We start from the raw sequence: 52885 nt of genomic DNA, 5'->3' as shown, positions 1-52885 counted from the left end.
CCAAGCAGCAGAGTGCCGAGCAGCAGGTCTCAATGCATCAACAACTGGCCCTTTTCATCCGTACGCGGGTGGGGACGTTCATGTGTACGCCGACACGGGGCAGCAAAGGCGCAATGACCTCACGGTTCGCGGTGCTGGCAGTGCGGCCCGCGGGCAAGCAGTCCTTGGCCGCGGCTCAGGAGGCGGGCGGCGGCCGCAACCGATGGGACGGCGTCCTGCCCATCCAGACACTCCTCGTCGAATGGCCGCACGGCCATGACACTCCGACGGACTTCTGGATATCGAACCTGCCCGCCAGCACACCGATCGCTGACCTGGTGCGGTGGGCCAAGATGCGCTGGCGGATCGAGCACGACTACCGCGAGCTCAAGCATGGCCTCGGACTGGACCACTTCGAAGGCCGCACCTGGCGTGGCTGGCACCACCACGTCACCCTCGTCACTGCCGCCCAGGCATTCCTCACCCTCAGGCGGCTCGACCCAAAAGTCCGCACACCGGCCTGACCCTCTACCAGGTCCTCGACGTCCTTCAAGACCTGCTGAGGTGCTGGACCGGTACCTGCACCACCTGCGGCCACCCCCTGCCCGGCCCTCGGAGCAGCCGCAGACAGCCCAGAACCTAACGAAGCACTACTAGGACCTGTCCGGTCGATCACGTTCCCGCGCCGGTGACTGCGGCGGAGGGGCCTGATGAGGGCAACAGAGGTGCCTGCACTCGCCAGAGCGCGAGACGGGCAGGCGCCCGGCCCGTATCAGGCCAGACACCGCCAATCAACCGCGTCGGTCGCGTCAGGGCACGTCCATGATGAGAGCCGTGAGTGGTCGTTTCACCGAGTGCCTGTTTCTAAGCCTGAGCCGGCTTTGGGTCCTCAGCTGAGCCGAGAGGCCGTGGACCGTCTCAGAGGCGGACCTTTGCCATGTCTGCCAGTGTCCGGCCGTTGTCAGTGTTTGCAGGCAGGATCACGGGCATGACGCCGTTGCTTCTTTCCGACATCGAACGAGCCGTTCGCAGCAGCTGGAGTGCCGAGACGTGCACTCCTGAGTTCCGGTCGCGCTGGACCGAGGACAACCCGGCTCGGGACCAGTGCGGGGTGACCGCCATGGTGCTCAATGACCTGCTGGGAGGGGAGCTGATCCGCGGGGAGGTCCACGTCAACGGAGAGCGGGTGGACTACCACTGGTGGAACCGCCTGGGCATGGGCATTGAGGTCGATCTCACGCGCGAGCAGTTCGGGCCGGAGGAGACTGTCACTGGCGGCATTGTCGTCCCCCGCCCGCCCATGACCGAGTGGCGCAGGCTCCGTGAGGAGTATGAGCTTCTCCGCGACCGGGTCTTGAAGAAGCTCAATCAGCAGCAGGTATCCGCCTCTGTGGCCGTGCCTCGGCAGCCATGTGCGGAGCTCGTGGATGAGATGGTCGAGCGCGTTGACGAGCAGGACCAGGTCTTGGCGGTGGTCTGCCGGGGCGAGGCCGTTCGCCGTGGCTGGTTGCATCGGATCGCCGTGACGGTATGCCGGGATCGGGAAGGCCGGATTCTCGTGCAACGTCGTTCCGAGCACGTCGCTCGGTTCCCGGGGCACTACGAGGTGGCGTCGGGCGGTGCTGTTGCCGCGGGCGAGTCCTATCAGGAAGCCGCATCACGCGAACTGGCCGAGGAACTGGGTGTTCGAGCGCCGGTCCGCTTCATCGTGAAGTTCCTGAACCGCAGCGGGCTCAGCCCCCATTGGCTCGCCGTGCACGAGGCTGTCCTGCTCGACAATCCGAATCCTGACCCGGACGAAGTGATGTGGCACGGCTGGCTGTCGGAGTCCGAGCTCCTCAGCTCGATGCGAGAGAACCTGTTCACTCCGGATACCCATGACACTTTGAGCCACTACTTTGCCGCCGTGGAGCGGGGAATCGTCTGACAAGACGAGTTCACGCAGCGTGCGTGATCTCGGATGAAGTGACGGGCGGGCGGCGGTCCAAGCTCTTCCCGCAGGTGAGCCGACGGGTCATGAGGGTGATGGCGACCCAGGTGATCAGGGTTTCGGAGAGTTGGACGAGCCGTTCGTAGTCGCGCGCATGCCGGCGGGCATGCATCATCCAGGCCCAGGTCCGTTCGACGCCCCAGCGACGGGGCAGCACGATGAAACCGGAGGAGTCCTTCGGCCGGCTGACCGTCTTGATCGTGAGGTTGAGATGCTTCTTCGCCCAGGTCACGAGCTTTCCGGCGTAGGCGGAGTCGGCCCAGACGATGGTGATCTCGGGGTGCATGAGGCGGAGGCGGAAGAGAACTTCCTTGGCCGCGTGGCTGTCGTGGAGGGTCGGCGGGGGTGACCATCACGAACAGAGGATGGCCTCGGGTGTCGACGGCGAGGTGGCGCTTGCGGCTGTTGATCTTTTTGCCCGCGTCGTAGCCGCGGGAGTCCTTGCCGACGGTCTCTGCCGCGGCCTTGACGGACTGGGAGTCGATCACGGTGGCCACCGCCCGGGGGCCTTTGCCCATGTCCCGGCGGATTCGGCTGGCGAGCTGGTCGCGGATCTGTCCGATCACGCCAGCAGCGGCCCAGCGGCCCAGCGGGCCATGAAGCCCCAGACCGTTCTCGATGGGGGGAAATCCGCGGGTAGGGCCCGCCATTTGCAGCCGGTGTCCACGACGTAGCGGATGGCATCGACGATCTCGCGACGGGGATGTTTCTCGGGCCGGCCGCCGCGGCTGGTCTCGCAGGCCGGCTCCGGCAACAGCGGTTCGAGCAGAGCCCATTCCGCGTTCGTGGTGTCGGAGGGATAGCGACGCTGACGCATGGCGGCGGTATCCCTTCGGATCGGATGGGGAAGGACCGTTCGGCCGGAGGCCGGGCGCCCCTCGGTGGTGGTCAGGAAGAGACGACGAGGTCGAGCGTGGATTCGATGGAGTTGAGCTAGGCGACGATGTGCCGTACCCATTGTCGCCCGGGTGGGCGGCGGCGTGCGGGGCGACCGTGCCGGTGATGAACCGGCGGAACTCGGTCAGTTTCTCGGTGAGTACGGCCCGTTCGTATGCCTCCAGCGCGGCCCGTTCGGCGCCGAGCTGGTAGCCGTCGGCCCTGGTCCAGATCAGTGGTGGCCAGCCGTTTTCGGCGATGATGTCACGCAGGGCGGCCAGTCCCGACCTGACTTGGCTGGGGGACGGTTCGCTCGCGCGGGTCAGCTGGGGGAAGAGCAGCCCTGCGGGTCTGGCTTCGAACGGCACGAACCGCAGGGTGTCCGCGTGCCGCTGGGCGGCCTCGCCCCGACGCCGTGAGGGGCGGGGCACGACTACTCGCCCCGCAGCATGCGGGCCAGCTCGCCGTCCATGTCGACCTTGCCGGTGTCGACCGCGGTCTCGATCCGGTCGAGCGTCGCCCTTACCTTCGCGACGTTCTCGTGCACGATCGTGCGCTCGTCCTCGCCGAGAGTGCGGTCGCGCAGGCCGGCAACGGCCCGGCCGACCGCGGCGACGAACGAGTGGCAGGCGGTGACCAGGTCCAGGAACTCCACTGTCCTGCCGATGTGACGGACCGCCGGGGCGACCGGGCTGGTGTCCTCGAACTGCTCGCGAGCTTGCCGGCCCCGCTCGACCTGGAAGCGGGCTGTGTCGTCGCTCATCGCCTTGAACGCGACCTCCGGCCTGCGCAGCAAGTTCGTGGCCGCCGTGGTGGCCACGTGCTCGTCGCGGGTGAACTCCTCCACCACCCGGGCCTTGTCCATCGTGGTCACCTTGGCCGTCACCTCCGGCCGCTTCAGGAAGTCGCTGGTCACCGCTGCGGCGACCTGGTCGTCCTGAACGAGCGTATGGATCGCGGTGATCTTCTCCTTCGGCGTCACCGGTGTCTCGACCCGATTGCCGACCCGTCGGCCGGCGTCGTCCGGCGTCCACCGGGCCTTGCCCTCGGGCGGCGTGAGGATCGTGTCGAACCGTTCCTGATCGTCCTCGATGTAGGCCAGGATCCGGTGAACGGTGTAGGAGACGTCCTTCTGCCGTCGGCCGGCCAGCGCGAAGACGTCCACCTCGCCGACTTCACGGTGCTGAACTTCAGGCCGATGTCCTCGGCCAGCCGTGTGAGCGTCGTGGTCACCGACCACTCCGGGTCCACCGCGTGGTGGCCGCCCGGCTCTCTCATCGGCTCGATCTCCAGGGCGCGGTCCCCGATCGTGAACTGCCCGCGCGTCTGCTGTTCCACCACGTCCCGCAGCTCGGACACGATCTGCTCGTAACGGGAATGGCTGACGTTTCCGACCTTGTCGATCTCCTCCGCCATGGGTTTCACCACCCATGCGGGCCGCAGCACGGAGCTGACGTCCGTGATGTGGACACGGCCCGCTCATCACCGAGAGTCAGACCGAAAACCCACTGATCACAATGAACGACCGCAACTGACCGGATCCTGACCGAAGTCGGACTCAGAATGCGTTCCCGATGCGGTCACTGTGCCCGTTCGCCGAACGTTTCCTTCCGGCGCCTCCAGGCCCTCACGACACACCGCCGCGAGCAGTAGACGGCGTTCGACCTCCGGTCGACGCCGGCCACCCACCGGGCCCCGCACTCGGGACACTCGACCTCGCCCGCACCGCTCAGCGCGGCAGTCGTGAGCTTGCGCAACCGCAGTTCCATACGCCACTGCCTGGCACGACACGCCGCGGAACAGAACAACGCGTCAGGCCGCGAACCCGGCCTCAGCCGGTCGCCACAAGCCCGACAGTTCCTCTCCCCGGCCCACCCGCTGCCCTGGGACACCACGCCAGCGTAGAACCCAAGGCTACTCAAAACAGGGGATCAGAAATACGTACTGACGGACCTGACCTCTGCTTGTGGATGAGATCCGGCCGGCCCGATCGTTACGGCGTGGAGAACAGACCGGGCCCCGGAGGTGAGGTGCCGTCGGCGCGGATACCGTTCGTGACCCGAAGGAACTCCAGCCTCTCCGCGTCGACGGAACCTGCGGCCACTGTGTACACGACGAGGCGGACGTCGCAGCCCGGGACGGTGAGCACGTCGCAGTCGCACGTCACCTCGCCGACCTGGGGGTGCACGATGGTCTTGCGGGCCGAGACGTGCGGACCGACCGCCCCCTCGTCCCACAGCCGGCCGAACTCCTCACTGGTGGACCGAAGTTCCTCGACGAGGCCGATCAGTCCGCGGTCGCGGGGGTAGTTGACGAGAGCCGAGCGCAGATCGGCGACGAGGGCGGGGCCCAGGGCGTCGCCCTCCTGGAGCACGGGCCAGGCCGCGAGCCCTGAGGGCCCTGCGGCGAAGACCGCCCGCGCCAGGTTCCGCTCGACGGGCGTCCGCGCGCTGGGGTCGCCCAGCAGCACTGCCCATGCGGGAGTCCAGGACAGCAAGGTCCAGTCGGCACTGAACACACCGACGGGGAAATCTCCGAGGCGAGCCAGCATCCGTTGGACCCCTGCCGGCACATGTGTGGAGATCATTCCCTCCTGGGGAGGGAGGAGGCCGGCCAGCCGGTAGGCGTGATCGCGCTCCATGGGCTGCAGTTGCAGGGCCCTGGCCAGGCTCGCGACGACCTGCGCCGAAGGGCTCGTGGCGCGCCCCTGCTCCAGCCGCACCACGTAGTCGACCGACAGCCCTGCGAGCTCGGCCAGCTCCTCGCGCCGCAACCCCACCGCCCGTCGTCCGGGCCGCGAAGTCCGCCCGACGTCGAGAGGGGAAAGCCGGTCGCGCCAGCGGCGCAATGCCGTGCCAAGGGTCTCGTTCACCCGACCATTGTGTCCGCCGGACAGCCGCTGTGCCTGGTACTGGCCGTCCTACCGTCGTCCAGGGCACTGGTTGTGCCCTCGTCACGAGCCGAGAGTGAACGCATGACAACAACGTTCATCACCGGAGCCAACAAATCCCTCGGGTACGAGACCGCCCGCCGCCTGATCGAGGCCGGCCACACCGTCGTCATCGGCGCTCGTGATCCAGAGCGCGGCCAGGCGGCCGCCGACGCACTCGGTGCCCGCTTCATACAGATCGACGTGACGGATGACGCGTCGGTGGCCGCGGCTGCCGACGATGTGCGAGCCCGCGAGGGCGGCATCGACGTCCTGATCAACAACGCTGGCGTCCTCGGGACACACAACCCCGCCGACCAGATCACGGCCGCTGACGCCAGCGAGGTGTTTGACGTCAACGTCGTGGGGATCGTCCGGGTGACGCATGCGTTCCTCCCCCTGCTGCGCACGTCTGCGAACCCGGTCATCGTCAACGTCTCCAGCGGCATGGGGTCGTTCGCGGCCACCCACGACCCCGGGCGCGTCGAGGGCCGGTACACCGCGCCGCTCTACACCGCGTCGAAGGCCGCCGTGACCATGCTGACCACGCAGTACGCGAAGTCCTGGCCGGACGTGAAGGTGAACGCGGCCGACCCGGGCTACACCGCGACCGACTTCAACGGGCACAGCGGCTCGCAGACAGTGACCGAGGGGACCGACGCGATCGTCGAACTCGCCACCCTCGGGGCGGACGGGCCGACCGGGACCTTCCGTGACCGACACGGGGAGATGCCCTGGTGATGCACCGCTGAACTCGGGACGCGCCCGGCACGGACGAGGGTTCCAGGGCGGCGAACTGGTGCCGAGGTCCTTCATCTCGCCGGGCTCGGCACCCAGGAGTGTCCTGGCCTGCCTCCTGATATGACACTCGTTATAGCCGTGTGTACCCTGAAGCTCTCTATAACGACTGTCATAGGAGGATCTCGTGACGATCATTACCGTGAACACCCCGACGGGGCGCCTGAGCCAGGAGCGGCGCCGCACGCTGGCCGAGACGCTGACGGACGCGGTCCTCGTGCCTGAGGTGGGGCAGTTCGCTCCGCCCGCGCGGGTCGGGTTCCAGGTGCACTTCGTCGAGCGCGAGCCCGACATGATGGCCATCGGCGGCCGGCTCCTTGCGGACATTGGTCCGGACGCCGACGTCATGGTGATCGACGTGGCGGTGATGGACGCAGACTGGCGTCAGGAGGTCAGGACCGCCGTCATTGAGCGCATCCTCGCCGCGATGGCCGACGCCTGCGGCCTGCCGCAGCCGTCGCCGACCTGGTGGGTCAACTTCCGGGTCATCGACGAGGGCAGCTGGGGCTCCAGTGGCGGCGCGCTGTCCGTCCTCTCGCTCCTCGACAGTGGTGTGTTCACCGAGGAGAAGGTCAAGGCGATCCGTGCCGCGCTCGGCGCGTGACCTCGGGTCCGCGCGTCCCCTCCCATCGGGATGGGCGGACGCGCGGGCCTGACGGACGCGGGGGCCGCCCGGTCGCGCGGGCCGCCCGGTCGCGCCGACCCCGGGAGCGTCAGCCTGTACGACTGTCGGCCGACCGCCGCTTCAAGCGGTGTCCACCGCCACCGCGTCCAGGTCTCCACCGGCGTGCTCGGCCACGGCGGGCCGCAGTACCGGAGAGGACGACGGTCGCGCCACGGCCGCCGCCATCCAGAACGACTCTCGCGCGCGGCAGCGCTGCTGCCGCAGCAGGCCGCCCCGGCATGAGATGGATGGATCGACCGGTCAGCTCCTGGTGGCGCCGGTGATGAGGGCTTCGAGCTGTTCGGCGGTGCGGTCGAGAGGCTCGGTGCTGCGCTGGGCGCGGCACATGGCCACCGTGCCCTCGACGGCGGCGACGACGAGCGTCGCGAGCTGCGCGGCCTGGTCGGCTTCGGCGCCGTGCTCGCGCAGGGAGGCGGCGAGGAGGGCCTCCCACTGTTCGAAGACCTCGGCGGCGGCAGCCAGGGCGGGTGGGACCTCGTCGGCCGGGGGTTCCTCGATGGCCACAGCCAGGACGGGGCAGCCTGCGTGGAAGTCACTCTCGACGACGATCTTGCGCCACAGGGCGAGGAACGCCCGGAGGCCCTCGGCCGGGCCCGCCTCCAGCTCCCTGCTCAGACTGCGGGCCACCCACTCGCCCGTGAACCGGACGGCCTCCGTGGCCAGCTGCTGCTTGCCCTCGGGGAAGTAGTGGTACGTCGAGCCCAGCGGCGCCTTGGCGTGCTTGGCCATCTCCCGGATGCTCGTGGCGCTCAGACCGCGCCGGCTGATCATGTCCGCCGCACCGGCCACGATGCGCTCGCGCGACGGCGTGCTGCTCTTGGGCACCTGTGCACTTCCCCTCTGGCTATAACGTCCGTCATAGTCTACCGTGACCGGCGTCTATAACGAACGTCATAGGAGCTGCCATGCCCATGATCCGGTTGACCGTCCCCGCAGGTGCCCTCACCGAGGAGGCCCGCGCCACTGTTCAGCGCGACCTCGCCTCCGTACTGCTGCACTGGGAGGGCGCGCCCGACACCGCCTTCTTCCGCGCCCAGGCGTGGAGTTATCTCGTCGAGCTGCCCGAGGGCGCCCAGACCACCGCCGAGGACGTCGCGCCCCGCTTCCTCGTGGAGGTGACCGTGCCGGAAGGCGCACTCTCCGAGCGGCGCAAGGCCGGACTCGTCGAGGACGCGACGAAGACGGTCCTGTCCGCCGCCGGTCTCGATCCGGCCGAGGCCCTGCGCGTCTGGGTGCTCGTCCACGAACAGCCGGACGGCACCTGGGGCGCCGGCGGCTCCGTCATCCGCTACGCCGATCTGGTTGCGCTGGCGCAGCAGGGTAAGGAGCAGGCCGATGCGTGAGCTGACCTACGTGGGCCGCCGCGCGGTCGAGTGGCGCGAGGCCCCGGACCCCACGGTGCGGTCCGGCCAGGAGGCGATCGTCGCTCCGGTCGCCGCGACCTCTTGCGACGTGGACTCCGCGATCCTGGCAGGCCACGGCTTCATCGACCCGCCGTTCGCCCTCGGCCACGAGTGCGTCGCCCGCGTCACCGACGTCGGCGACGACGTGACCGCCGTCGCTCCCGGCGACCTCGTGGTCGTGCCCTGGTCCATCAGCTGCGGTGCCTGCGACCACTGCCGCACTGGGCTGACCGCCCACTGCACCTCGGTCCCGCACATGGCGATGTACGGGGCGCCGATCGGCGGCAGCTGGGGCGGCCTCTTCTCCGACCTGGTCCGCGTCCCGTACGCCGACGCCATGCTCGTCCCGCTGCCCGCCGGCCTCGACCCGGTCGCGATGGCCTCGGCGAGCGACAACTGGTCGCTGTCCTGGCGCCTGGTCGCCCCCCACCTGAAGGCCCGGCCCGGCGCCCGGGTACTGGTCGTCGCCCGCGGCAGCATCGGTCTGTACGTCTGCGACATCGCCCGCGCCCTCGGTGCCTCCGACGTCCTGTACGTCGACCCCGACCCCGAGCACCGCAAGGTCGCCGAAGGCTTCGGCGCGCGTACCGCCGAGGCGATCGAACCGATCCGGCACGGCTTCGACCTCGCCGTCGAGGCGACCGGCCGCGTCGACCAGCTCACCCTCGCCGTCAGATCCCTTGCGCCGGAGGGTATCTGCGAGTCGGCCGGCAACCACTTCCGCCCCGGCGAACTGCCGCTGCTCGACATGTACCTCACCGGCGTCACCCTGCGCATCGCCCGCGACAACGTCCGCGCCCACATCCCCGACGCCCTCGACCTTGCCGCCTCAGGCACCGTCGACCCCGCCCGCGTCGTCTCCCACATCCTCGACTGGGAACAACTTCCCGACGCCCTGCCCGAGAAGCACCTCAAACCCGTCTTCGTCCGCGACACCACCCCGCCCCAGGCCGCACGCTGACCACGCCGTCGTACCCGCGACCACGCACAGAGACACCCGATGAACAAGCCTCTGACCACCACCCCGCTCCATCCCGCGGCCGAGGGCGGCCTGGCACACCGGCGGGCGATCTCCGCCCTCGGACACGAGCTGCGCCTGCTCGTCGACGCCACCGTCCGCACCGCGGCCTCCCCGGAAGCCCTGAATCACCTGGCAGACGGAGTCCGCGCCCTCACCGGAGAGCTCACCGGTCGCCGTCGCGGGCCGAAGGAGACCCCCGAAGTGGACGAGTTCCCGGGCGGCGTACGGATGTACAGCCCCGTCACCGGCCTCGGCAGCCCGCTCGCGCCACCGATGCACGTCACGCCCGTCGACGGCGGCGTCACAGGGCGGTGCCTGCTCGGCATCGCCCAAGGCTTACAGCAACCGGCCCTGTCGCGAGTACTTGCGACGCCGGGGCATCCGGCACACGATCCTGGAGAAGGACGACAGCCGGGCCGCCCGTCTGCGCAGAGGTTCACGCGGCGGGCGGCCACCGGCTTTCGACGAGGACCGCTACAAGAAGCGCAACACCGTCGAACGGGCCATCAACAAGCTTGAGAACCACCGGGCGGTGGCCACCCGCTACGACGAGCGCGGCTACGTCTTCCTCGGCACCGTCACCGCAGCCGCCGTCGTCATCTGGCTCCGCACGTGATCGGCCGGACAGCTCCAAATACGCGGGTCTCGATGTCAAGCCGTCTGCGGTGGTGACGGTCCGTCAGGATCCATGTCTGTGCCTCGCTCGCCTGACAAATGCAGACGGTTGCTGTGACTCTGATGCCCATGGACTGGAGCTCAGCGCTGTCGACCGCCATCGGCGCGGCGATCGGCATCGTGGCCACCCTCATCGCGGACCGCAACCGCTGGCGCCGTGACTTGTCCAGCCGGGCACTCGAAGTGCGTCGGGAGACATATACCGAGTTCATGACAGCCATGAACGAGGCCGGCGAAGCCATCCGTGCTGTCAGCCTCGGTGATCATTCGGGTGACACGTCGCTGGATTCCGTGGTCCGAGAGGCGTTCCGATCCTCAGGAGTTCACGCCGCGCTTGAGCGCCTGCGGCTGGTAGCTCCGCCGGCAGTAGAGGCCGCCGCGTATGCGGCGTTCCGCTCAATGCGCCACCTGCGCGATCACTACGCCGCCGGCAGCGAGCCCACCGAAGCTAGGGCGCACTCCACACGCATGGAGCTTGAGCGCAACTTTCAGACTCTGCGCGAGCTGATGCGCAAGGACCTCGCCGCGGCAACTGACTAGGCCGCGACGAAAGAGGCTCAGGTGCTGCTCAGGAGGCTTCTCCGTCGGGCGGCTGAGGAGTCCGTCGAAGATCTGCTCGCGGGCCACCTGGCCTTTGGCCGCCGCGTCGTCCCGCTGGCGTTCGAGCGTGGGCCGGAACTCGATCGTGGTGACGAACAAGGTGCAGGACTCGCAGATCGACTCGAAGTGACAGTCCAGCTCAACCGGGCAGCCGTCCTTGCCGATGCACACCGCCAGGCGCCGGTCGTAGCGCGGCGGCCAGAAGTGGGGATGGGCACGCTGCTGGGTGTAGGTACGGCCGACACGCAGACGGTGGACCTCGACGTGGTCGCCGGCCTCCAGGCGGCGTACCGCCCGCCGTACGGCCGCACGCTGGGCGTCGCTCGGCTCTTCGGCGCCGTAGACGACGCGGGCGAGGCCGGTGACCGACGTGGCCAGCCGGGTGCCGTCGATGCCGCTGAGGCCGCTGAGGCCGCTGAGGCCGCCGGGCTCGCTGCGCACGTACGCCAGCACGGCCCGCTGCACCCGCCCGAGTCCTCGTGGCGCAGTGGCGGCCAGCCTGGAACGGCAGTTTCGTCTGCTTCTCGAGGAGGCGGGTGGGCTGGTGGCGGCGCTGCGCGAGACTGAGGCACGCCGTCAAGAAGCGCGCACCGGCTTTCTGGAGGACTGAGGGGGACAAACGCAGTAGGAGGGCGCCCCACCTCGTCGGGCGAGCGAAACTGAGCATGAACTCACTGATGGTCAACCTTTGATGGCAATGCTCAAACTTCGATGTCACAGGACAGCGGACGGCGTAGCGGTGGTGTCGCTCGGCCAAGAAATCGAACGTGTGCCTCATCGGAGGTATGGGCTGTGTCGGCTTCCTTCGCGATCTGGTGTGTCTGCAGGCGGACTGGTATCGCACCTGCGACGTGCTCGGGGCGTCGCGGCCGGCCGAGGTGACCGTGTTGCGCCGGCGGCTGTATGCGCTCTCCGTCCGGCTGGGCCGGCATCCCTGCTGGTCGGGTGAGGCGGTGGCGATGTCGGTGGCGCGTTCGGAGCTGCGCCGCCGGGGCCGTGTTCTGGAACGTGCCTGGTGAACCGGCGCGCGCAGCACCTCACTCTCCGGGAGGAGGAGATCCTGCCCCGGATCCGGGGCTCGGTTGAGGGCCGGGGTGAGACGCTGTCCGTGCGGGAGCCGGCGGCGGGGATGAGTGGCACCGCGTCGGTCGACTATCACCTGAAGGACCTGGAGCGGCGCGGCGCCCTGGTCCGCGACGGCCGCGGCTGGCGGTCCTGCCGGCTGCCGCGCTGACCCCGCGCCCGTGGCTGGGGGAGCATCATCTCCTGCGTCAACTCTTGCGGGATCTCTTGCACCAGCTGTTGCGCGAGTCTCCCGGCGCGCCCGGCGTCTGAGCAGTTCACCACCCCTGTAGAGGTGTGGTCGGGGGTCTGATGTCCCCCTCAGAGCACCCCATGACCGCCCGGCCGGAAGCAGAAGGACGGGAGGGAGAGGGCGGGGTGTGGGGTGCTGTGGGGGATCGGGCGCCCGTTGGGTGTCTCGCGCGGCGGCGGGGCCGCGCGCGGGGCCGGGCAGCCGGTGCTGCCCGGCCGGTGAAGCGGACGTGCTGCCGTACGGCGTGTGGGTGTGCGGCTGGAACGCCACGTCGATGATCAGCGCGCGGACGCGGGTCTCGATCGCGTCGGGGATGGGGCGCACCGCCTCGGCGCCCTGCCCGGTCGGCTCGTCGAGCTGCCCGTCGAGGTACTGCTTGCCGGGGAGGACGGGGTAGGTGTCGCCGCACCTCATGGTGATGACGACGTTCGGACGCTCGGACGGCATCGGTCGTGAGGATCTTCGGGCTTTCGGCGGAGATCCCGATGCCGGCCTCGTTCATCGCCTCGACGATGGCCGGGTTGACGGTGTCGACGGGTGCGGAGCCGGCGGATCGGGCCTCGACTCGGTCGCCAGCGAGGTGGGTGAGGAGAGCGGCGGCCATCTGGGAGCGGTCGGCGTTGTGGACGCAGACGAACAGCACGGACGGCGGGCGCAGCGGCGCCTTGCCGGCTCATGGACCCCGAGCCGGCGCGGGCTGCTGGGCAAGAAGGCATCGCCGCGGAACCGTTCTCGCCCGGGCGACAGCAACCTGCCCTGGCATGTGGCAGCACCTCAAGACTTCAGATGTCACCCCCAACACACCCTCGACACTGGCGAGTTGGAGGAACACCATGGAGCCCCGGGCGGCACCCGGGGTGGGGCGCGTGACGCGGAGCAGGGGGTGGGTTGTGGGGTACGACGCGTTACCGCGCGAGTACCGGATGAAGCGGGCCAGGATGCGGGCCTTGCTGTGGGCGATCGCGCTGAGTACGGCGGGCATGCTGGTGGTCGTGCTGCCCCCCGATGAGCTGCCTGCCTCTTTCAAGTTCTCCGTCCTGATCGCGGGGATGGGCCTCATGGGGTGGCTGTTCTACGCCACGCTGCGCTGTTCCACCGCGGCGGACATCAAGGCGATCCATGTGCGTGGCATCGCCAGGTGGCGACGGCTGGCCTGGGAGGACATCCAGGACATCAGGGCCGAGGCCAATCCGGGCGCGGGGATGCAGAGCGGTGCGCCCGGTGTGCTCGTGTACGCCTACGACCGCGACGGCAGGAAGGTCCTGCTGCCCTTCCTCGACGACCAGCATGTCAACGTGGAGCGCGAACTCGGGGTGCTGCTGGGGGCATGGGAAGAACTCCGCGGCGAGGACTGGGCACCGAGCCCTGAGGCCGCGGTCGTCATCGACCGGCGCAATGCCCGGCAGAGGGCGGTCTGGGCAGGGCTCTCCGCTGTGATGATCGCGTTCATCCCGCTGGTGGTGCTGATGCTTCTGCCCCTCTTCATGGACATGCCCGGGTGGCTGGAGTCGGTACTGGTCCCGTTCAACGTCATGCTGCTGGGACCGCTGCTGGTCTTCACCCTGGCCGCGGTCAACTCGTACCGCAGGAGCCTGAACAGCGGCTGACGGACACGGGATGGGCGGTGCGGCGCATGGGGGGCTCCTCATCAGCCGGGCTGTCTGACATGGCCAAGAAGACCGCGGCGAAGAAGACGGCGGCCCGCAGCGCCTGACTCACCCCTCCAGGAAGTCGAGCGCGCTGGCCGGCTGGCAGTGCGGACAGGCCGGGACGCCCTCGGTGAGCGCGCGCAGGGCCGCCGCCCGGTCGACACTCTTCGAACGCTTCCCCGCGTTCCAGTACTCGCCAGCGCGCACATACACCGCGTCCTGGCCGGGCAGGCACTGCTCGATCGGCCAGTCCGGTGCCGGCGGCCGGGCCGCCAGACCGTGCTGCCGCATCCGCCTCCCGCCGTTCTTCCGTGGAGATCCACCGGTCGATCTGCTGCTCGGCGCCGCGGCCCGGACTGAGGCCACGGCGCCGGCAGCAGTCATACCTCCCCCGACACCGATGGCCGAAGTGATCCCGCTGGGCATCTTCGGCGCACCCTGTGAACCCCATGCTGGCGGCCCGTTAGGCAACAGCAGGTGCCGCCGTCTTCGCCCATGTTGCTGTCTGTGCGGCGCTGCTCACTACCAGCCGACAGGCCCGCGCAGTCCGCCGCGAGCCGCACTGCGGGGGCCGTCCGGAAGCGCCGGGTGGGGGCACCTCACCACGCGTGGACCGGTGCGTAGGGTACGAGCGGCCCGGGAGCGTACGGGCCCGGGCCGCTCGGTCGACGCGACCGAGGGGCCGAGGACCGGGGGGAGCGGGGATGACGGACGCAACGGACGTGGGGCGGCGTGCGGACGGGGAGGTCGGCGGGCGGATCGCGCCGTTGGATCGGCGGGTGTTCGCCGTCGCGGGGGTGGTCTTGGCCGTGCTGATGGCGCTGTCGCCGTGCTACGGCTTCCATATCGACGAGTTGTATTTCCTGGACTGCGCTCGGCACCTGCAGGCGAGCTACGTGGATCAGCCGGTGCTGGCGCCGCTGCTGGCCCGGGTCTCGCTGTCGCTGTTCGGGGTCTCGGATGCGGGCCTGCGGCTGTGGCCCGCGCTGGCCGCCGTGGGCATGGTGGTCGTGGGCGCGTTGACCGCACGGGAGTTCGGCGGCGTGCGGCGGGCCCAGTTGCTCGCGGCGGTCGCGACCGGCACCATGCCCGTGCTGCTGGGCGGCACGCACGTCGCCAACACCACGTCGTACGAAGTGCTGGCGTGGGCGGCGATCGCGTTCGTGGTCGTACGGATCGGCCGCACCGGTGACACGCGGTGGTGGCTCGCTGCGGGAGCGCTGGTCGGCATCGGTGCGGGATTCAACCATCGCGGTTGTATTCGGGGGCGTCCTGCTGGCGGTCGTGCTGCTCGGGCCGGCCCGCCGGACCGTGGCCGACCGTCGACCGCCGACTGCTCGCGGGCGCCGCGATAGCCGTGGTGCTCGTGCTGCCCGACCTGTGGCGGCAGGCGCGGCACGGCTGGGCGATGTTGGAGATGACTCGGGCGCTGAACGGGAAGAACGGAGGCCCGGGGAACATCCCCACCTGGATCGTGGGGCAGCTTGGTATGTCCTGCCTGGTGATGACGGTGCTGTGGGTAGCGGGCCTGCGGTTCCTGCGGCGGTCCGGCCGGCCCTTGTGACGGTGCCTTGTGACCGCGTACGCCGTGCTGTTCGTGCTGTTCGCCGTGACGACCGGAGCGCAGGTGTACTACCTGGGAGGCCTGTACGTGTGCCTGCTGTCGGCCGGAGCCGTGGGACTCGACGGCTGCCTCGGCCTGCTCGGCCCCGGCCGGCTCGAACGGCAAGCACAGCAGTACTTCACCGAACTCATCCTGCTCGCCGGACTCGTCACGATCTGCTTGCCGCGCATCCAGCCGGTCGGCACCACCCGCCCCCTCGCCACGGCCGTCGACCGGCGCCTCGCCATCCACGACGGAGTCGACTCTCGCGCCTACCGCTCCAACGCGGCGCCCTCGCCTGCGCCGGCATACTCCAGGTCACCGATCGCCTCCTGACCGCCTCCGCTAGGCGTAGGCCGCCCGCGCGGGCGGACCGGGGTACTTGCCGGAACCGGCGGAATGGGCTGTTCGCATATGTGCCGTGTCACCAGCAGAGCCCCACTCCCGACGGTGTTTGTAACGGCAGGACGCGATGGGGTGAACCTGTGGTCTGCATGGACGACGACGCTCGCGTGGGGGCGTGCCGGGCCCAAGGGTGGGGGTGATGGGCCCCCATCCCCACCCCACTACCCGAAGGAACGCCGTATGCCTGGTCTTCCCCCGATCGGCGCCGAGATCCCGTGCAGCGCCCTTGCCATCAACACCCCCCTGCAGATCCGGAACAAGCTGGTCTCCGTGGACTTCCGCGGAGGCTGGAAGCACCGCGTCGACGTCAACCCGGACGACCCGATCAACAGCGTGCGGCTGCGGCTGGTCGGCCTCAGGTTGACCGCGGAACTCCTCTATGACGACGAGGGAGCGCAGGGCGGCAGCATCACCATCGAGCAGAGCGACGTCGACTTCGACCCGGCCAGTGTGCTGAGGCTGACGCAGCAGTTTCCGCCCAAGTACGAGTGCACCCTGGTCATGAGCCCCTGCACCATGACCATCGACCCGCCGGACGGCGAGCCGCTGGTCCTGTCCACGAAGGACACGTTCACGCTCATCTCGCAGCTGACCCAGTACCCCCCGCGGGGCGACCTGTTCCAGTTGCAGAAGCCGGTCGACTTCGTCGACCCGGACAAGCCCGACACCGTCGTCGCGACCATCCAGAAGTTCCCGGTCAAGTCCGGCGGCCTGTAAGCCGCCGAATCGACGCACCGCCGGCGACCCTGTGGCGGTCGACCGGCGGACCGACCCCACTACGTCCCGGCGCGCACCCATCACCCCGCCACCCGTTTCATGGACCTCTGGGAGCTGCCCCGTGCCTGTCCCGCCCGCCAGCAGCCGTCTGCGGTGGGCCGACGTCCCCGCGCCGCTGCGCGCCCGCCTCGAAGACGCACTGGGCGCGCGCGTCACCGACACGGTCACACCTGGCGGCGGCTTCGGTCACCAGCTTGCCGCCGCGCTCCATCTGGCCAGTGGCCGACGGGTCTTCGTCAAGGCGGCTCCCGACGACGCCCCGCTGACCGCCGCCAACCTTCACGAGGCCGCCGTCCTGGACGCGCTGCCGCCCAGCATCCCGGCCCCGGAGCCGGGGGAGCCGGTCATCACTTCCGGTTCGCGAAGCCGCTGTCGGAGCAGGAGATCTCCGAGGCGGAGGAGCAGCGGGGTGTCTCACTGCCGGCGGAGTACCGGAGCTTCCTCCTCGAAGTCGGTGCCGGCGGTGCGGGGCCGGACTACGGGCTCAGCGTTCTGCGTCGGACGGACGCGGGATGGCCGTGCAGCAATGTGGATCGCGGCCTGCGCCACGACTACCTGGGGCTTCCGTTTCTGACGGGCGAAGGACGATGGCGGGTCCTGGCCGAGCACGATGACGGGCAGCCGCTGCAGTCCGGCTGCGCCGACGAGGCGTACTTCGCGGCCTGCGGCGCCTGGATGACGGCGGGCGACGAACTCTTCGACCGGGTTGCCTGCGGTGCGTTGAAGCTCGGTCACGAGGGCTGCGCTTCCTGCTACTGGCTTGTCCTGACGGGCCCGGAACGTGGCCGTATGTGGTGGGACGACCGCCCAGGGGACGGTGAGTTCAGCCTCCTCGGGGAGCCACGCACGCCGGTCGGATGCACACGCTGGTTCCTCGGGTGGGTGGAGGGCGCCGAGGTCGAAGCGCGTCGTCCGCTGCGGCGTCTCCGACAGGAGGCGGTACCGGGGAGAGCTGGTTGAACTCGTATGGTCTGTAGGGGAGTTCGATTTCTGCAGAGATCACCGTCCTCGCCCTGGGCACAGCCCGTTGGAGTGAGGGCTGCTGAGCTGGATGAGCAGGTCTTGATGGGCGCTGGGTGAGGCCGGAGTGGCCGGAACACCGCAGGAAACACCAAGGCGGGCTTGGCTGTGCGTGATCCGGAGCGGAGCCTCTCGCCGAGGATGCAGCGGGGGGAGCGCCTTGCCGGAGTCGGACGGCGATGGGCGGTGTCGGGTGATCAGTCGTCGGATCTCGGCGAGGCTGAGGTGGATGAACTGGGAGGATCCGTTTCTGTCTTCTCCGTGTCCAGCTGGCGGGCGCGCAGGACGGTGAGGCAGGCGTGGGAGGCCATGGCGAGGGTCATGTGGCGGTGCCAGCCGGGATAGCGCCGGACCTGGTAGTCGTCCAGGCCGCATTCCTGCTTCGCGGTCTGGAAGCATTCCTCCACCGCTCAGCGGCTTCCCGCGATGTGGATCAGCTGATCCAGGGTGGTGTCGGCGGGGCAGTAGGCGATGTAGTAGGAGATCTCCTCGGGGCGGCTGACGCTGCGGCGGGCGATGACCCAGTGCCGGCGGTCTTCGCGGTGCCAGGGCCTGACCTCGACGCGGGCCCAGTCGTAGATTCGCCGTCCGTGTGAACCGTTCCGGGTCTGGTAGAGACCCCGGACTGCCGCGATTTGAGTGGAGTCGAGTTGCTTGGTTTCAGGCTACTGGCGGGGTGCGAAGTTCGTACACGTCGGTCGGCGCAAAGCTGTGACGTCGCACTGGACGGGAATTGAATGAGACCAGGGACCTGGTTCCGGGTGGCCTTCACAGATCATTCAGTCGGCGTCAAGCCGGTTCGGCCAGTCTGAGCCCACGGGGGACGGATGACTGGGGGGTTGCGGATGGTGTCGGACGAGGAAGCCGACGTGGTGGTGATCGGGTCGGGTATGGGGGGTCTCGCGGCGGCGCGTACGATCGCGCAGTTCGGGGGGGGAAGAGGGTGCTCGTCCTCGAACAGCACTACACGCCCGGCGGGATGACGCACGAGTTCTCCCACGCCGGGCGCTACCGGTTCGGCACCGGGCTGCACTACATGAGCGCGAGCGCCGGACCGTTCCTGGGGTTCATGACGGACGGACGGGCGCAGCTCTCGCCCCTGCCGGACGAGTACGACGCACTGCACTTCCCGGGGTTCGACTTCGCCGTCCCCGCCACGGAGGAACGGTTCCGTGCGCGTCTGAAGGAACGGTTCCCCGCCGAGGCCGACGCCATCGACGCGTTCTTCCGGACCACGCGCCGGGCCATCGAGTTCACCAGCGGCCCAGGCTGCCGTCCGGTCGCGCACGGCGTCGTGGTCCCACACGCCGCGGGACAGGAAGTGCTGCAGCCGGGACGGCGACGTGTGCTCCAACGCCTCGGCGAGCGTCAAGCAGTTGCGGGTCTCAAGCCCCGTCAGTATCGCCTCGGTCATGTCCCTGGCCAGCAGCCGCGACTCCCGTCGCGGGAAACAGCCGGCCACCGCGGCCATAGCCGCCCTCAAACACTCGCTCCACACTCCACCGGCTATCGTGGCGCCTACGGCCACCGCGTCCTGATCTGTTGTCACAGACGATCATCATCGCAGTGGCCGTACTCGTTCCCACGGGCACCCCATCAGGCCGCTCACCAGCACGAATCCGTCAGGAAACGCGTTCCACGGACACCCACGTGGTCGGCGATGCCCGGCGCGCGGTCCGCGACGGGCGGTGGGTCCTGACCGTCCCCGACCTGGACGCGGCCCTGACGATCACTCCTCGTATGCTGTCCCCCCCCCTCGCACGGGTCGGCCACCCCGTTCGCACCGGCGTGTGTTCCGTGACGGGCACGCGTGCGGGACGTGATGTCGCCGGACACGGATACGCGGGCATCGCCGTCCGCAGGTGAGGCCGGCCGATGTCTGCACGCCGGCCGCTCGAACATCGCAAGACCATTGATCAGGAAGATCGCCATGGGAATTCTGACCCTCTCCACCCTCAACACGGTTGTCGAGCGGGCGCTGGCCCGCCACGGAGTCACGACGACGGTGATCACCCCGTTCCCGCTGCTGGACCGGCGGCGGGAGGCCGATCCGGACACGGAGTTCTTAGGCATCCACAAGTGGGCCGATCTACGGGAACTCCAGGACATCGCACACTCAGTGAAGAACGTGGACGCGGTGATGACCGTGGACGAGCAATGCGTCGCGGCCGCGGGATTCCTCAGGGACACGCTCGGAATCGGCGGCCAGTCCTATCGGGACGCGCTGAGGACGACCAACAAGCACCTCATGAAGGCGGTGGTCGCGGCCGGCCCGAACCCCGTTCCGGTGGCCGAGCACGAGGTCGCGCATGCGATCGACGACGTGCGCGCCGCCGGCGCGCGGCTGGGCTACCCGCTGATCCTGAAGCCGCTGTCCGGATTCGGGGCCGTCTCCACCTTCAGGGTCGACAGCGAGGAACACCTCCTGGAACTCGCCTCGGAGAAGGCGTTCGAGAAGCAGGTGCCCGAGCCGTCGGGGCGGGCGTCGGCGTCGGCGGGCGTGTTCCAGGGGCTGCTGTCGAACGGGAGCGCCGGCTTCGTCGTGGAGCGCCGCATCGACGTGGCGAGTGAGTTCTTCTGCGAGATGCTCTGGTCCGGGGGCCGTCCCCTGATGACGGTCACGGCCCAGTACTCCGCACCCGTGCTCGACCTCGTCGGCAGGGCCAGCGGCCTGGTGACGCTGGACCCCCGCTCGGAGGAGCACGCCGCCGTCGTGGACCTCTCCGTCAGGGCGTGTGCCGCGCTGAACCTCACGGACGGGTTCGCCCACTGCGAGGTCATGCGGGACTCCCTCGGACAGTGGTGGTTCGGCGAGGTCGCGGCCCGGCCGGGCGGCCAGGAGATCGGCGGTCTCACGTCGCGGCTCCTCGGCTACGACATCCACGACGTGATCGCGGCGATGGCCCGCGGCGAGCAGCCGAAGATCGGCAGCGTGTACCGCTGTCCCCAGCTTGCCAGTTCGGTCCCCCTTGTCCCCGTCGGCCGCGTGCTGCGGGTGCCCGACCGGGAAGACGTCCTCGCGTGGGACGGTGTCGTGGACGTGGAGATCATGTGCCGGCCGGGTGACGTGGGCTCCGGTTCGCACCACTCGACGGACGCGGCCGCCGCGTACATCTTCTTCGAACCGTCGTCTCCGCGGAACGCCCTTGACGAGATGACGCGGTTGGCGTCGTCCTTCACGATCGAGACCGCGGCATGAGCCGCGGCCAGGAAGGCACTCACCTCATGCACCCCCGGAATGCCACGACCGAACCCCACGCGGAGAGCGCGGACTTGGACATCGTCGTCCTGGACACCGGCAACCCCGTCCTGGCGGACGCCCTGCTCGCGCGTGGCCACCGCGTGTCCTTCGTCGTCCCGAACGCGAGCGCGGACCTCTACGGCGGCCGGTACCCGGGCGTTCCGGTCCACGGCGTGAGCAGGTGGGACGACCGGGACGAGATGAGGCGGCTTGCCCGGGAACTGGGCTCCGTCGGCGTGGTCACCACAATCGATGAGCAGTCCGTGGTGGCCGCCGCGGTTCTACGCGAAGCGGTCGGGGCGCCCGGTATGGGCGTGGACGACGCCCTCGCCTACACCAGCAAGGCCGTGGCCAAGCGGCGTTGCGCCGCGGCGGGCGTGCCCACGGCGGCCTTCCGCGTCGTGCGCCACGCGAGCGAGATCGCGGGGGTCGCCGAGGAGATCGGCTACCCGCTGATCGTCAAGCACGAGGCCGGCATCGGCACGCTCAACACCTTCACCATCCGCGGCCCCGATGACCTGGACCGCCGCCTGGCGGAGGGTGCGTTCGACGCGGCGGTGGACGACCCGCTGGGGCGGTTCAGCGCCGGGACCGTCGCCCGCAGCCTCCACGCGTCCGGCGGGTTCGTCGTGGAGCAGTACCTCGACGTGGCGGCGGAGTACTGCTGCGACCTGTACCGCTACGTGGACGAGGAGAGCGGGGAGGAGGAGATCCTCGTCGCCGCAGTGGGCAGGTACAGCGAGCCCTGCCTCCGGATCGTCGGCAGGGAGTGGCACCAGACGTTCCTTCCCCCCGGGAGCAGGGAGGCCCAGGAGGTCCGCGCGGTCGCCGTCCGAGGTGTCCGCGCGCTGGGGAAGCTGACCGGCGCGACCCACTGCGAGATCCTGCGGACGAAGGACGGCCGGCTCTGGTTCGGGGAGGCGGGCGCGCGGCCCGGCGGGGCCGGTATCTGGCACGCCACGAATGCGATGTACGGGCACGACGGCGTGGCGGCGCTGGCCGCGATGGCCGTCGGGCAGCGCCCGGAGATCCCCGCCGTGCCGGTGCACGACACGGTGGCCAACATTCTGGTCGTACCCGAGCCCGGAGTCGTGCGTTCCGCGCCGACTACAGAGGAGGTGCTCGGCATCCCCGGTGTGGTGGATGCCGACATCCGCCTGGTGGTGGGCGAGCCGGTACCGGCCGGGATCGGCACGATCTCGGCCGGCGGCAGGATCGTCTACGTGCCGAGGGTTGCCGACGAGGTAGAGGCCGAAGTCGCCGAGTTGCGGAAGAAGTTGGGTATCACCGTCGAAGGTGCAGAGGGCGCCGAATTCTGAACGTACCTGGGCGCGCCCCGAACGTGCCGGGCGTTTCCCAAGCGCGGGCGCCGAGCGTCGCGTTCACGTTGAGGTCGGCGTCGGCTCCGGGACGGGCGCCGCCGTCGGCCGCGTCCGGGCCGCCCTGCGCCACAGCAACGCCGGCCACAGCCCCGCCGCCGTGGACGCGGCCCCCATCAGGGCCATGGCGGCTGCCGGGCTCTGCCATTGTGCGAGGAGTCCGGCCGCGCCGGTGCCGAGCCCCTGGGCAGTGAGGTTCATGGCCGACGCCGTGCCCATCCCCTGGGCGCGGTGGTCGTCCGGCAGCAGCTCCATCAGCGTGGATACCGAGATCACCACCTGGATGCACCACAGCGCGTTGCCGACTGCGAACGCCGCCGCGGCCAGGCCGATGCCGCCGCCGGGGAGCAGGACGGCGACGAGCGGCAGCCCGGTGGTGAGGCAGAGGAGCGGCAGGTGGTCCGCGTACCGGTGGGTCGGCACGAACCGGTGGAACGCCCACAGGCCGATCACCGCGCCCACACCCGTACTCGCCAGCAGGATGCCCACCCAGACGGATGTATGGCCGAGTTGGCTGACGTACGGCGCCGCCACGGCCTCGGGCGCGATGTAGAAGACGCCGAGCGACGCGGCAAGCAGGATCGCCCGCCGCCGTGGTTCGCCCCACAGGACGGTCAGCCCGCCCGCCATCGATCCGGCCTTCGCTGACGCCCTCGGAGCGGGCCGCGGCTTGACGAAGCACCCGTAGAGGCCGAACGCCGCCAAGAAGGTGGCGGAGTTGAAGGCGAGGCACACCTGCGGGCTCAGCTCCGCGGCGCACACGCCGCCGAAGGCGAAGCCGAAGATCTGCGCTGCCTGCGTGGTGATCTGTCGGACGGACATGCCGACCGGGTACTGCTCGGCGCTCAGGATCTCCCGCAGCAGGGTGAGTTGCGCCGCGGTGTACGGCCCACCGAGGAACGACGTGACGGCCACCAGCAGGCACAGGACGGCGAACGGGATCCCGGGGATCGCCATCGCGCCAACTGCGGCGGCCCGGGAGATGTCCACGGCCATGACGACGCCGCGGCGTGAGCGCCGGTCCGCCGTGTGCGACAGCGCGAGCGCGCCGAGTACCGTCGGCATGTAGGTGAGTGCGTACGCCAGGCCGGTCCAGGCCGCCGATCCCGTCCGGTCGAAGACGAGGATCGCCAGTGCGACGCGGGCGAGTTGGTCGCCGAAGTACGAGATGAGTTCGGCGACCCATGCGGCGCGGAACTCGGACGACGCGAAAAGGGACCGCAGGGGGGACGTGCTGGGGGGAGGAGAGTGCACGGAAATACCGTCGATTCTTGGCCTTGCGCCCGAACAGGTTCCGGCGCAGCGAGTGGTGCCGATGGCGGATACTCTCGGGTCCTACGGCGCGAACCTCGATGCCCGATGACCATGAGCCGGCCGTCGGGTGTACGAGCGGGTTCGAGCCACTCCCTCTGGCCCAACTCCCAGACATGGCTGCGGCGTTGGCGAATGGCGTGTTACGCCTGTTTCGTGGTGCGGTAGCGCCATCGAAGTTGTGGATTGTGGCATTTCGACGGCAGAACGGCGCCGATATGCCAATGAATCATACTGACACGGCAGCTGTAAGTCTTGACCTCGATTCCGCAGCCGCAGCCGGGCGTCCAGGTCGCAGGCGAGATTGGTCGCAAGCATCCACCCTGCGTTGACCTGCCACGACGCGGACGGGAGCTTGTCCAGCCCCATCGCCTGGACGGCGACCTGACGCAGACCGACCCCGCCCAGAGCGCCGGAGTACTGGTGGGCGGTGCCGACGCAGTTCGTGGACGACTTCGCGTCCCCCGTCTCGTCCACCACCAACACCGCTTCATCTTCGGTGAGTTCACCGGCTGCCCAGGCCACAGGCCGGTCCCGGGCCAGGTCGTGGTCCCACGCGCCGTGGGAGAGGAAGTGCTGCAGCCGGTGCGGCCCGCCATGCCCCAACGCCTCGGCCGGCGACCAGCAGTTGCGCCGCTCCAGCTCCATCAGCATCGCCTGCACCCGCCTCCCGGGCCAGGAGCCGCGAATCCCGCCGCGGGAAGCAGTCCGCGACCCGCGCCATTACCTCCCCGAACGCAGCCGTCCACTTCTGCTGGGCTATCGTGGCCTCTACGGCCACCACATCTTGCGTTGTCTTCACAAACGACCATGATCGCGGTGGCCGTCCCCATGTCCACACCATCTCTGACCTGCGCAGATACGTCAACCATGGCGACTTGCAGCTGTCGTGTCTGAAACAGCTCGGTGCCTGGCACTCAATTCCGCCGACGGGTATTTCACCGACACGTATTCCGGCTTTGTGCGAAGGCGGCATCGCGTTTTGTCGGCTTCATGTCCGCAGGCTAGTTCGGTGTGCTTGACAACAACGGAACTGGCGGTGAAGCGGCTCCCGTTGGGCACCAGGATTTCTGTTCAGTGCTCGTCAAGTGGTCGGCTTTACGCTGACCCGCGATCACCACCGAGAACACCGGATACCGAAGGGCACACAACGATGACGACAACTCGTCGGGGCCTGTTGGCCGGATCCGTCGCGGTCGTGGTGGGCGCCGCGCTCGACGCGCCTGCCGCTCAGGCACACCCCGCAAGCGGCAGCGGAAGCGGAAGCGGCAAGAAGCCCACCGTGGTGCTCGTGCATGGCGCGTTCGCCGACGCCTCCGGCTGGAACGGGGTCGCCTCCCGGCTCGTCCGTGACGGTTATCCGGTCATCGCACCGCCCAATCCCCTGGGCGAGACGCTGCTGGGTCTGCAGGGCTGGTTCCTGAGCACTTTCACGAAATCCGGCAGTGCGCCCCGTGCCCGCACTCATCAGGGGAGACGTCGTTGCGCGGGTGCCACTCACCCACCAGGTGCGGGGCGCGCTCGCTGAGCGGGGTACGCCTCGTGGTACATACCCGGCGCACTGAGGGCAGCCGCTGCCCACAACCCGGGAGTGCACCTGCGCCCGCCGGACATGCCCGGCGTCACACAGCCAGAACGGCGCCTTGTGGGAGCCGGGGCCGATCCGTGACAGGTCCAGGTCGGCATTCAGGTCCGGGATGCCGCTGAGCGGCGAAGGCCGGGTGCTCGGTGACCAGGAACCGGGTGCGACGCGTCATGGGCATGCACAGTAGGCCGCGCCACTGACACGCCCTCACACTCGTCATTGCTCTGCTCCGACCCTATTCACGGGCCTCCGCGTCGGAAGGTGCTCCTCCCACTGCAATCCGCTGCACGAGTTCGTCGAGCTGACCCGCGATGATCATCCTGCGGCGCTCGAGTAGATCCCTGTAGACGGTGAGAGGTACGGGTTCGCCACTGGATGCCGCCTGCGTCAGCGCGAAGCGGGCTTCGACCTCCAATGCCAGGTAGGCCCTGCGGCGGGCCTGAGCCGCTCGCTGATGCACCTCCGGCTTCAGGAAGGCGATGGCGGCGCTGAGTCCGGCGCTGATGAGCGCCAGCACGGCCGCGGGGATACGGGCATCTGCTGAGGAGAGCCCCGTTGCGCCCGAGACCCCGGCCAGCACGGCAGCCGGCAGTCCCAGCGCGGCATGGGTGAACCGCCAGAACTGACGGCGGAAGCGGTTCTTGAGAGCCTGTTCTTCGCACTCAGCCCGAAGGGCTGTGACCTGGCTCCCGACGACGTCATCTGCCATGGAGCGAGCCTGCCACCTGGTGCTCTCGTTCGGACGGAGTGTCCCGCTTCGATCGCCACTCTGCGGCAGCCATGACGCACAGAGTGGCCAGCTGGTGCATTTAGCCACAGTTTGTCTTTTTGGTGCCGGAAAGTATCCACGGCCTGCTGCTTCGGCGCCGAACTCTCTCCACGGGGAGATCGTTTCAGCGTCCCGGCCGTCGACCCGGGCGACCACGCGCCCAGTGCCCCGGGCCTCAGACCTGCATCAACCCCCTTGACGGCGGGGGAAATCCCTTAACTGCCTGGCCTTGGGGAAGCTTCACTCACCCGCTTCTCCTCGTCCCCGGTCGGCATTGACAACCGCCCTCGCATCCCTCCATCATCATTCCACTAATCAAGTAGTGGAATGATGGTGGTGATCGTGGAGTACCGCATCGACAGGCGGAGCGGGGTCCCCGCCTTCCAGCAGATCGTGCAGCAGACCAAGCAGGCCCTCCGGCTGGGCGTACTCGTGCCGGGTGACCGGCTGCCCACCGCCAAGGAGGTCGCCGAGACCAGCACGGTCAACCCGAACACCACCCTCAAGGCGTACCGCGAGCTGGAGCGCGAGGGCCTGGTCGAACCGCGACCGGGCCAGGGCACCTTCGTACGCCGCACGCTGGGCCGCCCCGAGACGGGCACCGACTCGCCGCTGTACGCGGAGCTGGTGGCGTGGATGTCGAAGGCGGCCGGGGCCGGTCTGGAGCAGGAGGACGTGGCCGCGCTGGTCGCGTCGGCGATGGAGAAGCAGTACGCCGCCGGGAACGTGGCGGCAACGGGGGCCACGGGGGCCACGACAACTAGGAGCACAGGTGAGTGAAGGTATGTACGCGGGGGAACCGGCGATCGAGGCGTACGGGCTGGGTATGCGCTACCGGCGGGGCTGGGCGTTACGGGACTGCTCCTTCCGGCTTCCGGCGGGACGGATCTGCGGCCTGGTGGGCCCCAACGGGGCGGGCAAGACCACGCTGCTGAGCATCGCGGCCCATGTCCTGCAGCCTACGAACGGCTCGATCAGCCTCTTCGGTGAGGCTCCGGGCTCAGTGGAGTCCGGTCGGCGCACAGCGTTCCTCGCCCAGGAGAAGCCCCTGTTCCGCCGCTTCACCGTGGCGGAGACCCTGCGTCTGGGACGGGAGCTGAACCCCGGCTGGGATCAGCGCGCCGCCGAGGACATCATCCGCGCGGGCAACGTGCCCTTCGACGCGAAGATCAGCACCCTCTCCGGAGGCCAGCGCACCCGCGTCGCCATCGCCCTCGCCTTCGGAAAGCGTCCCGACCTGCTGATGCTCGACGAGCCGATGTCGGACCTCGACCCGGTCGTGCGCCACGAGATCATGGGCACCCTCCTCGCCGAGGCCGCCGAGCGCGGAACCACCGTGCTGATGTCCACCCACGTCCTCGCCGAACTGGAGAACGTGTGCGACTACCTCGTCGTCGTCTCCGGCGGCGGAGTGCGCCTCGCCGGTGACGTGGACGAGCTGATGTCCGTGCACACCCTGGTCACGGGCGCCAAGGAAGGTGACGGCATGCCTCCCGCCCTCGGGCACCACACCCTCGTCGAGTCCCGCACCAGCGGACGGCAGTTCACCGCGCTCATCCGCCCCGAGGGCCCGGTCACCGGCCCCTGGGACATGAACGCCCCGAACGTGGAGGAACTCCTGCTCGCCTATCTCCGCTCACCCGACGCGCCACCGCTGATCACCCCCACCGCCCAGGTCCACGGGCAGGGGTTCGGCACCGGGGCGGTGGCGGCATGAGCACCTTCACCCGCAGCTCGACCAGCACCTCGACCGGCTCCACGAGCGACGGCAAGAACGGGACCATGAACGGGACCACCGACGGGACCCTGGACGCGACCACCACGGAGGCCAACCGGCGCCCCCGACTCAGCGGTATGACCTGGCTGGCCTGGCGCCAGCACCGGGCCGCGTTCTGGACGATCCTCGCCGCCACCGCGCTCTCCGTGGCCTGGATCGTCTACCAGCGCGGCCAGCTGGTCGACTTCCTCGACGGCTACGGCCATCCCGGCAAGAGCCTCGACGAGGCGGGCAGCAAGTTCCAGCAGTACGTCGACGCGTTCTCCTTCGTCTCCATGGGTCTCCAGGCGATACCCATCCTGCTCGGTGTCTTCCTCGGAGCCCCGCTCATCGCGGGCGACCTGGAGAACGGCACCGCCAAGCTGGTAGCCGCCCAGTCCATGAGCCGGACCCGCTGGCTCGCCACGAAGCTGGCGCTGGCCGGACTGGTGGTCGTGGTGAGCACGGGCGTGTTGTCGGCCGTGTTCGGCTGGTGGTGGAACCCCGTCAAGTCCGAGGTCACGGTCATGGACTGGACCTCGGGCGCCGCGTTCAACACGACGGGCCCGGTGCCTGTCGCCCTCACCCTCTTCTCCGTCTTCGGAGGGGTGGCGATCGGTGTGGTGCTGCGGCGCACGCTGCCGGCCATGGTGGTCACCTTCGGTTTCACCGTCGTCCTCCAGCTCGTCTGGGGCTACTTCCTGCTGTCGCTCGGCAACGTCGTCACGATCACGACGAACAAGGGGGTCACGGGCGAGAGCGTGTCCCCGTCGCTCCCTCAAGGTGCCTACGAAATCGACCAGTCGTTTGTCACCGGCAGCGGGGATCTGGTGGGCTGGAGCACCTGTTCGGCGTCGCAGACCGACGCGGCACGGCAGGTGTGCCTGGACAAGGCCGATGTCGTGGGCTGGTCGGTGCAGTACCTCCCGATGTCGCAGATGAACGCCATGCAGTGGTTCGGGGCGTCGATTCTGTTCGCCCTGACCGCCGGCGTCGTGGCGTTCCTCTTCTTCTGGGGTCGTAAGCGGCTCGTCTGAGTCCGTACGACCCGCGCCCCTTCCTGGGGCGACGCGGCGCCCTGGTCCGCGACGGCCGCGGCTGGCGCTCCTGCCAGCTGCCGCGCCAGCCCCCGCCCGTGGGCCGGGGCCGCACCTCCAGCCGTGGTCCATGCCGGGTAGAAGGCCTCGGCGAACGCCGGGGTGTCCGCCTCGTGCGCCTGGCACGGGAAGTCACGAGCATTCGGCGCCCACGCGCGGAGGGCTGGGGCGACTCGTCGGCGTCGTAGCAGGTGACAGGGTGGTCGGCCCGCGCCAGGGAGCCGTGCGCGGCCCGGCCGGCCACCCGAGGGTCAGCCCGGGCCGCGCACGGCGCGGGGCCGGGCGCGCTGTGCACCCGGCCCCTCCAAGACTTTTTCTGGCCCCTCCAAGACTTTCTGCGGAGCGTCCCGCCGCCGACCCCGCCGTCAACACCCGCACGGGCGATCCTGGCCCCGCCCAACGGCAACATCTCCTGCGGTATCTCCTGCACGATCTCCTGCGCCTTCCCGTGTGGCATCTCTTGCGCGAGCCCCCGCGATCTTCCGGCATCTGCGCAGGTCACCATGCCCGCAGGGGCGTGGTCGGGGGTCTGACATCCCCCTCGGTGCACCCCACGACCGCCCCACCTGGAAGAAGAAGGGTGGGAAGGGAAGCGGGCGGGGAGCGCCTCGGGGACCGGGCGCCACCGAAGGCCAGGCAGACGGTTTTGAAGCCGAGCATGACGTGGAACTTCCCCAGCCCTATCGAGACTTCCTCACCAACATGGGTGGCAGTGGCGCGTCTCCGTACTACGGACTGATCCCGCTGGAGGACTGCACGCTCTTCACGATGAACTCCCGAGACACCAGCACGGACCCGAGAGGATTCAGCCGGGCCTACCGCCACACCCGCCGTGGTGACCTGTTCCTGCACGTCATCGAACGCGGCTGCAGCGATCTCGTCCTCATAGGCCTAACCGGCCCTCTCACCGGGCGCATGCTCATCGGCAACGCAGACGGCTTCTGGGGTCCGAACGTCTCCTCAGCCCCGGACTTTCTCGCCTGGTACGAACGATGGCTCGACCACATGGCTGCCGGACAGGACAACCGGGCCCTGGAACTCATCTCACCCCGGCTTCCAGCGCATCCGATTCGACAGCGGCTCGCTTACTCAGAGTGGCCGCGTCACAGAAGCTGAGCCAGAACCCGAGAACGGACAGCGGATGTTCACGACTTCGGGAGGCACCACTGCCCGGGGCTGTTCGGTCGCGGCAGTTTCGGGGAGTGGGGACGGGCCCCGTCAGTCGTCTAGAAGAGGCCGGCGCGCATGTGCTGCGTGAGGTTCTCGAGGATCTCGCGCAGCCATGGGCTGCGGGCGGCCGGCAGCCGGACCAGGGTGTGTTCGAAGGTCCCCGGGTCGGCCCGGAACGGGTGATGGGGACGCGGCGCGGGCGGGTCGTCGCGGAGAACGCCGTCAGGCGTGGTGCCCGAGGCGGGGAGGGGTAGGTGTGGCTCGGGGAAGGCCAGCCACATCCACACCCCGAACGGCAGCGGCACCGGGTATGCCGAGGCGGCCGGGCCGGCCGGGCTCCAGGGCTCCCCTGTCTGCGGGTGGATCGGCAGAAGGAGTATGTCGGCGTCCGCGTCGGGGGCGGGCAGTTCCGGTCCGGCAAGGAAGGCACACCGCGTCGGCGGGCCCGCTGGCAGCAGGGCATCGAGGGCGCGCTGGAACACTTCCGCGATCAGGCCGTGCGGGACCGTCACCGGCCGGCCGTCAGAGGCTGCCAACAGGTGAGCGAGCGCCCGGCCGGCTGCCGCCTCCCACTGCGGGCTCCATGACCACCAGTGGTCCAGCCCGAGCGGTGAACCCCATCTGCTGATCGGCGCAACCGGGGGCGTGCTCTTCCCCTCCACCAGCAGCTCCGTCCAGGAAAGCGTCGCGGTGTCGGCGTTGTCGACGGGGACGCGGCGCACGGCGTCCGGGGCGAGCCAGACCGCCTGCCAGAGTGAACAGTCGTCGATCCGGTTCGCCACAGGCAGGCCACACGCCTGGCAGGCCATGTTGGGGCCGTCGCCCCAGTCGAGGCCGCAGCAGTAGCCGCCGCCCTTCTCGGGGATGAGCACGGTGCCACGGGTATCCCCAGGTGCGATGACGATCGCGCCGGGCATGCCCTCGGACAGGGCGTAGACCGGCGCGTAGATGCCGCGGGTTGCCGCCTCGTCCAAATCGATGTTCTCCCATCTCCGCCATGGCGGCCCCCAGGGTTCCGGATCCACGGCGAACGTGCCCGACTCCATGAGCACGGGGAGCTGAATCCCGTTCCCGTACTTCTGGCGGGCGTGGGTCGGCAGTGCGACCTGGGACAGCGGGATGGTCAGCCTGGCCCCGCATCCTGCACACACGAAAGCGAACAAACGTCCTCCGCTAGAAAAACAGAGGGCATCGTCGCAGCTCCGCGGCGGACCGGCCAACGTGTTTTTCATCCGCTGCGGGGCGAAGTACCGCAAGCAGGTCCGGGCCGTGGGGATCACCCCAGTCATCGCCCGTCGCGGGACCGAACCCGGCTCAGGGCTGGGTGTCCACCGGTGGGTTGTCGAACAGAGCTTCGCGACACTGCACTGGTTCCGCCGGTTACGCATCCGCTGGGAGATCCGCGACGACATCCACGAAGCTTTTCTCACCCTGGGGTGGCGCGGGGCGTAGGCGAGAACCTCCTGGGCCGATGTGCCGTCCTACGTGACACGCCGCCGCTTCAGCGGGGGGCTCTCCGCTCACCGCGGATGGAGATTCCCACTCCTTGCCGTGCTCAACGTATAGCGCACCGGGGGGCTTGCGGCAAGGCCCCCGGCAGGCCGCAGAATCGCCGACCGAGGCCAGTACCTGCGAAAACGGGAGTTGCGTAGTGCGTGTGTTGTTGTCGACGTATGGGTCGCGCGGGGATGTCGAACCGCTGGTGGCGCTCGCGGTGCGGTTACGGGAGCTCGGCGCGCAGGTGAGCGTGTGTGCGCCGCCGGACGAGGTCTTCGCCCGGCTGCTGGCCAGGGTAGGCGTGGAACTGGTGGCGGTCGGCAGGCCGATGGGCACGATGACGGCGCCGTCGACGGAATCGGCGGCCTCCCGGCGTGTGACCGAGCTGGCCGCGCAGTTCGGCACGGTCGCCGCTGCCGCCGAGGGATGCGACGTCCTCCTGGCGACCGGGCTCGCGCACTTCTCCTCGCGGTCGGCGGCCGAGAGACTCGGCATCCCCTACGTGTACGCGACCTTCTGTCCGTTCCTGCTGAGGTCGCCGCACCAGGCGCCGCCCGCGCTGCTGGCGGGCCAGTCGTTCCCGCCGGAGGTGACGGACAACCGGGTGCTGTGGGACCTGAACGCCCGGACCTTCAACACGCTGCACGGCGGGGCGCTCAACGCCCATCGGGCCTCCGTTGGTCTGCCGCCGGTGGATGACGTCCACGGTTTCATCTTCACCGACCGGCCGTGGCTGGCCGCGGACCCGCTCCTGGGCCCGTGGCGGCAGACCCCGGAACTCGACGTCGTGCACACCGGGGCGTGGATCCTGCCGGACGAACGCCCGTTGGCGGACGACCTGCTGGCGTTCCTGGACACGGGCACACCCCCGGTGTTCGTCGGCTACGGCAGTATGCGCGGTGTCTCCGCGGACATCGCCCAGGTGTCCATCGAGGCGATCCGCGCGCACGGCTGCCGCGCGCTCGTCAGCCGCGGCTGGGCCGAACTGGCTCTGATCGACGACCGCGACGACTGTCTCATCGTCGGCGAGGTCAATCAGCAGGCACTGTTCGCCAGGGTTGCCGCCGTCGTGCACCACGGCGGCGCCGGCACTACGACGACAGCCGCCCAGGCCGGAGCGCCGCAGGTGATAGTGCCCCAGGCGGCGGACCAGCCCTACTGGGCCGGCCGGGTGGCCGCCCTGGGCATCGGCGCGGCACACGACGGCTCGGCTCCGACCACCGAGTCCCTGTCAGCCGCACTCGGCACGGCCCTCAGCCCCGAAACCCTCACACGAGCGAGGGCCGTGGCCGCCGGCATCCGCACCGACGGAGCAGCGGTGGCCGCGAAACTGCTGCTCGACACCGCCAGCCGAGAAAGGATGTCGGTGCCCGCGTGAACCACACGGGATCACCGAGCCGGGCACGTGCCCGGCACCGGGCCACACCGCCGACGCGGAAGGTCAGCCGCGCCGTCGACCTGGGGCCGACCGGACCGCTCGGCAAGCACTGGACCGGCAAAGGGCATCCCCAGCATCGGCCGGCTCTTCTTCGCCGACTCGCGGGGGCAGGACACCTGGTGCTCCGGCGGCCGGCCGAAGTTCAGGGCCGTTAAGTTGACACACCCGGCTCGTGCTCGACGATGACGGCCGGATCAAGGCCGATTACATGTTCCCGGGGGCCTGATCCGCAGTGGCAGAGGCGCCCGTTGGCCCGGTTGCCGCCGAGAGTGCCTCGGCTGTCGCCGCGTCGGCCGGCAGGAACGCCTCCAGCTTCAGCTCGGCAAGCGTTACGTCAACGGCGGTGGCGAAGGTGGTCACGGTCGTCATCAGACGCAGCTCACCATACGAGGACTGCAGGAGGAGCGGAACTGCGAAACCGAGTAGCCCGGCAGACGGATCCAGCTGGGGAACGTACCCAGTGAGCTCGGCACGCAGCTCTTCGAGGTGGCCGAGACGGGCCAGGATGTGGCGGGCCCATTCGGCGAGATTGTGGATGCGGGGAGCCAGGCCGTCGGGATGCAGCGCAAGACGGTAGATGTTCGTGCCCGGGCCGACCAGCTCGGGGGCCGCCCCCTCGGTGATCAGGTCGAATGCGGTGTTCGCGGCGATCAGGTCACCGCCGCGGTCCACAACCAACGCCGGATACGGCAGATGTCCGCGGAGGATGTGGCCGATTGCCGTGCGCACGGGAGCCAGCACCGGGTCGTCGAGTGGGCTCTCGGGGTAGGCGGGTGCGTACCCTGCGGCCAGCAGTAGCTCGTTGCGCTCCCGCAGCGACAGTTCCAGCGACTCGGCGAGGCGCACGACCATGTTCCGGCCGGGGACGGACCTGCCCGATTCGATGAAGCTGAGATGGCGCTGCGTGGTGCCCGCCCGAAGCGCCAGGTCGAGCTGGCTGAGATGACGGCGGGTACGCCGTTCGCGAAGCGCACGAGGGAAGTCCACGGGACCTGTTGTATCGGCGGCGGAGGGGCTCAGGCCATTCCCCGCAGGGAATTGGCATTACTCGCGCCGGTCGTGAAAATCGCCGGCATGGACATCGGTGTACTGCTTCCGACCGGAACCGCACAGTGGGGCCCGGCCGACGACCCCCGCGAGCTGGTCGCCTTCGGCCGCCAGGCGGAACGCCTGGGCGTCTCCTCGCTCTTCGTCAACGACTCCCTGATCAGCCCGCGCATCGAAGCGCTCACGATGCTGGCCGCGCTCGCTCCGGCGACCGAGAGCGTGACATTGGGTACGGCTGCACTGATGCCGTTCCTGCGTCGGCCGGTCCAGGCCGCGCAGTCACTTGGATCGATCGACGTGCTGTCCGGTGGCCGGCTCACCGTGGCCGTCGGCGCCGGCTTCCCCGGCCGCTTCGGGCGGCCCCTCTACACGCTGTCCGAGCTGCCGTGGGAAAGGCGCTTCGCCCGCCTGGACGAGACTGTCGCGCTGTGGCGGGCCCTATGGGACGGCGCCGACTCCTTCCACGGCGAGATCCTCCAGTTCGATGACATCCCGCCCACGACCAGACCGTCCCAAGTCGGCGGTCCGCCCATCTGGCTCGGCGGCGCGACCCCCGCAGCGCTGGCCCGGACCGGCCGGATGTACGACGGATGGCTGCCCTACCCGCCCGACCCAGCCGACTACGCATCCGGCCTCCGCGATGTCCGCCGAGCTGCGGCCGGCGCCGGGCGTGCAGCCGAGGACATCACCTCCGCACTGTTCGTCTCGGTCCGGATCGACGACGACGCCGAGAGCGGACGTCGAGCGCTGGAGGCCTACGCACGCGCCACATACGGCATGCCGCTGGAGGAGCTGGAGAGGATCCAGGCCGTTGTCACCGGCTCCGCCGACCAGGTGCTCCGGCGCCTGGGACAGTACGTCGCCGCCGGCGCCCAGCACATCGTCGCACGACTCGGTGCCCTGGACCTGCGCTCCCAGCGCGACCAACTCGAACGGATCGCAGACCTGATCCCCGCCATACAGAAGGCAATGGATCACACTGCCGTCTCGGAAGGCTCCCGAGAGGGCGTTGACTCCCGTTCCCGATGATGTGCTGTCGCCCGTTCGTGGATGATGCGACGGTTCCGCCGTCGTGTCGTGCGCATGATGGGGTCGCGGGCATGGAACGGATGCCGTACGCAACCGACTTGTCCGACGAGCAGTGGGCGTTGATCGAACCGCCGGTCACCGCGTGGAAGCAGGAGCGGGTGGCGCGGTCGGCGGCCGAGGAGGCGGGCTCCTGCGACGTGCGTGAGGTCGTGAACGCGCTGCTCTACCAGAACCGGGCAGGCTGTCAGTGGCGGCTTCTGCCGCATCACCTCCTGGCCTGGTCGGCGGTGTTCTACTACTTCGCCCTGTGGCTCCAGGACGGCCTTGACCAGCGGGATCCAGGAAATCCTGCGCTGCCAGGTGCGGGAGCGGTGCAGACGATTGACGGCGGCGTCGGCATCATCGACTTCGACGACTGCGGCACCGGCCACTACCTCCTCGACATCGCCACCGTCCTGTCCTCCGTCCACGGGATGGGGGAAGTGCGGTGGAGCCCGTGCCGGAGGATGTTCCGGGCCACAAGCGGCGCTCGACGCGTTCCTCGTCGAGGTCGAGGTCGAGATCGGCCAGCAGTAACAGCAGCGCCGTTTCCAGCCGCGGCTGCGGTACGTCTGGCGTGTTCATGTATGGCAGTCCTCTCGCCGAAACGCTGGCATCACAGTTCCTGAGACGTCATGGGCCCCGGCTCATCCGCTCGTGGGCCGGGGCCAAGCGGCAAGAGCCTTCCGGTCTGTCTTGCCCCGGTCGTTCACCGGGAGCTGGTCGAGCAGTACATACCGGGCGGGGACCAGAGCGGGCGGCAGCGCCTTGCGCAGCTGTTTGTCGATCAGGGCCGCGTCCAGCGAACTGCCGCAGCAGAAGGCGACCAGATGCCGGGCGATGCCCTCGCCCTCCGCGAGGAGGACCGCGGCTGCCACGCCCGGCAGAGCCCGCAGCTGATGCTCGATCTCCGCCGGTTCGACGCGCTGACCCCGGATCTTCGTCTGGTGGTCGGTCCGGCCCAGATAGAGCAGACCTGCTTCATCGCTTCGGCGCACCACGTCACCGGTGCGATACCAGAGGCGGCCGGCCGACTGGAGAAACGCCCCTCGTCGTCCTCGGATCGCAGATAGCCGGAGAACATCTGAGGACCACTCACACACAGCTCACCCTCACCGGGGTGCGGCTTGCCGGTCTCGTCCAGCAGCACCGCCTCATGGCTGGGAAACAGTCGGCCGATGGGCACGATGCCATGGTCACCGGGGTGCCCGTCCTCCGGTGACCAGCGGTGCACCGAGCATGCGATCGTCAGCTCCGTCGGGCCGTAGAGGTTCTCCACGGTGGAATTGGATGCGGCCGACTGCCAGGCGGTCGCATCCTCGTGGAGCAGAGTCTCCCCGCAGAACAGGCTCCACCGCAACGAGGGCAGGGAACCGGCCGTCAGCGCACCGGAGCGCCGCAGCAACGCGATGGCCCCGGGAACGGAGAACCAGACAGTGACCTGTTCCCGTGCCACGAACTGCGGCAGGCGGGCCAGCGCAGGGCATCCATCGGATGGTCGCGGAGCAGCTCGCCGAGCCGGTCGGCCGGGAGGTCCGGTGGCAGCGGGACTACCGCCGCCCCCGCGCACCTGCAGGATGCCCGCGTAGCCGGTGAAGGTCCGATCCGCCAGGATGCCGACCGAGCGGGGCTCACCCTCGGGGTGCGCCGACCGCAGGACGGCGGCCCAGCGATCGGCTGTGGTCTGCAGCTCCGTGTAGCTCACCCGGCGGGGGCCGATACTCAGGGCCACCCGGTCCGGAACGCGGTTTCGGCTGTGCCGTACAAGATCCTCCAGACGAGGCTTCGCGGCCGCATCGTCAGCTTCGCAGGGCGCTCTCGTCACCGCATCTCCCGTTCCCTGTGCGACGCCCCGGGCGGCGGGGCACGAACGCGGCCATCGTGCCGGGCCGCGGCCCGCCGCAACAGCTCCTTCCGGCCGCCCGTCGGAGCAGGCCCGAACGGCCATGCCCGTTCGGGTACCCCCGCACGTCCCTACCGGCGATGAGCAGTCGAATGCCTGCCGTCGTTCCCGTTCGGCTTCGTGTAGCCGGGCGCCAGTTCGAGCACGAGGTCCACGACGAGCTCCGGTCGTACGACGAAGGGCGAGTGGCCGGTGGGCCACTCGCGAACCGATGTGCAGCGCTGGGCCAACACGCGTTGCAGTTCCGGATCGATCGCCCGGTCCCGGGTGCAGACGACGTACGTGGATGGCGTGTGCTTCCAGCTCTGACGCTCGGGAACGCCCCGCCCGCACCCTGGCGCCTGAACACGGAGCAGGTCCACCGCCCAGGCGGCGCGATCCTCGGGGCCGTCGGCGTAGAAGACGTCGGCGGCCGCGTCGCGGCGGATGAAGGTGGAGTCGTCTGGCGCGGACACGATGGCGTCGCGGAGCCGACGAGTCGCACCGCCCACACGCGCCGCGCTCTCACCTGCGTCGAGCACGAAGGCCGCAAGGTAGACGAGGTGTGCCGCGCCCCGGAGACCCGTGATCACTGAACCCCCGTAGGAGTGTCCGAGGACGACGGGCGGCTCGTCCAGTGCGTCAACGGCGGCCTGAACCGCCGCCGTGTCCGCTCTCAGGGAGCCGCGGTGCAACTCGGGCATGACCACGTGCGCACCTGCGGCGTGCAGGCCCTGCGCGACCAGGGCGAAGTGCTCGGCGCGGTGGTACAGACCGTGGACCAGTACTGCGCCGGCCATGGCAATCGCCTCCCTGCTCGCCCGTCGGGGCACCGCGCGACGTCTCCGGAAGCGGCGGACGCCGACATCGACGAGTGATGAGTCGAGGGCACGAGCCCAGCGTCGAGTTCATCCTGCCCGCGGAGCTAACCCCAAGGCTCTTCATCGTCCTCATCGCCGCCCCACTTCGGCACGGCGACCTTTCCGACACACCACATATTCGGCGGATACAGCCACCGACGAGGTCTTGCGGACCTGTGACGTGATGGGTGCGGTGCTGCCGTCCAGACGCTCGTACTCCTGCCCTCAGGAGAACGAGCAGCCGATGTTGCCTGTTCGGGCAGTCATCGCGCCCCGGAGCTTCCTGACCCGACACCAGTGACAGGTTTAACGTCTCGGAGTGAACCTTTGGACTTCCCTTGAGCCTGCGTCCGCGACTGTGGATCCGGGTGGTGCTACGACGGTGCGACTGCGGCTGCGCAACACCGGCGATGTGGTGGACGAGTACCGGTTCGAGGTGGTGGGGGCTCTGGCTACCTGGGCGGTCGTCGTGCCGCCGGTGTTGCGGTTGTATCCGGGTACGACTGGTTCGGTGGATCTGACGTTCTCTCCGCCGCGAACACCCGATGCAACGGCGGGTCCGAGTCCGTACGCAGTCCGGATCACGCCGACGGAGCATCCGGAGGCAACGACGATTCCTGAGGGGAATCTAACGATCACTCCGTTCGTGGACGTGCGTGCCGAGTTGGTGCCGCCGACGGTGAAGGCCCGTTTCCGGGGGCGTCCGAGGCTGGCAATCGACAACATGGGCAATACGAAGTTAACGGCGTCGGTGAGGGGGAGTGACAACGGGGATCAACTGTCGTACGATATTCACCCGAGCAATGTGCAGATCGAGCCGGGTCGTGCGGCGTTCGTGAAGGCGACGTTGAAGCCGCGGCAGATTATCTGGTTCGGATCGCAGGGGCACCAGCCCTATAAGCTGGCGGTACAGCGGTCGGGGGTTGCACCACTGGATGTGGAGGGCATGTATGTACAGAAGGGTTTCCTGCCGCGCTGGCTGGCGACGCTCCTGAGTGTTCTCACGGCACTGACGATCGCGTTCGTGATGCTGTGGATCGCCTACAAGCCCCAAGTCCTCAGTGCCGCAAAGGAGAAGCAGGCAACAGACTTCAGCACCCTGGCTCCCCCAATCTCCCCGACACCCGATGCACCGAAAGCCCCGTCAAACGAGCCCGCGGCCTCCGAGCCGGCGGCCCCTGAGCCCGCGGCCTCTCCTCCTGCTCCGCAGAACTCCCCGGAGAGCGGGGACGACGGGCAGGCGGCGCGGCCGGAAGCGACGCAAGACGGGCCCAGCAGCGTCGTCCCCGCGAACAACGTCCTGCTGCAGAACACCGCCACCAAGAAGTGCGCCGACATTCCGAGTGAGGGTAACGGTGAGAAGGGTGGCCGGGTGCAGCAGTTCACGTGTATCGAGAGCGCCGATGACAATCAACTCTGGAATCTCGAGGTACGTTACTCAAGCCTTGGCCCAGGCGGCTCCGCCCTCTTCCAGATACGCAACGCCAAGGATCAATACTGCATGGACCTACCGGGCTCCGGAGCCCAGTCCATTCACGCGGCGATTTCCGAGGCAGACTGCGTAGGTACGACGGACGACAACCAGTTGTGGTGGATCGACAAGCAGGATAGTGGCGCCTACTGGATACGCAACTTTGCCAGCAACGATATGTGTCTCGAAGTGGCTGGGAATGAGTCAAGCGCCGACGAGGTGCGACTCCTGCTCTTCTACTGCACCAACACCGACGACCAGGAGTGGCAGATCGTCAGCCCCTAAAAGAGGTGGGTCGCTGAGCTTTTTCCATCCTCAATGTGAGCTGGCTAAATGAAGGGTGAGGACGGCTTGGACGAGGTTCGTGATTGCGGGTCGTCGATCAGCGGAGTTTGCGGCGAATCCGCCAGGACTTCAGGGTGGCGATGGCCTGTTCTACCAGGGCCCAGAGCCCAAGGCTTCGGCGTAGTTGCGTGACATCCGATTCGCGATGATTTGCCGGGCGATCCGAGTGGACTACCGTGGGTGCCGTCGCATCAGCGCTGATCCCGTCGGAGGCGTATCGGCCTACCCCCGACCACCTGCCGCGAGGCAGACGAGGACGGCCAGAGGGTGACCAACTGGTGCAGCCAGCCTTCGGCCGCCCACCGCTTCAGGTAATCGCCGTCGAGCAGGTGCACCCCCTGGCCCGCGGCCCACCGAGCGTCCTCGTCGGTGAACTCCTCCACGCTGATCATCAGCCGGGCCGTACGCCCAGCGCCGAACCGCACCGCATCCCACGGGGGAGCCGTGTCCCGCAGCGGAGCCGGACCCGTGTGGACGGCGATCTCAAGCCTTTCGTCGTCACCAGGGTGCCAGGCAAACACCCGGGGTCTGCCCTCCACGGTCTCGGAGATGACGCGCCAGAAGCCCTCCCGCCGCAGCAGTATCCGTTGCGCCGCCTTCGCCAGCCCCCACTCGTCCAGCCCCGCAAGTTCCCGCGGCTTGTACACGCCGTCGCGCCGGCGGAGATACCGCGTGAAAGGCACCGACAGGACAACGAACGGCACAAGATAGAGCCCGGAGGCCAGCCGACCGAACCGAGCTTCAATACTGTTGAACACCCCCAGCGGGACAACAAGAACGAAGGCCAGGACGAAGATCCCGCCGACGAGTTTCCCCACACCCCGCCAGGTGAGCCTACTGATCCCGCTCAACTGCAACTCCAGCCGCTTCCGCTGACGCACGGCCCGACGCGTCCCCGGCGCAGGCGGACGTAACCGTCTCAGCACCATCTCGTTCACCCCGCACCACCGCCCCCTCCGGAGATGTCATGTTCCGTGTGAGTACCCATGTGTGAGGCGGCGCTATCAGGCTTCAGGCGAAGTTGTGCGCCGTCCGCTTCGTGATCATGCGAGTCCGACGAGGGCGAGTGGCCTGAGGGCGTCACGGGCGTTGCCCCGCAGCCCGGCGGCGATGTTGGTGCTCTCTGCGGGGCGGAGAGCGCCGATGGCGAGATTACGCCAGGTGGCCATGGCACGAGGTCCGGCGCCGGTCCGCAGTTGGGCGGCGTCCTCGGCGAGACTGGTGACCGCGTGGACGGTCTTGATGCTGATTCTCCCGGTCCTGTGTTCCACGCGGCGCTTGAGCTGAACAGCCTGGCAGGCACCGGGAAAGAGCAGGTTGTTCACCGTGCACACCTTGATCCGGCGGATCTCGCCCCGCCCGTGCCCGGCATCGCGGGCGCGTGACTGCAGCGGAATCCGCTTCCAGGGAAGGGACTTGAGCTGCTTGCGGAGCTTCTTCTGATTCCCCTTCACGATCACGATGTAGTGCGCGCCCCGGCCGAGCAGATAGCCGGCGTGCTCACGCTGGGTATGCATCGCGTCGCTGGTCACGACCATACCCGCCAGGTCGGCGACGATCTCCAGCAACGGCTTGAAGCAGGTGATCTCGTTCGTCTTCTCGCCCACGTCCAGCTGCGCCATCACCAGGCCGCGGACGTGGTCGCAGGCGGCCAGCAGGTGGATCTTCCGGCCCTCGGGCCTGGCCGCTCCGTGGAGGCTCTTGCCGTCAACCGCCAGTCCGCGCAGCCGGCTGTCGGTGGTGGTGCGCCGGTCGGCCAGCCAGCAACCCACCGCCCTGTCCAACGCGTCGCCGTCGATGCGGTCCAGCAGCCGCCGCACTGTCGATTCCGCCGGCAGGCACCGCTTCGGCAACAACGGATCGGGCCGTACACCAAGGCGTTCAGGACAGCGGACGGAGCGTCGGCGATCCACTCGCCGACCGCCAGCAGGGAGTCGCTCCGGCCAGCACCGCCCACGCGCTCAGCGCGAGCACGACGACCAGAGCGTGCCGCACACCGCGCGGATCGCGCGGGTCGGGCACCTCGCCGAGTCGCTCCAGCAGGCCCGGGACATCCTCGGGCACGGCCTCGCGATGCACGCGGAGTTGGTCAAAGGCGGGCGGGATCAGCGATGATGCGTCGGCAGGCACGGTCTTCCACTCGGAGCACGGGGCGTAGAGAACTCTATGATCTCGGAAACCGTGCCTGTCACGTTCCGGGAGCGTCACCGAGCTGGCAGATCGCTATGAACCGGGTGTCATACGACTACGCCGAAGCCCTGGCCCAGAGCCTTGCGGGGGATCGGTTGACGGCCTGCTGACTGCGGGAGAGGCAGGGCTTCGGCGAAGTCTTCTGATGTCCGTTTAATGATCAGGTGAACCTGAAGAGCGCGAGGGGGTGTGAGACACGGAGGTTGCGGCGAAGGGCGGTGGCGATGTTGGTGACGCCCGTCAGCCGCACGAGGTTGCGCCTGGTCAATGTCGGTTAAAGGGCTTCCGTGGCCGTGTTCGATGCACGCACCGTGGTGTTCCTCGTGGTGGTGGGGCTCGTCGTTGTCCTGGGTTGCTACTTGACGGCTTGCGTCCTCAAAGAACGCAGCCGACGCCGACGTGTTGTGCGCATTGGTGAGCACACTCCGGCCCGCTGCGTCCACGCCCATCACGTGGCTCGCGCCGAGTTGTCCGTCCAGTGTGTCGGAGCGCCAGGCGAACTCGTAGCGGTAGGTGCGCCCGGATGCCGCGTGGACGTGTGTGGCGGCCATCAGTCGGGTGCCTGTGGTGAAGAGCCCGTCACCGAAGATGATGGTGCGCAGTTCGGCGGTGGTGGCGTTCGGGTGCCGTGCCCGGTACGTGCGTACGGCGTCCTCGGTGGTGGAGCCTGGACCGGACAGGAATTGTGCCGCGGTGCTATGGAGGTTGGCCTCGGTGCTGCCTGCCAGGATGCCGAGCGGGGCGAGGTAGAGACTGCCTTCGTCGAGATTGGAGCCGATCAGCAGGTCGGTGTCGCTTCCCCGCGCGGCCAGCACCGTGGCGGGTGTTCCTCGGCGACCAGGCTGAAGGACGTGATGCCGCCCAGCGGGTGGTGTCGGGTGAGCGTGCGCAGATCCTGTCCGCCCAGGCGGGGCAGGAGGGCGACGAGACGGCCATCGGGGATGTCGGCCAGGGCTGTGGCCGTGGGCTCGGTGACCAGTTCGCGACCGACCTCGCGGGTGACGATGTCGGCCTGGGGTGTGAGGGCTCCGGTGCCGGTGCCGCTCTGGATGACGGCCCGTCGCACCAGGCCGGATGCGGCGGGATCGGCGAGGATGCCGCCGACGATGACGGCTCCTGCGGACTGGCCGAAGAGGGTCAGGTTGGCGGGGTCGCCGCCGAAGCGGTCGATGTTGTCGCGGATCCAGCGCAGGGCGTCGAGGCCGTCGAGCATGCCGCGGTTGTCCGGCGTGTCGGGCAGGTGCAGGAAGCCGGGTATGCCCAGGCGGTAGTTGACGGTGACCAGTACCACGCCGTCGCGGGCGAAGGCGGTACCGTCGTGGAGCGGCGCGCCGTTGGAGCCGGCGACGACGACGCCGCCGTGGACGAACACCGTGACCGGCCGCCCCGGGCCGTCGGTCCGCAGGGCCCAGATGTTCACGGTGAGGTAGTCCTCGCCGCGCTGCCAGCCCGGGCCGAAGTAGGGGGACATGTCGAGGGTGCCGAAGGCGTCCCGGACGGGCTGGGGCGCGGTCGGTCCCATCCGTGTCGCGTCCCGTACCTCGGTCCACCCGGGGCGCGGGCGCGGCGCGGTGAAACGCTCGCGGCCGACGGGCGCAGTGGCGTAGGGCACGTCGAGGAAGACGGCGGCGTGTTCGTGGCGGCGGCCTCGGACCGGGCCCCGGGTGGCGGGGGGATGACGAAGTCGGCTGGTGTCACGTGAGTGTCTCCTCGCTGCCGGATGTCCCGGCTTGGCGAACGGTTCGGCGCGGTGCCGGTGACCGCCCTCGGGGGTAATGCCGTTGCGTTAGCTCGTGGGCGTAGGCTGCTGGGCAGTGTTCCCGGGGGTGGTTCGGGTGTCTGGGGATGTCGGCGAGTTATCGGGCCTGGGTTTGCTGGCCTGGGTGTATCCGTCCGGTCTGGTGGATCGTGCGGTGGCCGTGTGTGGTCGTGCGGAACAACGCAGACGCCTGCTGCGGGCCCGGCTGGTGGTGTACTTCGTGCTCGGGCTGGCCCTGTTCTCGCCGGCGCCGTATCTGGACGTGATGCGGCATCTGGTCGAGGGCCTGCGGAGCCAGGGTCTGCTGGGTGACTGGCGGGTTCCGGCGGAATCGTCGCTGTTCAGGGCCCGTCAGTGGCTGGGTCCGGAGCCGCTGCGGGTCCTGTTCACCACGACCGCAGAACCGATGGGCACCGAGAGTACTCCGGGGGCGTTCTGGCGGGGGCTGCGGATGCTGGCGGTGGACGGGACCTGCTGGGACGTTGCCGACAGCTCGGCCGACGAGGCTGCCTTCGGCCGCCCCGGAAGCAGCCGCGGTCACGACAGGGGCTCCTTTCCCCAAGTACGGATGGCCTGCTTGATCGAAGTGGGCACGCACCTCGTGCTGGACGCCGAGCTGGCCGGCTGGCGCACCGGGGAAGTCACCCTGGTGGGCCGCCTGCCCCGCTCCTGCGGGCCGGGACAACTTGTCCTGGCCGACCGGGAGTTCCTCGGAGTGCCGTTGTGGCAGGCCTTCACCGTTACCGGCGCCGACCTGCTGTGGAGGGTGCCGGCCAATCCGCGCCCGGGCGAGCCAGGTCCGGTCGGCAGTGTTCCAGGCGTCGCTGGAGTATCCATCGGCTGACGGTGTTTCGCGCCACCCGGCACCGCGCCCCTTGCGGAACACGAAGCGGGCGTAGAGCTCGGTGCACAGCAATGTCGAGGCGACAGTGATGATTGCGTTCGAGATCCACCAGGGCAACGCCATGGCCAGGAGTGGCACCGCGAAGCTGGAGAGGACCCCGACTCCGCCGCCGAAGATCACGAACCTGATGAAGGAGTCGACGGGCCCGGGGGTGGCGGGGGCTGCGGTTGCCGTTGCCGGCTTCTTCGGGGGGAGTGGCGCCCGGGGCGATCAATTACTTGACTCACGCAAATATAATCAGATTGCTTGACTTGCGCAAGTTAAGTCCTGGTGTGTTGCCGTCCGCTCAGGAACGGGGCCGGACCAGCCCTGCGTCGTACGCCATGATCACGGCCTGGACGCGATCGCGTGCGCCGAGTTTGGCGAGCACGCGGCCGACGTGTTTCTTCACCGTGGACTCGGTGAGCACGAGTCGTTCGGCGATCTCGGTATTGGTCCATCCTCTGGCGATGGCGAGCAGTACCTCGTGCTCGCGGTCGCTGAGCTCGCCCAGCCGCCGATCGGCGGCCGGAAGTGTGGCGTCGCCGGGGGCGAGGACCTGGCGGGCGTACGCGTCGAGGAGGCGTCGCGTCAGACGGGGCGCGACGACCGCATCGCCGCCCGCCACGGCCCGGATGCCGGCGAGTACCTCCTCGGGGCGGGCCTCCTTGAGCAGGAAACCGCTGGCTCCGGCGCGCAGGCCGGCATGTGCGTACTCGTCGAGGGCGAAGGTGGTGAGGATGAGGACGCGGGTGCGGCCGCCGGCGGCAACGATGCGGCGGGTGGCCTCGATGCCGTCCATGCCCGGCATCCGGATGTCCATCAGGGCGACCTCCGGCCGGAGGTCGGCGACCATACGGACCGCCTCGGCGCCGTCGCGGGCCTCACCCACGGCGCTCATGCCGGGAGTGCCCTGCAGCAACATGCGGAAGCCCAGGCGCTGCAGTGGCTGGTCGTCGGCGATGAGGACGGTGGTCATGCAGCGGGGTCTCCGGCGACGGGCACGCGATAGGTCCGGCGGGGATCCTCGGCGTCGGCGCCTTCGAGGGTGACGTCCACGATCCAGCCGGGCCGGTCGGTACGCGGTCCGGCGATGACGGTGCCGCCGTACATCGCGGTCCGCTGGTGGATGCCCACGAGGCCGTGGCCGGACGCGTCGGGACTGGCATCCGTGTGCCGGTCGCCAGGCCGCGGCCCCGTGTCGGTGACCCGCACCCGGATGGCGCCCTTTGCGGTGGTCACGGTGGCGTGCGCGGCGGAACCGGGCCCCGCGTGCTTGAGGGTATTGGTCAGGGCCTCCTGGACGATGCGGTAGACCGTCAGCTGTATTCCGCCACTGAGGGCGGTCAGGTTTCCTTCGGTCCGGTAGGAGACGCTCAGGCCCGCGGCGCGCACGCGGGCGAGCAGCGTGTCCAGGTCCACGAGGGAGGGCTGCGGGCTGAGGGGAGCTTCCTCCGGCTCGTCCCCGAGCACGCCCAGCACCCGTCGCACCTCACCCATGGCCTCACGGCCGGTGTCCCCGATCAGGCGCAGTGCCTCGGCGCTCTGTTCGCCCTGGCTGACGGCAAGGGCGGCGGCCCCGTCGGCGAGGCCCACCACGACGGCGAGATTGTGACCGACGATGTCGTGCATCTCGCGGGCCACACGGTGGCGTTCGGCGGCCGCGGTCAGACGTTCGCGTTGATCCCGCTCGATCTCCAGGCGGGCCGCCCGTTCCCTCAGCGCCGCCAGGTACACGCGCTGGGTGCGCAGCGCCAGAGCCAGGGCGACGGCGGCGATCTCCTGACTCACCACAAGCAGCAGGGCCGGTGCGGGATTGCCGGAGGGCAGCAGGCACCACACCGCCGCGCTCGTCTCGACGAGTACGACGGCCGATGCCCAGCCGAGCAGCCGCAGCGGGCCGTGCAGGGCCAGGTTGTGCAGGGCGGTGAGCAGACAGGCGCCGGCGAGCAGCCACAGGTTGAGCGCCAGGGGGATCACGGAGGCGACGGCCACGACGGCGAAGACGGTCGCGGGCGCCCGGCGCCGCCACCACAGCGCCAGCACCATGGCGGCGGTGATGGCGACGAGGGCGGTGAGCGGCAGGTCCGGGCGCTTCGCGTCGAACAGCCTCCGGTCGCTGGCGGCGCAGGCGTCCACGAGCGCCGTGGTGGCGGCGACCGCGACGACCGCGCAGTCCAGCAGCCACGGGCGGGATCCGTCGGCCCACCGCAGACGGCGCTGGGCGCGCAGCATCCGGCCCAGGAACGGATGCGCCCAGACGGCTTCCAGCCCCGGGGGCGGCGCGAGACCGGCCCCCGGGGCGCGAGACACGGCGGCGGCCGGGGGGTGGTCGGTCGCCACCGTCGCCCTCGCGGTCATCGCAGGTATGCCTCCTTCACGGGAATCCGGTCCCGTATCGGCCGGTCACGCATCGGTCTTGGCGAGCCGGTACGCCGCGCCCGCCAGGGTCAGCGCCACCCAGCCGGCGAACACCGCCAGCCCGGCCCAGGGGCCGAGCGAGTCGGACGCCTGATGCAGATGGGTCACCGCCTGTCCGGACTCGTTCGGCAGGTAGGGCGTGACGTCGTCGCGGATGGAAGAGGGCAGCAGCCCCGTCAGACCGGGCACGATGAGCAGAACGGACACCAGGACGGCGATGCCGCCCGCGGTGGAGCGCAGCAACGAGCCCAGCGCCACGCCCCACACGCCGACCAGCGTCAGGTACAGCCCGACGCCGATCAGGACGCGCAGCACCCCGGGGTCGGAGATGCTCTGTGCCATCTCGGTGTCCTTGAGTACCAGTCCGCCCACCCAGAAGGAGCCGAGGGCGGTCGCGCAGGCCAGGGGCAGGATGGCGGAGCCGAGGACCAGGCTCTTCGACCACAGCACCGGGAGCCGCGTGGGTACGGCGGACAGCGTGGCACGGATCATGCCCGTGGTGTACTCGCTGGCCGCGATCATGACGCCGAGCACGCCGAGGGCGAGTTCGGCGAACGTGGTGCCCGTCGTGGCCAGGCCCACCGCCCCTTCCGAGACGTCCGGGCCGTTGCCGCGGCTCTCTCCGGGGGTGAAGACGGCTGCCGCGATGATCCCGAAGGCCAGGACCATCACGACGGCCAGGGCGAGGGTGATCCAGGTCGAGCGCACCGACCAGAACTTGCCCCACTCCGAGCGGATCACCCCGGCGAAGGTGACCTTGTAGACGGGCCGGGCCGAGTCGCGCCCGGCGGCGGTGGAGGTGTCGGCTGCGGTGGTGGTCATCAGGCGGCCTTCCCCGAAGTGGCGATCTGGGTGCCGTGGTACTCCACTGCGTCGCTGGTGAGTTCCATGAACGCCTCCTCCAACGACACTGTCTGTGAGGTCAGTTCGTACAGCGGGATCTGGTGCTGCGCGGCCAGGGAGCCGATCTGGCGGGCGTCCAGTCCTACGACGACGAGTTCCTCCGCGGTGGTGGAGGTGATGGTGACGTCAGGGCCTGACAATGTGGCCCGCAACCGCTCCGGTTCGGTGCTGGCGACCTTCACTCCGCGCCCGCCGGCCTGCTGGATGAAGGCCTCGACCGTGGTGTCGGCGAGCAGTCGGCCACGGCCGATGATCACCAGGTGCTCGGCGATCAGGGCGGTCTCGCTCATCAGGTGCGAGGACAGCATGACCGTACGGCCCTCGTCCGCGAGGCGGGACAAGAGGTTCCGCACCCACAGCACGCCCTCGGGGTCGAGGCCATTGACCGGCTCGTCCAGCATGACGATCTCCGGATCGCCGAGCAGGGCCGCAGCGATGCCGAGCCGCTGCCCCATGCCCAGGGAGAAGGCGCCGGCCCGCTTGTGGGCGACGCTCTGCAGTCCGGCGAGTTCGATGACCTCGTCGACCCGGTGACGGGGTATGCCGTGCGTGCGGGCGAGCGCCTTCAGATGGGCGAATGCGCTGCGGCCCGGATGGACGGACTTGGCCTCCAGCAGGCTGCCGACCTCCTGGAGTGGCGCCTGGTGCTGTGCGTAGCGCTTGCCGGCCACCGTCACCGATCCGGCGGTGGGCTTGTCCAAGCCGATGATCATGCGCATCGTGGTGGACTTCCCGGCACCGTTGGGCCCGAGGAAGCCGGTGACCTGACCGGGCTTGACGGTGAAGGTCAGGGCGTCGACGACGGTCTTGTGCCCGTACCGCTTGGTGAGTTGCTGAACGTCGATCACGGGTCGTTTCTCCCGCCTGTGCGGCTGTGCTGGCTTGCGTCCAAGCTAGGAGCGGGGAGTGACGCGATCGCGGGGTCGGAAGCGATGTTGGTACCCAGGTACCACTGCGGGCGAGGGATGTCCGCTGCCGCCAGGGAGTCGGTGACGCCGAGAGCGGGCAGGATCACGGCATCGACGAACCGGTGCAGGTAGGCGCCGCCGAGGGGCGGATCCCCGATCAGCGTGCAGGCGAGCACGCCCGCGAGCAGCAACAGCGGCAGCCGGTCCGACGCCTGTTCTTGTGCAGGGAGTTCGCCTCGCTCCACCGCCCGCGCGACCACCGCGTCGAGTCGACCGGGACCGGGCCTGCGCAGTGCGGACACCAGATCTGGGTGTGTGTGCATCGGGCTCATCAGGCCTCGTATCAGCGCACCGTCCTGATGCAGTCGCTCCTCGCCCCGCCTTTCGATCAGCCCGTGCAGGTCGCCGGCCAGCGAGCCGCTGTCGACGATGTCGACGTCGAAGGGGGAGAGGTGCCGCAGGGCCTGCAGCACCAGCTCGTGCTTGCCGCTGAATCGGCGGTACAACGTGACTTTGCTGCAGTGCAGGCGGGCTGCGACGGCTTCCATGGTCAGGGCGTTGTAGCCGAGGTCGCGCAGCAGGGTGATCACCGTCTCGTACAGCTCGGCCCTGCGCTTGGGCCCGAGCCCGTCCTGGCGGGCCGCCGGGAACCCGGTCCTTGGTGTGATCGTGTCTGCCATGCCGATTCCCATTCAACGCTTTGCAGGGGGCGGGGTCAGGCCGTGCGGTGACCGGCGTACGGCCAGGACGGCGATGTCGTCGTGCCGTCCCTCGTCCCTGGCGAACGCGCGGGCATCCTCGTACAGGGCCTGCGCGAGGTCGGTGGGGGAGAGCCCGACGTGGTCCTTGAGCCGCTCTTCGACCGGATAGAAGGTGCCGTCGGCGGCCCGGATCTCGGTGAGTCCGTCCGTGCTCAGCAGCAGCGTCGAACCGGCGGGGAACGCGAACCAGTCGACCGTCGCGGGCGCGTCGGAGAGGTCGGCGAGCCCGAGCGGTACACCGGTCTCCAGCAGCGGGGTGACGACGGCGCCCTCCTGTACCAACTGGGGAGGAACATGACCACAGTTGACGATCTGTGCCTCGTCATCGGCGTCGATGCCGACGACGAGCGCGGTCACGAACCGTTCGTCGTCGCCGGTCTGTTCGGCGTAGGAGTTGTGCCGCATGACCGCTGCGTCCAGCGCGTCGACCAGCGCTGTGAGTGTCGGCTCTCGGTGGGCGGCCTCGCGGAAGGCGCCGATGACGGCGAAGGCGGCGCCCACGGCGGCGAGGCCCTTGCCCTGCACATCGCCGATCAGCACCCGGGTGCCGAAGGGTGAGTCGACGACGTCGTAGATGTCGCCGCCGACGAGGCGGTCCTCTTGTACGGGTTCGTACACGCCGGTGACCAGGACGTCGGGGGTGAGCAGGGGCATGGGATGGAGGATGTGGCGTTGCATGGCTGCGGCGGTGGAACGCAGGCGCATCATCTCGTGCTCACGTCGGAGCCGACGGTGGCAGGCGTAGACGGACACGATCCCCAGAGCGAGGGTGAGCAGCACCAGCAGGACACGGTCGAGCATGCGGACGCCGATGTCGTCGTGCGCCACCACGGTGACGCTGACGACGAGCGTGGTCCATGTGGCGACGAACCTGGTCTGTGTGACGGTGCACAGGGCCGATGCCGTGCCTGGCAGGAAGACGAGGAGGCCGAGGAGCCACACCGCGGATCCGGACAGGACGCCGAGGATCACCATGGCGGCCGTCACCGAGACCACGCTGACGGCCAGCTCGGCATTTCCTGGAGGCTCGATGGTGTCGAAGGGATCGGCGTGACTCGGGGGGCGTGTGCGTGTCATGGGAACTCCTGGCGGACGGCGGACTCTCTGTGCGTCAGGCAGGCCCGGTCACCTGGCGGCGGTGCGGGCCGGGCGCTGTGTGCCTGCGGATGCCCGTGATCTCGGCTGCGCGGTGTCAGTCCCGAGCGTGGGCGGGAAGCAGGCCGAGGGCCACGTCGAGGATGGCGGCGTGCTTCTCCTCGGGCGTGCCCTCGATGCCGTCCAGCGCGGTCGCAGCGCCATGGAGGATCAGCAGCGCACCGGCGCAGCGGATCTGCTCATGGAGCCCGGCGCCGTCCTGGGTCAGGAGCGCCAGGACACGGGTCATCGTCTCCCGATACGCCGTGCCTGCGGCCAGGTCGCGCATTTCTGCCTTGCTTGCTTCGAAGAGCCTGAACAGTGGCCCCGCACGGGCGAGCGCGAGGTGGTAACGGCGCAGGACTTCCCGTTTGGTCGCCGGCCCCGGGGGAGCGGCCCGGCCCCACTCGATCACTTCTTCGATGGGCTTGATCCACTCGTCGAAGAGGACGGTGAGGATGTCTTCCTTCGCCTTGAAGTGGTAATAGACCGCCGCCTTGGTGAGGCCGAGGCGCTCGGCGATCTCGCGCAGCGAGGTCTTCTCGTACCCCTGTCCGGCGAAGAGTTCCAGCGCCGTCTGCTGGATGTGCCGGCGGGTCTCATCCGTGGTCATGGTCTGCGTGCGGCCTTCCGACAGGCATCTTGCGTCTCCGATAGGTCTGGTGCAGCTTCTAAATCAATGGATTGATTTAAAAATGTAGCCGGAGGTGACGCCTCCGGCAAGGCGGAGGCGACGGCACCCTGCTGCACCGCCGCCTCCGCATCGGAGAAGGCAGTCGGTCGCTTCCCGCTTCTGCCGGGCACGGTCAGAGCGCATTACGTGATGCCGCGCGCAGGGGTGAACACGGACCCTCATGTCCGGGGGGCGAAGACCCGCCCCCCTCGGACGACGGAGTCGATCACGCCGTGGAGTGCCGCGTCGGCGGCACTGGCTCAGTCGTAGGTGTAGAAGCCGCGCCCGCTCTTACGGCCCAGGTGACCCGCGGCGACCATTCGGCGCAGGAGGGCGGGCGGGGCGTAGAGCGGCTCCTTGAACTCCTCGTACATGGACTCGGCCACTGCCTGGGCGGTTTCGAGACCGATGAGGTCGAGCAGGCGCAGCGGGCCCATGGGGTGGGCGCAGCCGAGCTCCATGCCTTGATCGATGTCTTCCGGCTGGGCGCCGCCCGACTCCACCATGCGCACCGCGCTGAGCAGGTAGGGCACGAGCAGAGCGTTGACGACGAAGCCGGAACGGTCGGGGGCCTGGATGGGCTGCTTGCCGAGTTGTGCGGCGAGATCGCGGGTGCGCTGCACGGTCTCCTGGCTGGTGGTGATGGCGGGAATGAGCTCGACCAACCCCTGAACAGGTACGGGGTTGAAGAAATGCATGCCGATCACCTTGCCGGGGCGCTCGGTGGCGACGGCGAGGTCGACGATGGGAATGGAGGAGGTGTTGGTGGCCAGGATCGCGGCGGGGTCTTCGAGTGCCTTGTCGAGGCCCTGGATGACGTCGGTCTTGATGCCGCGCTTCTCGGCGACGGCCTCGATGACGAACTGCCGGTCGGCGAGATCCGCGAGGTCATGGGTGAAGGAGAGCCTGGCGAGGGCCTGATCACGCTCTACCTCGGCGAGCTTGCCGCGCTGTACGCCCCGGTCGAAGGAGGCGGTGATACGGCGTCGGCCGGCTTCGAGGGCGTCCGGGGTGGCCTCGGCGACCCGGACGTCGAGGCCCTGGCGGGCGGCGACCTCGGCGATGCCGGAGCCCATGAGGCCGCAGCCGACCACGCCCAGGCGGGTGACGGAATCCATGGATAGACCTTTCAGACGTTGCGGCGGTACTGGCCGCCGACCTCGAAGAAGGCGTCGGTGATCTGCTGGAGGGAGCAGACGCGGGCGGCGTCCATGAGGACGGCGAAGACGTTGTCGCCGTTGACAGCCGCGTCCTTGAGGGCGGTCAGGGCGGTGTGGGCGGGCTCCTGGTGACGGGACTGGAAGCCTTGGACGCGCTTCAGTTGGGAGTGCTTCTCCTGTTCGGTGGCGCGGGCCAGTTCGACGGTGGCGGGTTCGGCGGTGTCGGCGTGCGGGTTGCGGAAGGTGTTGACGCCGATGAGGGGCAGGCTGCCGTCGTGCTTGCGCTGCTCGTAGAGCATCGACTCGTCCTGGATCCGGCCGCGCTGGTAGCCGGTCTCCATCGCGCCCAGGACACCACCGCGCTCGTTGATCCGCTCGAACTCCTGCAGCACCGCCTCCTCCACCAGATCGGTGAGTTCGTCGATGACGAAGGAGCCCTGGAGGGGGTTCTC

At 69.2% G+C, this 52885-nt stretch carries 51 protein-coding genes and 13 pseudogenes; 32 read left to right on the top strand and 32 right to left on the bottom strand.

The features are described 5' to 3' along the window. The 3 genes and pseudogenes from ABZ490_RS46315 to ABZ490_RS46305 form a co-directional block, all read left to right on the top strand. On the top strand, positions 1–503 hold a 503-nt coding region (locus ABZ490_RS46315), incomplete at its 5' end, for a transposase (protein WP_359004906.1). Positions 504–967: 464 nt separating this feature from the next. Beyond that, positions 968–1357, top strand: a pseudogene (locus tag ABZ490_RS46310) (hypothetical protein); the annotation flags it as partial. A 54-nt stretch (positions 1358–1411) separates the two neighbouring features. Next, the gene (locus tag ABZ490_RS46305; protein WP_359004918.1) at positions 1412–1906 is read left to right on the top strand and encodes an NUDIX domain-containing protein; all 495 of its coding nucleotides are present in this window, start codon (positions 1412–1414) and stop codon (positions 1904–1906) included. 10 nt (positions 1907–1916) lie between these two features. On the opposite strand, the pseudogene ABZ490_RS46300 reads toward ABZ490_RS46305, so the two are convergent. The 4 genes and pseudogenes from ABZ490_RS46300 to ABZ490_RS46285 all read right to left on the bottom strand — a co-directional run bounded on the left by ABZ490_RS46300 (position 1917) and on the right by ABZ490_RS46285 (position 5717). Then, positions 1917–2786, bottom strand: a pseudogene (locus tag ABZ490_RS46300) (IS5 family transposase). 116 nt (positions 2787–2902) lie between these two features. Further along, a pseudogene (locus ABZ490_RS46295) lies at positions 2903–3276 on the bottom strand (RacP protein). Between the two features lie 2 nt (positions 3277–3278). Next, positions 3279–4261: pseudogene (locus ABZ490_RS46290) on the bottom strand (DUF6192 family protein). A 577-nt stretch (positions 4262–4838) separates the two neighbouring features. Then, positions 4839–5717, bottom strand: a complete 879-nt coding sequence (locus ABZ490_RS46285; protein WP_359004903.1) for a helix-turn-helix transcriptional regulator — start codon at positions 5715–5717, stop codon at positions 4839–4841. A gap of 102 nt (positions 5718–5819) precedes the next feature. On the opposite strand from ABZ490_RS46285, the gene ABZ490_RS46280 reads away from it, so the two are divergent. Both ABZ490_RS46280 and ABZ490_RS46275 read left to right on the top strand, forming a co-directional pair. After that, the gene (locus ABZ490_RS46280) at positions 5820–6515 is read left to right on the top strand and encodes an SDR family NAD(P)-dependent oxidoreductase (RefSeq protein ID WP_359004900.1); all 696 of its coding nucleotides are present in this window, start codon (positions 5820–5822) and stop codon (positions 6513–6515) included. A gap of 184 nt (positions 6516–6699) precedes the next feature. After that, complete coding sequence (locus ABZ490_RS46275; RefSeq protein ID WP_359004897.1) at positions 6700–7176, top strand: tautomerase enzyme; 477 nt, start codon at positions 6700–6702, stop codon at positions 7174–7176. Between the two features lie 321 nt (positions 7177–7497). On the opposite strand, the gene ABZ490_RS46270 is transcribed toward ABZ490_RS46275, so the two are convergent. Continuing rightward, positions 7498–8082 (bottom strand): TetR/AcrR family transcriptional regulator, encoded by a 585-nt coding sequence (locus ABZ490_RS46270; RefSeq protein ID WP_359004895.1) that lies wholly within the window; start codon positions 8080–8082, stop codon positions 7498–7500. 80 nt (positions 8083–8162) lie between these two features. On the opposite strand from ABZ490_RS46270, the gene ABZ490_RS46265 reads away from it, so the two are divergent. From ABZ490_RS46265 to ABZ490_RS46255, 3 genes and pseudogenes are all read left to right on the top strand, one after another. Further along, on the top strand, positions 8163–8600 hold the full coding sequence (locus tag ABZ490_RS46265) for a tautomerase family protein (RefSeq protein ID WP_359004892.1): 438 nt from the start codon (positions 8163–8165) through the stop codon (positions 8598–8600). Beyond that, positions 8593–9621: an alcohol dehydrogenase catalytic domain-containing protein gene (locus tag ABZ490_RS46260; RefSeq protein WP_359004889.1), complete on the top strand. Its 1029-nt coding sequence runs from the start codon at positions 8593–8595 to the stop codon at positions 9619–9621. Before ABZ490_RS46265 ends, ABZ490_RS46260 begins: the two co-directional genes overlap by 8 nt. A gap of 391 nt (positions 9622–10012) precedes the next feature. Next, a pseudogene (locus tag ABZ490_RS46255) lies at positions 10013–10297 on the top strand (IS5/IS1182 family transposase); the annotation flags it as partial. 455 nt (positions 10298–10752) lie between these two features. Here ABZ490_RS46255 and ABZ490_RS46250 read toward each other — a convergent pair. Further along, positions 10753–11421: a hypothetical protein gene (locus tag ABZ490_RS46250; RefSeq protein WP_359004886.1), complete on the bottom strand. Its 669-nt coding sequence runs from the start codon at positions 11419–11421 to the stop codon at positions 10753–10755. Positions 11422–11443: 22 nt separating this feature from the next. Between ABZ490_RS46250 and ABZ490_RS46245 the strand changes: the two genes are divergently transcribed. The 3 genes from ABZ490_RS46245 to ABZ490_RS46235 all read left to right on the top strand — a co-directional run bounded on the left by ABZ490_RS46245 (position 11444) and on the right by ABZ490_RS46235 (position 12190). Next, positions 11444–11566 carry a hypothetical protein gene (locus ABZ490_RS46245; protein WP_359004883.1) on the top strand — a complete coding sequence of 41 codons (123 nt, stop codon included), beginning with the start codon at positions 11444–11446 and terminating at the stop codon, positions 11564–11566. A gap of 157 nt (positions 11567–11723) precedes the next feature. Next, positions 11724–11975, top strand: coding sequence for a hypothetical protein (locus tag ABZ490_RS46240; RefSeq protein WP_359004880.1), 252 nt, complete (start codon positions 11724–11726; stop codon positions 11973–11975). Beyond that, positions 11972–12190 carry a LexA family transcriptional regulator gene (locus tag ABZ490_RS46235; protein WP_359004877.1) on the top strand — a complete coding sequence of 73 codons (219 nt, stop codon included), beginning with the start codon at positions 11972–11974 and terminating at the stop codon, positions 12188–12190. Before ABZ490_RS46240 ends, ABZ490_RS46235 begins: the two co-directional genes overlap by 4 nt. 345 nt (positions 12191–12535) lie before the next feature. On the opposite strand, the pseudogene ABZ490_RS46230 reads toward ABZ490_RS46235, so the two are convergent. Beyond that, positions 12536–12875, bottom strand: a pseudogene (locus ABZ490_RS46230) (phosphotyrosine protein phosphatase); the annotation flags it as partial. A gap of 334 nt (positions 12876–13209) precedes the next feature. On the opposite strand from ABZ490_RS46230, the gene ABZ490_RS46225 reads away from it, so the two are divergent. Next, complete coding sequence (locus tag ABZ490_RS46225) at positions 13210–13878, top strand: PH domain-containing protein (RefSeq protein ID WP_359004874.1); 669 nt, start codon at positions 13210–13212, stop codon at positions 13876–13878. 108 nt (positions 13879–13986) lie between these two features. Here ABZ490_RS46225 and ABZ490_RS46220 read toward each other — a convergent pair whose 3' ends face one another. After that, the gene (locus tag ABZ490_RS46220) at positions 13987–14211 is read right to left on the bottom strand and encodes a DUF6233 domain-containing protein (protein ID WP_359004872.1); all 225 of its coding nucleotides are present in this window, start codon (positions 14209–14211) and stop codon (positions 13987–13989) included. Positions 14212–14624: 413 nt separating this feature from the next. Here ABZ490_RS46220 and ABZ490_RS46215 point away from each other — a divergent pair, with 413 nt between their 5' ends. The 5 genes from ABZ490_RS46215 (at position 14625) to ABZ490_RS46195 (ending at position 17665) form a co-directional block, all read left to right on the top strand. Then, positions 14625–15275: a glycosyltransferase family 39 protein gene (locus ABZ490_RS46215; RefSeq protein ID WP_359004869.1), complete on the top strand. Its 651-nt coding sequence runs from the start codon at positions 14625–14627 to the stop codon at positions 15273–15275. Between the two features lie 2 nt (positions 15276–15277). Next, a complete protein-coding gene (locus ABZ490_RS46210) occupies positions 15278–15484 on the top strand; it encodes a hypothetical protein (protein WP_359004866.1) in 207 nt (68 codons plus the stop codon). 9 nt (positions 15485–15493) lie between these two features. After that, a complete protein-coding gene (locus tag ABZ490_RS46205) occupies positions 15494–15859 on the top strand; it encodes a hypothetical protein (RefSeq protein ID WP_359004863.1) in 366 nt (121 codons plus the stop codon). A 249-nt stretch (positions 15860–16108) separates the two neighbouring features. After that, positions 16109–16645, top strand: a complete 537-nt coding sequence (locus ABZ490_RS46200) for a hypothetical protein (protein WP_359004860.1) — start codon at positions 16109–16111, stop codon at positions 16643–16645. A 99-nt stretch (positions 16646–16744) separates the two neighbouring features. After that, complete coding sequence (locus ABZ490_RS46195; RefSeq protein ID WP_359004857.1) at positions 16745–17665, top strand: SMI1/KNR4 family protein; 921 nt, start codon at positions 16745–16747, stop codon at positions 17663–17665. 257 nt (positions 17666–17922) lie between these two features. Here ABZ490_RS46195 and ABZ490_RS46190 read toward each other — a convergent pair. Then, positions 17923–18324: pseudogene (locus tag ABZ490_RS46190) on the bottom strand (IS701 family transposase); the annotation flags it as partial. Positions 18325–18458: 134 nt separating this feature from the next. On the opposite strand from ABZ490_RS46190, the gene ABZ490_RS46185 reads away from it, so the two are divergent. From ABZ490_RS46185 to ABZ490_RS46175, 3 genes are all read left to right on the top strand, one after another. After that, positions 18459–19424, top strand: a complete 966-nt coding sequence (locus ABZ490_RS46185; RefSeq protein ID WP_359004854.1) for an NAD(P)-binding protein — start codon at positions 18459–18461, stop codon at positions 19422–19424. A gap of 231 nt (positions 19425–19655) precedes the next feature. Beyond that, complete coding sequence (locus tag ABZ490_RS46180) at positions 19656–20924, top strand: hypothetical protein (RefSeq protein ID WP_359004851.1); 1269 nt, start codon at positions 19656–19658, stop codon at positions 20922–20924. A 26-nt stretch (positions 20925–20950) separates the two neighbouring features. Then, the gene (locus ABZ490_RS46175; RefSeq protein WP_359004848.1) at positions 20951–22285 is read left to right on the top strand and encodes a hypothetical protein; all 1335 of its coding nucleotides are present in this window, start codon (positions 20951–20953) and stop codon (positions 22283–22285) included. A gap of 63 nt (positions 22286–22348) precedes the next feature. Here the strand turns inward: ABZ490_RS46175 and ABZ490_RS46170 are convergent, their stop codons facing one another. Together ABZ490_RS46170 and ABZ490_RS46165 are read right to left on the bottom strand one after the other, a co-directional pair. Continuing rightward, on the bottom strand, positions 22349–23599 hold the full coding sequence (locus tag ABZ490_RS46170; protein WP_359004844.1) for an MFS transporter: 1251 nt from the start codon (positions 23597–23599) through the stop codon (positions 22349–22351). A gap of 81 nt (positions 23600–23680) precedes the next feature. Next, positions 23681–24304 carry a transposase gene (locus ABZ490_RS46165; RefSeq protein ID WP_359004915.1) on the bottom strand — a complete coding sequence of 208 codons (624 nt, stop codon included), beginning with the start codon at positions 24302–24304 and terminating at the stop codon, positions 23681–23683. 505 nt (positions 24305–24809) lie between these two features. Here ABZ490_RS46165 and ABZ490_RS46160 point away from each other — a divergent pair. Beyond that, positions 24810–25043 (top strand): annotated as a pseudogene (locus tag ABZ490_RS46160) (alpha/beta hydrolase); the annotation flags it as partial. Between the two features lie 231 nt (positions 25044–25274). Here the strand turns inward: ABZ490_RS46160 and ABZ490_RS46155 are convergent. Together ABZ490_RS46155 and ABZ490_RS46150 are read right to left on the bottom strand one after the other, a co-directional pair. Beyond that, a pseudogene (locus ABZ490_RS46155) lies at positions 25275–25319 on the bottom strand (hypothetical protein); the annotation flags it as partial. Positions 25320–25476: 157 nt separating this feature from the next. Further along, the gene (locus ABZ490_RS46150; protein WP_359004841.1) at positions 25477–25950 is read right to left on the bottom strand and encodes a hypothetical protein; all 474 of its coding nucleotides are present in this window, start codon (positions 25948–25950) and stop codon (positions 25477–25479) included. 387 nt (positions 25951–26337) lie between these two features. Between ABZ490_RS46150 and ABZ490_RS46145 the strand changes: the two genes are divergently transcribed. From ABZ490_RS46145 to ABZ490_RS46130, 4 genes and pseudogenes are all read left to right on the top strand, one after another. Then, positions 26338–26790: a GntR family transcriptional regulator gene (locus ABZ490_RS46145; RefSeq protein WP_359004838.1), complete on the top strand. Its 453-nt coding sequence runs from the start codon at positions 26338–26340 to the stop codon at positions 26788–26790. A 4-nt stretch (positions 26791–26794) separates the two neighbouring features. Next, on the top strand, positions 26795–27727 hold the full coding sequence (locus tag ABZ490_RS46140) for an ABC transporter ATP-binding protein (RefSeq protein ID WP_359004912.1): 933 nt from the start codon (positions 26795–26797) through the stop codon (positions 27725–27727). Then, positions 27724–28803: an ABC transporter gene (locus ABZ490_RS46135; protein WP_359004835.1), complete on the top strand. Its 1080-nt coding sequence runs from the start codon at positions 27724–27726 to the stop codon at positions 28801–28803. The genes ABZ490_RS46140 and ABZ490_RS46135 overlap by 4 nt, the downstream gene beginning before the upstream one ends. 693 nt (positions 28804–29496) lie before the next feature. After that, positions 29497–29979: pseudogene (locus ABZ490_RS46130) on the top strand (SMI1/KNR4 family protein); the annotation flags it as partial. Positions 29980–30089: 110 nt separating this feature from the next. Here the strand turns inward: ABZ490_RS46130 and ABZ490_RS46125 are convergent. Continuing rightward, positions 30090–31196 carry a hypothetical protein gene (locus tag ABZ490_RS46125; protein WP_359004909.1) on the bottom strand — a complete coding sequence of 369 codons (1107 nt, stop codon included), beginning with the start codon at positions 31194–31196 and terminating at the stop codon, positions 30090–30092. 85 nt (positions 31197–31281) lie between these two features. Here ABZ490_RS46125 and ABZ490_RS46120 point away from each other — a divergent pair. Both ABZ490_RS46120 and ABZ490_RS46115 read left to right on the top strand, forming a co-directional pair. Next, a pseudogene (locus ABZ490_RS46120) lies at positions 31282–31485 on the top strand (IS5/IS1182 family transposase); the annotation flags it as partial. A 199-nt stretch (positions 31486–31684) separates the two neighbouring features. Then, positions 31685–32908 (top strand): glycosyltransferase, encoded by a 1224-nt coding sequence (locus ABZ490_RS46115; RefSeq protein WP_359004833.1) that lies wholly within the window; start codon positions 31685–31687, stop codon positions 32906–32908. A gap of 264 nt (positions 32909–33172) precedes the next feature. Here the strand turns inward: ABZ490_RS46115 and ABZ490_RS46110 are convergent, their stop codons facing one another. Further along, on the bottom strand, positions 33173–33955 hold the full coding sequence (locus ABZ490_RS46110; RefSeq protein WP_359004830.1) for a helix-turn-helix transcriptional regulator: 783 nt from the start codon (positions 33953–33955) through the stop codon (positions 33173–33175). On the opposite strand from ABZ490_RS46110, the gene ABZ490_RS46105 reads away from it, so the two are divergent. Together ABZ490_RS46105 and ABZ490_RS46100 are read left to right on the top strand one after the other, a co-directional pair. Then, a complete protein-coding gene (locus tag ABZ490_RS46105) occupies positions 33863–35044 on the top strand; it encodes an LLM class flavin-dependent oxidoreductase (protein WP_359004828.1) in 1182 nt (393 codons plus the stop codon). The genes ABZ490_RS46110 and ABZ490_RS46105 overlap by 93 nt on opposite strands. A gap of 71 nt (positions 35045–35115) precedes the next feature. Further along, positions 35116–35428, top strand: a pseudogene (locus ABZ490_RS46100) (transposase); the annotation flags it as partial. A 302-nt stretch (positions 35429–35730) separates the two neighbouring features. On the opposite strand, the gene ABZ490_RS46095 reads toward ABZ490_RS46100, so the two are convergent. The 3 genes and pseudogenes from ABZ490_RS46095 to ABZ490_RS46085 all read right to left on the bottom strand — a co-directional run bounded on the left by ABZ490_RS46095 (position 35731) and on the right by ABZ490_RS46085 (position 37765). Continuing rightward, complete coding sequence (locus tag ABZ490_RS46095) at positions 35731–36081, bottom strand: hypothetical protein (RefSeq protein ID WP_359004920.1); 351 nt, start codon at positions 36079–36081, stop codon at positions 35731–35733. Between the two features lie 80 nt (positions 36082–36161). Beyond that, positions 36162–37031, bottom strand: a pseudogene (locus ABZ490_RS46090) (AMP-binding protein); the annotation flags it as partial. 26 nt (positions 37032–37057) lie between these two features. Next, positions 37058–37765, bottom strand: a complete 708-nt coding sequence (locus tag ABZ490_RS46085) for an alpha/beta hydrolase (RefSeq protein WP_359004824.1) — start codon at positions 37763–37765, stop codon at positions 37058–37060. Between the two features lie 379 nt (positions 37766–38144). Between ABZ490_RS46085 and ABZ490_RS46080 the strand changes: the two genes are divergently transcribed. Next, positions 38145–39581 (top strand): RICIN domain-containing protein, encoded by a 1437-nt coding sequence (locus tag ABZ490_RS46080; RefSeq protein ID WP_359004822.1) that lies wholly within the window; start codon positions 38145–38147, stop codon positions 39579–39581. 251 nt (positions 39582–39832) lie between these two features. Here the strand turns inward: ABZ490_RS46080 and ABZ490_RS46075 are convergent, their stop codons facing one another. The 5 genes from ABZ490_RS46075 to ABZ490_RS46055 form a co-directional block, all read right to left on the bottom strand. Continuing rightward, entirely contained in the window at positions 39833–40492 is a 660-nt protein-coding gene (locus ABZ490_RS46075) for a hypothetical protein (RefSeq protein WP_359004819.1), read from the bottom strand. Positions 40493–40684: 192 nt separating this feature from the next. Further along, the gene (locus tag ABZ490_RS46070; RefSeq protein WP_359004817.1) at positions 40685–41461 is read right to left on the bottom strand and encodes an ISAs1 family transposase; all 777 of its coding nucleotides are present in this window, start codon (positions 41459–41461) and stop codon (positions 40685–40687) included. Positions 41462–41522: 61 nt separating this feature from the next. Further along, complete coding sequence (locus ABZ490_RS46065; protein WP_359004814.1) at positions 41523–41720, bottom strand: transposase family protein; 198 nt, start codon at positions 41718–41720, stop codon at positions 41523–41525. 158 nt (positions 41721–41878) lie between these two features. Then, the gene (locus tag ABZ490_RS46060; protein ID WP_359004811.1) at positions 41879–42646 is read right to left on the bottom strand and encodes a hypothetical protein; all 768 of its coding nucleotides are present in this window, start codon (positions 42644–42646) and stop codon (positions 41879–41881) included. Beyond that, complete coding sequence (locus ABZ490_RS46055; RefSeq protein WP_359004808.1) at positions 42610–43443, bottom strand: carboxylesterase family protein; 834 nt, start codon at positions 43441–43443, stop codon at positions 42610–42612. Before ABZ490_RS46055 ends, ABZ490_RS46060 begins: the two co-directional genes overlap by 37 nt. 202 nt (positions 43444–43645) lie before the next feature. Between ABZ490_RS46055 and ABZ490_RS46050 the strand changes: the two genes are divergently transcribed. Together ABZ490_RS46050 and ABZ490_RS46045 are read left to right on the top strand one after the other, a co-directional pair. After that, positions 43646–44434: an IS4 family transposase gene (locus tag ABZ490_RS46050; protein WP_359004805.1), complete on the top strand. Its 789-nt coding sequence runs from the start codon at positions 43646–43648 to the stop codon at positions 44432–44434. A gap of 61 nt (positions 44435–44495) precedes the next feature. Continuing rightward, entirely contained in the window at positions 44496–44744 is a 249-nt protein-coding gene (locus ABZ490_RS46045) for a hypothetical protein (protein ID WP_359004802.1), read from the top strand. A 36-nt stretch (positions 44745–44780) separates the two neighbouring features. Here the strand turns inward: ABZ490_RS46045 and ABZ490_RS46040 are convergent, their stop codons facing one another. The 9 genes from ABZ490_RS46040 to ABZ490_RS46000 form a co-directional block, all read right to left on the bottom strand. Continuing rightward, positions 44781–45452, bottom strand: coding sequence for a response regulator transcription factor (locus ABZ490_RS46040; RefSeq protein ID WP_359004799.1), 672 nt, complete (start codon positions 45450–45452; stop codon positions 44781–44783). Then, positions 45449–46834 (bottom strand): histidine kinase, encoded by a 1386-nt coding sequence (locus tag ABZ490_RS46035; RefSeq protein ID WP_359004796.1) that lies wholly within the window; start codon positions 46832–46834, stop codon positions 45449–45451. Before ABZ490_RS46035 ends, ABZ490_RS46040 begins: the two co-directional genes overlap by 4 nt. 45 nt (positions 46835–46879) lie before the next feature. Further along, positions 46880–47716 (bottom strand): ABC transporter permease, encoded by an 837-nt coding sequence (locus tag ABZ490_RS46030; RefSeq protein WP_359004794.1) that lies wholly within the window; start codon positions 47714–47716, stop codon positions 46880–46882. Continuing rightward, a complete protein-coding gene (locus ABZ490_RS46025; protein ID WP_359004791.1) occupies positions 47716–48645 on the bottom strand; it encodes an ABC transporter ATP-binding protein in 930 nt (309 codons plus the stop codon). The genes ABZ490_RS46030 and ABZ490_RS46025 overlap by 1 nt, the downstream gene beginning before the upstream one ends. Then, positions 48642–49397, bottom strand: coding sequence for a TetR/AcrR family transcriptional regulator (locus ABZ490_RS46020; protein ID WP_359004788.1), 756 nt, complete (start codon positions 49395–49397; stop codon positions 48642–48644). The genes ABZ490_RS46025 and ABZ490_RS46020 overlap by 4 nt, the downstream gene beginning before the upstream one ends. Beyond that, positions 49398–50543, bottom strand: coding sequence for a PP2C family protein-serine/threonine phosphatase (locus ABZ490_RS46015; protein WP_359004785.1), 1146 nt, complete (start codon positions 50541–50543; stop codon positions 49398–49400). A 115-nt stretch (positions 50544–50658) separates the two neighbouring features. Beyond that, positions 50659–51213 carry a helix-turn-helix domain-containing protein gene (locus tag ABZ490_RS46010; protein WP_359004782.1) on the bottom strand — a complete coding sequence of 185 codons (555 nt, stop codon included), beginning with the start codon at positions 51211–51213 and terminating at the stop codon, positions 50659–50661. Between the two features lie 320 nt (positions 51214–51533). Further along, complete coding sequence (locus tag ABZ490_RS46005) at positions 51534–52391, bottom strand: 3-hydroxybutyryl-CoA dehydrogenase (protein WP_359004779.1); 858 nt, start codon at positions 52389–52391, stop codon at positions 51534–51536. An 11-nt stretch (positions 52392–52402) separates the two neighbouring features. Beyond that, the coding region (locus ABZ490_RS46000; protein ID WP_359004776.1) for a methylmalonyl-CoA mutase family protein at positions 52403–52885 on the bottom strand (483 nt) is incomplete at its 5' end.

Source organism: Streptomyces sp. NPDC005811, assembly GCF_040630405.1.
In the GTDB taxonomy this organism is placed as follows: domain Bacteria; phylum Actinomycetota; class Actinomycetes; order Streptomycetales; family Streptomycetaceae; genus Streptomyces.
This window is presented reverse-complemented; position numbering and strand designations above follow the sequence as displayed.

Excerpts from the sequence above, each read along its gene's own strand:
- ABZ490_RS46030 (WP_359004794.1), bottom strand. The coding sequence starts at position 47,716 with ATGACCACCACCGCAGCCGACACCTCCACCGCCGCCGGGCGCGACTCG.
- ABZ490_RS46280 (WP_359004900.1), top strand. The coding sequence starts at position 5,820 with ATGACAACAACGTTCATCACCGGAGCCAACAAATCCCTCGGGTACGAG.
- ABZ490_RS46015 (WP_359004785.1), bottom strand. The coding sequence starts at position 50,543 with ATGACACGCACACGCCCCCCGAGTCACGCCGATCCCTTCGACACCATC.
- ABZ490_RS46150 (WP_359004841.1), bottom strand. The coding sequence starts at position 25,950 with ATGGCAGATGACGTCGTCGGGAGCCAGGTCACAGCCCTTCGGGCTGAG.
- ABZ490_RS46175 (WP_359004848.1), top strand. The coding sequence starts at position 20,951 with ATGCACCCCCGGAATGCCACGACCGAACCCCACGCGGAGAGCGCGGAC.
- ABZ490_RS46265 (WP_359004892.1), top strand. The coding sequence starts at position 8,163 with ATGCCCATGATCCGGTTGACCGTCCCCGCAGGTGCCCTCACCGAGGAG.
- ABZ490_RS46010 (WP_359004782.1), bottom strand. The coding sequence starts at position 51,213 with ATGACCACGGATGAGACCCGCCGGCACATCCAGCAGACGGCGCTGGAA.
- ABZ490_RS46260 (WP_359004889.1), top strand. The coding sequence starts at position 8,593 with ATGCGTGAGCTGACCTACGTGGGCCGCCGCGCGGTCGAGTGGCGCGAG.
- ABZ490_RS46225 (WP_359004874.1), top strand. The coding sequence starts at position 13,210 with ATGCGGGCCTTGCTGTGGGCGATCGCGCTGAGTACGGCGGGCATGCTG.
- ABZ490_RS46200 (WP_359004860.1), top strand. The coding sequence starts at position 16,109 with ATGCCTGGTCTTCCCCCGATCGGCGCCGAGATCCCGTGCAGCGCCCTT.
- ABZ490_RS46105 (WP_359004828.1), top strand. The coding sequence starts at position 33,863 with ATGGCGCTGCGTGGTGCCCGCCCGAAGCGCCAGGTCGAGCTGGCTGAG.
- ABZ490_RS46195 (WP_359004857.1), top strand. The coding sequence starts at position 16,745 with ATGGACCTCTGGGAGCTGCCCCGTGCCTGTCCCGCCCGCCAGCAGCCG.
- ABZ490_RS46035 (WP_359004796.1), bottom strand. The coding sequence starts at position 46,834 with ATGACCGCGAGGGCGACGGTGGCGACCGACCACCCCCCGGCCGCCGCC.
- ABZ490_RS46165 (WP_359004915.1), bottom strand. The coding sequence starts at position 24,304 with ATGGAGCTGGAGCGGCGCAACTGCTGGTCGCCGGCCGAGGCGTTGGGG.
- ABZ490_RS46220 (WP_359004872.1), bottom strand. The coding sequence starts at position 14,211 with ATGCGGCAGCACGGTCTGGCGGCCCGGCCGCCGGCACCGGACTGGCCG.
- ABZ490_RS46085 (WP_359004824.1), bottom strand. The coding sequence starts at position 37,765 with ATGGCCGGCGCAGTACTGGTCCACGGTCTGTACCACCGCGCCGAGCAC.
- ABZ490_RS46145 (WP_359004838.1), top strand. The coding sequence starts at position 26,338 with ATGATGGTGGTGATCGTGGAGTACCGCATCGACAGGCGGAGCGGGGTC.
- ABZ490_RS46020 (WP_359004788.1), bottom strand. The coding sequence starts at position 49,397 with ATGGGAATCGGCATGGCAGACACGATCACACCAAGGACCGGGTTCCCG.
- ABZ490_RS46040 (WP_359004799.1), bottom strand. The coding sequence starts at position 45,452 with ATGACCACCGTCCTCATCGCCGACGACCAGCCACTGCAGCGCCTGGGC.
- ABZ490_RS46140 (WP_359004912.1), top strand. The coding sequence starts at position 26,795 with ATGTACGCGGGGGAACCGGCGATCGAGGCGTACGGGCTGGGTATGCGC.
- ABZ490_RS46135 (WP_359004835.1), top strand. The coding sequence starts at position 27,724 with ATGAGCACCTTCACCCGCAGCTCGACCAGCACCTCGACCGGCTCCACG.
- ABZ490_RS46305 (WP_359004918.1), top strand. The coding sequence starts at position 1,412 with ATGGTCGAGCGCGTTGACGAGCAGGACCAGGTCTTGGCGGTGGTCTGC.
- ABZ490_RS46180 (WP_359004851.1), top strand. The coding sequence starts at position 19,656 with ATGGGAATTCTGACCCTCTCCACCCTCAACACGGTTGTCGAGCGGGCG.
- ABZ490_RS46005 (WP_359004779.1), bottom strand. The coding sequence starts at position 52,391 with ATGGATTCCGTCACCCGCCTGGGCGTGGTCGGCTGCGGCCTCATGGGC.
- ABZ490_RS46215 (WP_359004869.1), top strand. The coding sequence starts at position 14,625 with ATGACGGACGCAACGGACGTGGGGCGGCGTGCGGACGGGGAGGTCGGC.